49 protein-coding genes (1 of these 49 running past the window's edge) are annotated in these 57,671 nt (G+C 68.8%); 23 read left to right on the top strand and 26 right to left on the bottom strand.

Annotation, left to right across the window (positions count from 1 at the left end):
* Window positions 1-1,098, bottom strand: the 5' portion of a protein-coding gene (locus tag ABI214_RS13320; protein WP_348603017.1) for a sensor histidine kinase. 51 nt of this gene lie to the left of the window's left edge; the window shows 1,098 of its 1,149 coding nt (coding positions 1-1,098); its start codon is at window positions 1,096-1,098; its stop codon lies beyond the left edge, outside the window.
* Window positions 1,099-1,238: 140 nt separating this feature from the next.
* On the opposite strand from ABI214_RS13320, the gene ABI214_RS13315 reads away from it, so the two are divergent.
* Window positions 1,239-1,829 (top strand): GlcG/HbpS family heme-binding protein, encoded by a 591-nt coding sequence (locus ABI214_RS13315; RefSeq protein WP_348603016.1) that lies wholly within the window; start codon window positions 1,239-1,241, stop codon window positions 1,827-1,829.
* Complete coding sequence (locus ABI214_RS13310) at window positions 1,826-2,557, top strand: ankyrin repeat domain-containing protein (protein ID WP_348603015.1); 732 nt, start codon at window positions 1,826-1,828, stop codon at window positions 2,555-2,557. The genes ABI214_RS13315 and ABI214_RS13310 overlap by 4 nt, the downstream gene beginning before the upstream one ends.
* 17 nt (window positions 2,558-2,574) lie before the next feature.
* Here the strand turns inward: ABI214_RS13310 and ABI214_RS13305 are convergent, their stop codons facing one another.
* Window positions 2,575-2,664 carry an FAD-binding protein gene (locus ABI214_RS13305; protein ID WP_348603014.1) on the bottom strand — a complete coding sequence of 30 codons (90 nt, stop codon included), beginning with the start codon at window positions 2,662-2,664 and terminating at the stop codon, window positions 2,575-2,577.
* 371 nt (window positions 2,665-3,035) lie between these two features.
* Here ABI214_RS13305 and ABI214_RS13300 point away from each other — a divergent pair, with 371 nt between their 5' ends.
* Window positions 3,036-3,962 carry a LysR family transcriptional regulator gene (locus ABI214_RS13300; RefSeq protein ID WP_348603013.1) on the top strand — a complete coding sequence of 309 codons (927 nt, stop codon included), beginning with the start codon at window positions 3,036-3,038 and terminating at the stop codon, window positions 3,960-3,962.
* Between the two features lie 18 nt (window positions 3,963-3,980).
* On the opposite strand, the gene ABI214_RS13295 is transcribed toward ABI214_RS13300, so the two are convergent.
* The 4 genes from ABI214_RS13295 to ABI214_RS13280 form a co-directional block, all read right to left on the bottom strand.
* Complete coding sequence (locus ABI214_RS13295) at window positions 3,981-4,823, bottom strand: hypothetical protein (RefSeq protein WP_348603012.1); 843 nt, start codon at window positions 4,821-4,823, stop codon at window positions 3,981-3,983.
* A 34-nt stretch (window positions 4,824-4,857) separates the two neighbouring features.
* Window positions 4,858-6,276 carry an amidase gene (locus ABI214_RS13290; protein ID WP_348603011.1) on the bottom strand — a complete coding sequence of 473 codons (1,419 nt, stop codon included), beginning with the start codon at window positions 6,274-6,276 and terminating at the stop codon, window positions 4,858-4,860.
* Between the two features lie 54 nt (window positions 6,277-6,330).
* Window positions 6,331-7,119, bottom strand: a complete 789-nt coding sequence (locus ABI214_RS13285; RefSeq protein WP_348603010.1) for a TetR/AcrR family transcriptional regulator — start codon at window positions 7,117-7,119, stop codon at window positions 6,331-6,333.
* Between the two features lie 126 nt (window positions 7,120-7,245).
* Window positions 7,246-8,088, bottom strand: coding sequence for an alpha/beta fold hydrolase (locus ABI214_RS13280; protein WP_348603009.1), 843 nt, complete (start codon window positions 8,086-8,088; stop codon window positions 7,246-7,248).
* 248 nt (window positions 8,089-8,336) lie between these two features.
* Between ABI214_RS13280 and ABI214_RS13275 the strand changes: the two genes are divergently transcribed.
* Both ABI214_RS13275 and nrdF read left to right on the top strand, forming a co-directional pair.
* Window positions 8,337-8,975 carry a superoxide dismutase gene (locus ABI214_RS13275; protein ID WP_348603008.1) on the top strand — a complete coding sequence of 213 codons (639 nt, stop codon included), beginning with the start codon at window positions 8,337-8,339 and terminating at the stop codon, window positions 8,973-8,975.
* Window positions 8,972-9,940, top strand: coding sequence for a class 1b ribonucleoside-diphosphate reductase subunit beta (nrdF, locus tag ABI214_RS13270; RefSeq protein ID WP_348603007.1), 969 nt, complete (start codon window positions 8,972-8,974; stop codon window positions 9,938-9,940). The genes ABI214_RS13275 and nrdF overlap by 4 nt, the downstream gene beginning before the upstream one ends.
* Window positions 9,941-9,947: 7 nt before the next feature.
* On the opposite strand, the gene ABI214_RS13265 is transcribed toward nrdF, so the two are convergent.
* The 5 genes from ABI214_RS13265 to ABI214_RS13245 all read right to left on the bottom strand — a co-directional run bounded on the left by ABI214_RS13265 (window position 9,948) and on the right by ABI214_RS13245 (window position 13,748).
* Window positions 9,948-10,433 (bottom strand): FABP family protein, encoded by a 486-nt coding sequence (locus ABI214_RS13265; RefSeq protein WP_348603006.1) that lies wholly within the window; start codon window positions 10,431-10,433, stop codon window positions 9,948-9,950.
* A 9-nt stretch (window positions 10,434-10,442) separates the two neighbouring features.
* On the bottom strand, window positions 10,443-11,150 hold the full coding sequence (locus ABI214_RS13260) for a TMEM165/GDT1 family protein (RefSeq protein ID WP_348603005.1): 708 nt from the start codon (window positions 11,148-11,150) through the stop codon (window positions 10,443-10,445).
* 276 nt (window positions 11,151-11,426) lie between these two features.
* Window positions 11,427-11,954, bottom strand: coding sequence for a peptidase (locus ABI214_RS13255; protein WP_348611602.1), 528 nt, complete (start codon window positions 11,952-11,954; stop codon window positions 11,427-11,429).
* A gap of 175 nt (window positions 11,955-12,129) precedes the next feature.
* Entirely contained in the window at window positions 12,130-12,993 is an 864-nt protein-coding gene (locus ABI214_RS13250; RefSeq protein ID WP_348603004.1) for an SMP-30/gluconolactonase/LRE family protein, read from the bottom strand.
* A 125-nt stretch (window positions 12,994-13,118) separates the two neighbouring features.
* Window positions 13,119-13,748, bottom strand: a complete 630-nt coding sequence (locus ABI214_RS13245) for a superoxide dismutase (protein WP_280761560.1) — start codon at window positions 13,746-13,748, stop codon at window positions 13,119-13,121.
* A 282-nt stretch (window positions 13,749-14,030) separates the two neighbouring features.
* On the opposite strand from ABI214_RS13245, the gene ABI214_RS13240 reads away from it, so the two are divergent.
* Window positions 14,031-15,173, top strand: coding sequence for an acyltransferase family protein (locus ABI214_RS13240; protein WP_348603003.1), 1,143 nt, complete (start codon window positions 14,031-14,033; stop codon window positions 15,171-15,173).
* Between the two features lie 9 nt (window positions 15,174-15,182).
* Entirely contained in the window at window positions 15,183-15,857 is a 675-nt protein-coding gene (msrA, locus tag ABI214_RS13235; RefSeq protein ID WP_348603002.1) for a peptide-methionine (S)-S-oxide reductase MsrA, read from the top strand.
* A 9-nt stretch (window positions 15,858-15,866) separates the two neighbouring features.
* On the opposite strand, the gene ABI214_RS13230 is transcribed toward msrA, so the two are convergent.
* Complete coding sequence (locus tag ABI214_RS13230) at window positions 15,867-16,523, bottom strand: hemerythrin domain-containing protein (protein WP_348603001.1); 657 nt, start codon at window positions 16,521-16,523, stop codon at window positions 15,867-15,869.
* A gap of 177 nt (window positions 16,524-16,700) precedes the next feature.
* Window positions 16,701-18,203, bottom strand: coding sequence for an MFS transporter (locus ABI214_RS13225; protein WP_348603000.1), 1,503 nt, complete (start codon window positions 18,201-18,203; stop codon window positions 16,701-16,703).
* 695 nt (window positions 18,204-18,898) lie between these two features.
* Here ABI214_RS13225 and ABI214_RS13220 point away from each other — a divergent pair.
* Window positions 18,899-19,648, top strand: a complete 750-nt coding sequence (locus ABI214_RS13220; protein WP_348602999.1) for a hypothetical protein — start codon at window positions 18,899-18,901, stop codon at window positions 19,646-19,648.
* Window positions 19,649-19,982: 334 nt separating this feature from the next.
* On the opposite strand, the gene ABI214_RS13215 is transcribed toward ABI214_RS13220, so the two are convergent.
* Entirely contained in the window at window positions 19,983-20,912 is a 930-nt protein-coding gene (locus ABI214_RS13215) for an LLM class F420-dependent oxidoreductase (protein WP_348602998.1), read from the bottom strand.
* Between the two features lie 501 nt (window positions 20,913-21,413).
* Here ABI214_RS13215 and ABI214_RS13210 point away from each other — a divergent pair.
* Genes ABI214_RS13210 through ABI214_RS13195 form a run of 4 tightly spaced genes read left to right on the top strand, consistent with a single transcriptional unit; the run spans window position 21,414 to window position 24,421 of the window.
* Window positions 21,414-21,761 (top strand): rhodanese-like domain-containing protein, encoded by a 348-nt coding sequence (locus tag ABI214_RS13210; RefSeq protein WP_348602997.1) that lies wholly within the window; start codon window positions 21,414-21,416, stop codon window positions 21,759-21,761.
* Window positions 21,762-22,712, top strand: a complete 951-nt coding sequence (locus ABI214_RS13205; protein WP_348602996.1) for a DUF4328 domain-containing protein — start codon at window positions 21,762-21,764, stop codon at window positions 22,710-22,712.
* Entirely contained in the window at window positions 22,709-23,473 is a 765-nt protein-coding gene (locus ABI214_RS13200; RefSeq protein WP_348602995.1) for a glycerophosphodiester phosphodiesterase, read from the top strand. The genes ABI214_RS13205 and ABI214_RS13200 overlap by 4 nt, the downstream gene beginning before the upstream one ends.
* A 33-nt stretch (window positions 23,474-23,506) precedes the next feature.
* Complete coding sequence (locus ABI214_RS13195) at window positions 23,507-24,421, top strand: DUF5926 family protein (protein ID WP_348602994.1); 915 nt, start codon at window positions 23,507-23,509, stop codon at window positions 24,419-24,421.
* A gap of 68 nt (window positions 24,422-24,489) precedes the next feature.
* Here the strand turns inward: ABI214_RS13195 and ABI214_RS13190 are convergent, their stop codons facing one another.
* The 6 genes from ABI214_RS13190 to ABI214_RS13165 form a co-directional block, all read right to left on the bottom strand.
* Window positions 24,490-25,038: a ferritin gene (locus ABI214_RS13190; RefSeq protein ID WP_348602993.1), complete on the bottom strand. Its 549-nt coding sequence runs from the start codon at window positions 25,036-25,038 to the stop codon at window positions 24,490-24,492.
* A 159-nt stretch (window positions 25,039-25,197) separates the two neighbouring features.
* On the bottom strand, window positions 25,198-25,743 hold the full coding sequence (locus ABI214_RS13185; RefSeq protein ID WP_348602992.1) for a ferritin: 546 nt from the start codon (window positions 25,741-25,743) through the stop codon (window positions 25,198-25,200).
* A gap of 63 nt (window positions 25,744-25,806) precedes the next feature.
* Complete coding sequence (locus tag ABI214_RS13180) at window positions 25,807-27,021, bottom strand: LCP family protein (protein WP_348611599.1); 1,215 nt, start codon at window positions 27,019-27,021, stop codon at window positions 25,807-25,809.
* Window positions 27,022-27,196: 175 nt separating this feature from the next.
* A complete protein-coding gene (locus ABI214_RS13175) occupies window positions 27,197-28,015 on the bottom strand; it encodes a CPBP family intramembrane glutamic endopeptidase (RefSeq protein WP_348602991.1) in 819 nt (272 codons plus the stop codon).
* Between the two features lie 26 nt (window positions 28,016-28,041).
* Window positions 28,042-29,268, bottom strand: a complete 1,227-nt coding sequence (locus tag ABI214_RS13170) for a serine hydrolase domain-containing protein (protein ID WP_348602990.1) — start codon at window positions 29,266-29,268, stop codon at window positions 28,042-28,044.
* 131 nt (window positions 29,269-29,399) lie between these two features.
* Window positions 29,400-30,164 carry a DUF2470 domain-containing protein gene (locus ABI214_RS13165; RefSeq protein WP_348602989.1) on the bottom strand — a complete coding sequence of 255 codons (765 nt, stop codon included), beginning with the start codon at window positions 30,162-30,164 and terminating at the stop codon, window positions 29,400-29,402.
* Window positions 30,165-30,302: 138 nt separating this feature from the next.
* Here ABI214_RS13165 and ABI214_RS13160 point away from each other — a divergent pair, with 138 nt between their 5' ends.
* The 3 genes from ABI214_RS13160 to ABI214_RS13150 all read left to right on the top strand — a co-directional run bounded on the left by ABI214_RS13160 (window position 30,303) and on the right by ABI214_RS13150 (window position 32,691).
* Entirely contained in the window at window positions 30,303-31,022 is a 720-nt protein-coding gene (locus ABI214_RS13160; protein WP_348602988.1) for a hypothetical protein, read from the top strand.
* A 68-nt stretch (window positions 31,023-31,090) separates the two neighbouring features.
* On the top strand, window positions 31,091-32,005 hold the full coding sequence (pheA, locus tag ABI214_RS13155; RefSeq protein WP_348602987.1) for a prephenate dehydratase: 915 nt from the start codon (window positions 31,091-31,093) through the stop codon (window positions 32,003-32,005).
* Window positions 32,002-32,691, top strand: coding sequence for a histidine phosphatase family protein (locus ABI214_RS13150; RefSeq protein ID WP_348602986.1), 690 nt, complete (start codon window positions 32,002-32,004; stop codon window positions 32,689-32,691). The genes pheA and ABI214_RS13150 overlap by 4 nt, the downstream gene beginning before the upstream one ends.
* Window positions 32,692-32,695: 4 nt before the next feature.
* Here ABI214_RS13150 and ABI214_RS13145 read toward each other — a convergent pair whose 3' ends face one another.
* From ABI214_RS13145 to ABI214_RS13125, 5 genes are all read right to left on the bottom strand, one after another.
* Window positions 32,696-33,508, bottom strand: coding sequence for an ESX secretion-associated protein EspG (locus tag ABI214_RS13145; RefSeq protein ID WP_348602985.1), 813 nt, complete (start codon window positions 33,506-33,508; stop codon window positions 32,696-32,698).
* Window positions 33,505-34,740, bottom strand: coding sequence for a PPE domain-containing protein (locus tag ABI214_RS13140; RefSeq protein WP_348602984.1), 1,236 nt, complete (start codon window positions 34,738-34,740; stop codon window positions 33,505-33,507). The genes ABI214_RS13145 and ABI214_RS13140 overlap by 4 nt, the downstream gene beginning before the upstream one ends.
* A gap of 58 nt (window positions 34,741-34,798) precedes the next feature.
* On the bottom strand, window positions 34,799-35,107 hold the full coding sequence (locus ABI214_RS13135; RefSeq protein WP_348602983.1) for a PE family protein: 309 nt from the start codon (window positions 35,105-35,107) through the stop codon (window positions 34,799-34,801).
* A 128-nt stretch (window positions 35,108-35,235) separates the two neighbouring features.
* Window positions 35,236-35,586 (bottom strand): metallopeptidase family protein, encoded by a 351-nt coding sequence (locus tag ABI214_RS13130; protein WP_348602982.1) that lies wholly within the window; start codon window positions 35,584-35,586, stop codon window positions 35,236-35,238.
* A 1-nt stretch (window position 35,587) separates the two neighbouring features.
* Window positions 35,588-36,679 (bottom strand): septum formation family protein, encoded by a 1,092-nt coding sequence (locus ABI214_RS13125; RefSeq protein WP_348602981.1) that lies wholly within the window; start codon window positions 36,677-36,679, stop codon window positions 35,588-35,590.
* 60 nt (window positions 36,680-36,739) lie between these two features.
* On the opposite strand from ABI214_RS13125, the gene ABI214_RS13120 reads away from it, so the two are divergent.
* Together ABI214_RS13120 and serS are read left to right on the top strand one after the other, a co-directional pair.
* A complete protein-coding gene (locus ABI214_RS13120) occupies window positions 36,740-37,150 on the top strand; it encodes an ankyrin repeat domain-containing protein (protein WP_348602980.1) in 411 nt (136 codons plus the stop codon).
* A gap of 30 nt (window positions 37,151-37,180) precedes the next feature.
* Complete coding sequence (gene serS / locus ABI214_RS13115) at window positions 37,181-38,440, top strand: serine--tRNA ligase (protein WP_348602979.1); 1,260 nt, start codon at window positions 37,181-37,183, stop codon at window positions 38,438-38,440.
* Between the two features lie 79 nt (window positions 38,441-38,519).
* Here the strand turns inward: serS and ABI214_RS13110 are convergent, their stop codons facing one another.
* Complete coding sequence (locus tag ABI214_RS13110) at window positions 38,520-39,008, bottom strand: PaaI family thioesterase (RefSeq protein ID WP_280761533.1); 489 nt, start codon at window positions 39,006-39,008, stop codon at window positions 38,520-38,522.
* A gap of 519 nt (window positions 39,009-39,527) precedes the next feature.
* Here ABI214_RS13110 and ABI214_RS13105 point away from each other — a divergent pair.
* The 6 genes from ABI214_RS13105 to ABI214_RS13080 all read left to right on the top strand — a co-directional run bounded on the left by ABI214_RS13105 (window position 39,528) and on the right by ABI214_RS13080 (window position 57,391).
* Window positions 39,528-42,773, top strand: a complete 3,246-nt coding sequence (locus tag ABI214_RS13105) for a beta strand repeat-containing protein (RefSeq protein WP_348611596.1) — start codon at window positions 39,528-39,530, stop codon at window positions 42,771-42,773.
* 285 nt (window positions 42,774-43,058) lie between these two features.
* Window positions 43,059-46,271: a beta strand repeat-containing protein gene (locus ABI214_RS13100; protein WP_348602978.1), complete on the top strand. Its 3,213-nt coding sequence runs from the start codon at window positions 43,059-43,061 to the stop codon at window positions 46,269-46,271.
* Between the two features lie 439 nt (window positions 46,272-46,710).
* Window positions 46,711-51,396: a beta strand repeat-containing protein gene (locus tag ABI214_RS13095; protein ID WP_348602977.1), complete on the top strand. Its 4,686-nt coding sequence runs from the start codon at window positions 46,711-46,713 to the stop codon at window positions 51,394-51,396.
* Between the two features lie 249 nt (window positions 51,397-51,645).
* Window positions 51,646-53,931 (top strand): Ig-like domain-containing protein, encoded by a 2,286-nt coding sequence (locus ABI214_RS13090; RefSeq protein WP_348602976.1) that lies wholly within the window; start codon window positions 51,646-51,648, stop codon window positions 53,929-53,931.
* Between the two features lie 37 nt (window positions 53,932-53,968).
* Window positions 53,969-55,999 carry an Ig-like domain-containing protein gene (locus tag ABI214_RS13085; RefSeq protein ID WP_348602975.1) on the top strand — a complete coding sequence of 677 codons (2,031 nt, stop codon included), beginning with the start codon at window positions 53,969-53,971 and terminating at the stop codon, window positions 55,997-55,999.
* A 144-nt stretch (window positions 56,000-56,143) separates the two neighbouring features.
* Window positions 56,144-57,391, top strand: a complete 1,248-nt coding sequence (locus ABI214_RS13080; protein ID WP_348602974.1) for an Ig-like domain-containing protein — start codon at window positions 56,144-56,146, stop codon at window positions 57,389-57,391.
* The last annotated feature ends 280 nt before the right edge of the window (window positions 57,392-57,671 follow it).

The following is a 57,671-nucleotide window of genomic DNA, read 5'->3' as shown; positions in this document are numbered from 1 at the left end:
GGGCGCGCTCTCCACCGAGAACGTGCCGCCGAGGGCCTCGACGCGCTGGCGCATCGCCGGGAGCCCGAACCCGCCCGTCTCGCCGACGACGAAGCCGACACCGTCGTCGAACACGTCCAGGGCGACGGCGTCGGGCAGATACGTCAGGGTCACCCCCACAGTCTGCGCCTGCGCGTGCCGGCGGATGTTCGACGCCGCGCTCTGCACGATCCGCAGCAGCGCGTGCTCGACGTCCGACGGCAGCCCGACCGGCTCGCCGATCACCCGCAGCTGCGCCGACGGCACGTACCCGCGGACGGCGGCGAGCAGGGCCGCGTCCAGCGACTGGGTCTCGAGGTCGGGCGAGCTGAGGTAGTGGACCAGGTTGCGGGTCTCGACCAGGTTCTCGCGCAGCGACGCCGTCGCGGTGCGCACCTCGTCGCGGGACCGCTGCCCGGACCGCTCCCACACCTCGTCGGCTGCCTCGAGGTGCAGCAGCGCGCTGGTGAGGCCCTGTGTAACGGTGTCGTGGATCTCCCGCGCGAGACGCTCGCGCTCGGACAGTACCCCGGCCTCCCGTTCGGTCTCGGCGAGCCGCGACTTGGCCTCGACCAGCTCGCCGAGCAGGCGTTCGCGCTCGGCGCTGTCGCGCTCCACCTGCCCGTACGCGAGCACGATGAGCGCACCGGTGCACAGCGGCGCCAGCAGCACCGCCCACTCGGTGCGGCCGCTGAACGAGGCGAACTCGATGCCGGCGAACACCGCGAGCGCGGCGACGATCTGGTACGCCGCCCAACGCGGGAAGGCACGCGTGCACAGGAAGAAGATCGGGAACGCCGTCCACGCGAAGCTCGGCGCCAGCCACACCAGCGCCACCCACGACGTCAGCACCGGCCACACCCACGGCTGCCACGCGGCGCCGCGCCGGGACTGCACCACGACCACCGCGTACAGCGCGGCCAGCACGACGATCAGGGCCGCGACCACCAGCCAGCGTCCGCTCACCCCGTGATAGGTCAGGTAGCGGGCCGTCGACGCCGCGAGCAGCACGCAGAACGAGAGGTGGATCGCGAGCCCGAGCGGCCCGCGAAAGGCGGTATTGCCCTCGTCATCCTGCATCGGGCCGATCCTACGGACGGCGGCGCCGCTCGGTATCGGCCATTCGGATGATCCGGCGGTGGCCGCGCGGCCGATGCCGTCGACCCCGCTCCCGAGCGAGGCTCGAATCGTTCGATTCCCCTCGCCCGAAAGGCCCCCCGATGAACACCTCCCGTCGCCTGCCCCGCGCCCTCGCGATCACCATCCCCGCCGCGGCACTCCTGGTCGCGACGGCCTGCGGATCCACCGAGGACGCCGCGGCCGCCTCGACCACCACCGAGGTGGCCCCCGCCGCGGTGTCCGCGCAGAAGCCCGGCGACGCCGAGAAGGGCACCGTCACGGCCAACCGCCTGTCGGTGGCGACCGCCGGCCGCGCCGCGCAGGCCGCGCTCGCCAAGTGCCAGGCCGACGGCCTCGGCTTCGTCACCGTGTCCGTCGTGGACCGGTTCGGCAACGTCCAGGCCATGCTCCGCGGCGACAACGCGGCCCAGCACACCGTCGAGGCCTCGCGGGCCAAGGGTTACACCGCGGCCGCGTTCGGCGCGAACACGTCCGACCTCGCCGGCCGCGTCAAGGGCGACGGCCCGACGATCGCCGACTTGCCCGGCACCCTGTTCCTGGCCGGTGGTGTGAGCGTCAAGGTGGGCAACGCGTCCATCGCCGGCATCGGCGTCGGCGGCGCACCCGACGGCAACGCCGACCAGGCTTGCGCCGCAGCGGGTCTCGCCGAGATCGCGGGTAGCCTGCAGTGAGAGTCGCCGTCGTGCTGGCCGCCGTCGCCCTGACGGCGGCCGCCTGCGGCACCGGTGACGTCGTCGAGACAGCGCCCACCACAACACCTTCCGCGATCGCATCCGATGCGGCGCGGACGCCGACGTCGACTCCGGAACTCGAGCGGCAACTCTTCGCCGCGGCCCGGGCGAACGACGCGGCCGGGGTGAGGGACGCGTTGGACCGCGGCGCCGCCCTCGAGGCCCGCGACGACGACGGCCGGACGCCGCTCGTCGCGGCGACCAAGGCGAACGCCGTCGCCGCGGCGACCGCCCTGATCGACGCCGGCGCCGACGTGAACGCCAAGGACGACATGCAGGATTCGGCGTTCCTGTACGCGGGGGCGGAGGGCCTGGACGAGATCCTGGTCGCCACGCTGTCGCACGGCGCGGACGTGAAGAGCACCAACAGGTTCGGCGGCACGGCGCTGATCCCGGCGTCCGAGCACGGGCACGTCGAGACGGTGCGGATCCTGATCCGGGCCGGGGTGCCGGTGAACCACGTCAACGACCCCGGCTGGACGGCGCTGGTCGAGGCGGTCGTCTACGGCGACGGCTCGGCGCGGTACGTCGACACCGTCACGCAGTTGCTCGACGCCGGCGCCGACCCGACGATCCGCGACGCGCGGGGCCTCACGGCGCTGCAGAACGCGCAGAACCGCGGTCAACGCGACATCGTCGTGCTCCTGGCCGCGGCCGACGGGAACTGACCGCGATCATTGGCCTGTCACGCCAGGCTCTTCCCTGCCTCGGCGCACGCGATCGCGGCGGTGAGGCCGGCGATTCCGCCGCCGACTGCGGTGATGTGATGTGACATGTCAGTCCTCCTCGATCAGCTGGACTTGTCGGTCACGAGGCGATAGATCACGTAGCCGCCGAACCAGGTCGTCAGTAGAACAGCGAGTGCGAGAAGCGCTTCGATCGCGATCGGGAGCATGCGTGCCTCCAAGAGTTCGAGTCGGATTGTCAACTGCGGAAACTGGCGTGTTGTGGACGACGAGGAGGAGATTGATGGGACCGGTCGGGTGAGTCGTGACCACGCGTAGCACCCACAGCCACATGCACATTCACTGCCTCGGCCCCTTTCGGAAACAAAGCCTCCGACACCCTGGCGACCGACGTTAGATCCCCGTCACCGATATCTCCAATGCATTCAAACCATCGACATAATGCGTTTACGCTATGGCGGTGACCTTGGATCAGTTGGCCTGCTTTGTTGCCGTCACGAGAGTCGGGCATTTCACCCGGGCAGCCGACGAGGTCGGTATCGCTCAGCCATCCCTGAGTCGCCAGATAGCCGCACTCGAAAAGGATCTCGGCACACGGCTATTCGACCGAGGGGCCGGAGCCGTCACGCTCACCGATGCAGGCGAGGCCCTGCTGCCGGTCGCTATTCGCATGCTCGAGGACCGCGCGGCGGCCTATCGGCAGATCGGCGAACTGAACGGATTGGTCAAGGGCCGACTCAGGTTGGGTGCCACGCCAAGTCTGTGCATCAGCCTTGTCGCCGACGTCCTCAGCCGGTTTCATGCCATCTACCCGGGAATCGAACTACACCTCACGGAGGCTGGATCGCGTACCCTCGTAACCAAACTCGATCAAGGCGAGCTCGACCTGGCGCTCGTCGTCGCCGAACGGACCGACATCGATTCGGGATTGGTTCTGACACCCCTCTTGAGCGAGGAGCTGGTAGTTGTCTCCTCTGCCGGTAAACCGCCGTTGACGCGGCACCATTCGATGACACTCGCGGAGCTTGCCAACGAAGAACTCGTGGCATGTCACGCCAACTACGACCTACGCCTCACCGTCGACCGCGCGTTCGCCGCCGCTGGGCTGCAAGCGCGAACCGTCGTCGAAGGCGCTGAACTGGACGCAGTCCTACGATTCGTCGCCCATGGAATCGGGGTGAGCGTCGCACCCATGATGGCGGCCCTCCACTATCCGGGTCTGAGAACTACACGCCTGACCGCACCACAACTGACTCGTACCATCAGCCTCGCGCACCGCGCGCACCTGGCGCCGACTCGCGCATCCGCCGCGTTCCACACCCTGCTCGACGACGCCATCGCAGAGAATACCGCTCGAGCGTTGGCCAGCCTGAGTGGCGAAGCGTGACCAGCGGACCCAGTTGTCCTATGCCGAGCACGTACCGGCGGGGCGGTGACGCTGCGCGAGAAGCTCGGCGATCCGCGCGAACGGGGCGGGCCCATCGACGGTGACCACCTCCAGTGCCGCGGACACCTCGAGGAGGTCAAGGGGCACGGTCGCCGGGGCGAGCAGGACGAGCATCCGCAGTGTCGGAAAGCCGAGAACGTGGGCGGTGAGCTGCGTCTGCCCGTCGACGACCAGCACCTGCGCGGGCCCCGACGCCTGTGCACCGGGGCGGGCCGTGTTCGCCAGGGTAGTGCTCAGGTCGCCGGACAGCGCTGCATACGACACCGCACTGCGGTAGGCGAGCAGGGTGAGCCCTTCTGCGGCCAGTGCCTGGTGCAACCGCGTCATCGGCATCGCGATGACGACGGTGGGGCCACCGGCCGGTGTCACGGTGACCGGTTCGGGGGCATCACCCGCGCCGAGCATTCCGTTGCCGAGTTCCTCGGCAGCGATCGCCCAGAAGGAGCCCTCGGCGGCCAGGCCCGCGGACCCGGCGCGGACCTGGCCCAGCAGGGACTGTTCGATCCGACGCAGTTCCCGGTCATCGGCCCCGCGCGTGTTCCGCAGCGCCGCCGCATACGCCACCGCGAGCACACCGAACTCGCGCAGCGACGGCGCGAGCATCTGCGCCCCACCGGTTCGCAGATCGACCTCGTCGACGCGACCGGTCCGCCGGTCGACGCGCAGTTCCGACAGCCCCGTGTCGCGGGCGATCACGGCCGCCCCGTCGCCGTCGAACGGTGGACTCAGCCACCGTCCCGGGTAGGGGAGGGCGCGCATCTCGTCGGTCAGGTCGGCGGTGATGTCGGCATCGCTGATCACCTGTGAAAGGCTATCCGCCACCGACGATTCGGCCTCAGGCCGGATCCTGGATCCGCGCCCACGGCTTGGCCGCCTCGAGTTCGAAGGCCAACTCCAGGAGCGTGCGCTCGTCGCCGTGGGCGGCGGAGAAGTGCGATGCCAGGGGCAGGCCCGTCGACGTCTGGTGCAGGGGCAGCGAGATCGCCGGGCCGCCGGAGGCGTTGTTGAGCGGGGTGAAGGCCGCGTAGGTCACCAGTCGCTCGAACAGGGTGTCGAAATCCTGTGCGGGGGAGAGGTATCCGAGCTTCGGCGTCGTGTGACTCAGAACGGGGGAGAGGACGACGTCGTACTTCTGGAACATCCGTGCGTAGGTGCGCGCGGTCCGCTGCATCCGGTAGAGCATGCGCGGGGTCTCGATCATGTGCTTGCGGTACATCGCGTCGAGCCCGCGGCTGAGGTTGTCGGTCCGCGCCGGGTCGAAGGTGGGCCCGAACATCCGCTTGCCGCCGGTGAGAAGCGCGAACGACAGGAAGCCCCAGTACAGCTTGAAGTCGTGCATGAACTCCTCGCCGACCGGCAGCGCCGCCTCCTCGACGTGGTGGCCGAGCTTGTCGAGCAGATCGGCGGTGGACCGCACCGAGTCGCGCGTCTCGCCGTCGGTGGGCACCCCGGTCACCGAGTCGACGATCACGCCGATCCGCAGGCGCGCCGACCCCGGCCCCTCGACCAGCCGGATCGGCGGGAACTTCGGGTTGCGGTAGTAGCGTTCGGCGGCGGCGTAGAACCGGGCGCTGTCGCGCACCGACCGGGTGACCGCACCTTGGCTGATGATGCGGATCGGCATGGTCTTGTCGGTGGCGTCCGGGACCGTGCGGCCGCGGGTCGGTTTGAGGCCGACGAGTCCGCATGCGGCGGCAGGGATGCGGATGGATCCGCCGCCGTCGTTGGCGTGCGCGAACGGCAGCACCCCCGCGGCGACCAGTGCGGCCGAGCCGCCCGACGAGGCGCCCGACGAGTGCTCCGGGTTCCACGGGTTCCGGACGGGGTCGGCGTCGGCGTATTCGGTGGTGGCGCTGAACCCGAACTCCGGCAGCCGGCTCTTGCCGATCGACACCGCACCCGTGGACAGGAACTGCTCGACGACGGCGCTGTGCCGGCGGGCCGGGGCGGGTTCGAACGCCGCGCTGCCCTGGCCGGTGGGCAGGCCCGCGACGTCGACGTTGTCCTTGACGATCGTCGGCACCCCGGAGAAGACGCCGCCGCGCGGATTCTCGGCCTGCCGCAGGGCCCGCTCGAAGTCGCTCGTCTGGATCCCGTTCAGGGCGCCCTGCACGGACTCGGCGCGATCGATCGCGGCCTCGACCGCCTCCCGCGCCGACACCTCGCCGGCCGCGATGCGCGCGGCCACACCGGTGGCGTCGAGGTCGCCGAGGGCGTCGTCACGGAAGACATGGATGCGGGTGTTGTCGGCCATTCCCGGAGTGTAGGAGCCGCGAGCGCGCTTGGGGAGGGGTTCCGGCCCCGCGGATCAGCCGGCGTCGGGCCGTTCGGCGATGGCCTCGCGGATCGCGCGCAGTTCGGTGCGCAGCGAATCGAGTTCCGCGCGGATGTCGTCCGAGGACGCCGCGGCCTCCGTGGACTTCGCGGACCCCCGCGGCGCCGGCGGCTCGGTCGCGGTCTTCTTCGCGGCTCGGCGGCGACCGGTCGGGGGCGGGGGCGGGGTGCTTCCGGGCTGCGGGGCCGGCACGAATCCGTTGAGGAACACGGTCGTGAGGGTCTCGGTGAGGGAGTCGACGTCCTGCGCGAGGGTCTTGCGGTGCCAGCGCACGGACATGAACACGCACTCGCGCATCATGCGCTGGAACTCGAAAATATCTACACCCGAATTGAATTCGCCATCGCGGACGCCGTCCTCCACGACGTTGAACCAGGCGTCGTGGGAGGACTCGACCGCGGCGGCGATCTCGGTGTAGCGGGGGAGTGTGCTCAGATTCGCGAACTCGTTCTGGTAGATCTCCGTCGCGTACGGGTGCATGTCGGCAACCTCGAGCGAGACGCGGACGATGCGCCCCAGACGCGTCCGGGCCGTCTCGGGTTCGGCGACCACCGCGTCGTAGCGCTCCACCAGGTCCGTCAGGAAGCACACCAGGATCTCGGAGACGATCGCGTCCTTGGAACTGAAGTAGTGGTAGAGCGTCCCCGAGTTGAGACCGACCGCGTCGCCGATCTCACGGATGGTCGTCGCCGCGATGCCACGTTCGGAGAACAGCCGGGCCGATTCGGCCAGGATCACCTCGCGCCGACCCGCTGACGCCACGGCTCACTCCTCTTGTCCAGGTATTTGATTCGATCGTGTACAACCCGAGGCTAGCAGCGGCCAACCCGCCCTCTTGCCGATAAAGCGCTTGCTCGGTGGTGCCCGATCCGGACACCGGCTCCCGAGCTAGCGGGTGAGGAAGTCGGTGACGAGCGACTCGAAGTCGTGCTTGCGTTCGACCTGGGCCCAGTGCCCGCACTCGCCGAGGATGTGCAGATCCGCCTTGGGCATACGGCGCAGCGCGAACAGTGCGCCGTCCGGCGGCAGCATCCGGTCGTCACGGCCCCACGTGACCAGCGTCCGGTGCGGGATCTCGTCGGTGCGCGCCCACAACGGGGCCTTGCCGGGCAGCGCGAGCGACGCCATGACGGCCCGCATGCGCTCGATCGCCCGGGGAGCGGTGGCGTTGGCCCAGCGCTCGTCGAGCAACTGCGGTGTGATGATGGCCGGGTCGTAGACCATCGCGTCGACCCACGCCTCGAGAGCCTCACGGGTGGGGCCGACGAGGAAGGCGCTCAGGCGTCGGGCGCCCTCGCTCATCATCGGTCCGAGCAGCGGCGCGTACAGGCCGCCGGGTCCCATCAGTGCCAGGCGTTCGACGCGCTCGGGCACGAGCGCCGCCGTCTCGAGCGCCACCCACCCGCCCATCGAATTGCCGAGCAGGTGCGCCTTCTCGATGCCGAGGTCGTCGAGGAGCGTGACGATCGACTGGGCGGCGACCTCGGGGTACGGCCGGTCGTACTCCATGTCCGGGCTCGCGCCGAATCCCGGCATGTCGACGACGATGGTGCGGAAGTTGCGCGCGAAGACCGGCAGGTTCTTCGAGAAGTTCGACCAGCCGGACACGCCCGGCCCGGATCCGTGCAGCAGCACGAGAGGATGACCTTGGCCGGCCTCGTGGTAGTGCAGCTTGTCCGTGGCGGACGGCCCGCGAGTGGTGTCGGCGTAGTCGAGGGTCTCCATGATCATCCAATCTCCCGTGCGGTGGGCGCACCGCAGAATCAGAAAACATTGAGCCCGAACGGAAATCGAAGGGCTCCCGACGGGTGTTGGGGTGAGAGCCTACGGCCGTTCCGCGCACCAATCAACCGATTGAGTGAGAACGGTGTCGCCCCTTCCGTCCGGCGGGATGTTCGGCAGAACGAATCAGAATCTTCGGAGAACCGAAACTCGAGCTACCCTGACCTGCGGCACGTTCACGGAAAGGCGGAAAACACATGAGCAGCTACGTTCTTCCCGAACTCGGATACGACTACGGGGCCCTCGAACCCGCGATCAGCGGCGAGATAATGGAGTTGCATCACGGCGCGCACCACGCCGCGTACGTGAGGGGAGCGAACCTGGCCATGGAACAACTCCACGACGCGCGGGAGCGGCGCGATCTCGCGGCGGTGCCCGGCCTCGAGCGGGCCCTCGCATTCAACCTGTCCGGGCATGCGCTGCACTCGATCTTCTGGCGCAATCTGTCACCGGAGGGCGGCGACCGTCCGGAGGGCGAGCTGGCCGCCGCGATCGACGAGTTCTTCGGCAGCTTCGACGCTTTCCGTGCCGAGATGACCACGGTGACCGGCACCGTGCAGGGCTCGGGCTGGGGCATGCTGGCGTGGGATCCTGTCGGCGCGCGGCTCGTGGTCCATCAGCTGCACGACCATCACGCGAACTTCGCCGTCACCAGCACCCCGCTGCTGGTGTTCGACGCGTGGGAGCATGCGTTCTACCTGCAGTACCGCAACGCCAAGGCCGACTACATCGAGCGACTGTGGGCGATCGTCGACTGGGCGGACGTGGGTCGACGCTTCGAGGACGCCCGCGCCGGACGGGTGCTCGGACTCGGCGTCGGAGCGACCCGATCATGAGCGACCGCCTCGTCGACCGCGTCCACGCGATCAACTGGAACCGGCTTCCCGACCCCGAGGACGCCAAGGTGTGGGACCGGCTCACCACCAACTTCTGGCTGCCGGAGAAGATCCCGCTGTCGAACGACCTGCCGTCGTGGGAGACGCTGACCGACGCCGAACGGCAACTCACCATCCGGGTGTTCACCGGTCTCACCCTCCTCGACACCGCGCAGGCGACCGTGGGTGCCGTCGCGATGATCGCCGACGCCGTCACCCCGCACGAGGAGGCGGTGCTGACGAACATGGCGTTCATGGAGTCGGTGCATGCCAAGAGCTACAGCTCGATCTTCTCGACACTGTGCTCGACGCGGGAGATCGACGGCGCGTTCGACTGGTCGGAGCGCAACCCGCACCTGCAGCGCAAGGCGCAGATCGTCGTCGACTACTACCGCGGCGACGACCCCCTCAAGCGCAAGGCCGCGTCGGTGATGCTCGAGTCGTTCCTGTTCTACAGCGGCTTCTTCCTGCCGATGCGCTGGGCCAGCCGCGCCAAGCTCACCAACACCGCGGACCTCATCCGGCTGATCATCCGCGACGAGGCGGTCCACGGGTACTACATCGGCTACAAGTGCCGGCAGGCGCTCGACCACCTCGACATCGGCGCGCGGGCCGAACACCGCGACTACACCTACGAGCTGCTGCAGACGCTGTACGAGAACGAGGTCCGGTACGCCGCCGACCTGTACGACGGCGTCGGCTGGACCCCGGAGGTGTTGTCCTACATGAGGTTCAATGCCAACCGGGCCCTCGCCAACCTCGGCTACGAGCCGCTGTTCCCGGCCGACGACTGCGAGGTCGACCCCGCGATCCTGTCGTCGCTCGACCCCGGGGCGGGGGAGAACCACGACTTCTTCTCCGGATCCGGCAGCGCCTACGTCATCGGCAAGCAGAAACCGACCGAGGACGAGGACTGGGACTTCTGAGCCGTGATCAGTCCGCGCGCCGCAGGTCGGCGCGCAGGTGGTGCGTCATCGGGACGTCGTCGAACGACATCCACATGTCGTAGCCGAGCGCGCTGCCGCCGTCGGACAGTTCGAAGCGGCGGCGGATCGCGTGGACCGGCTTGGCCGCGGGCGACGACTCGAGCGTGTGCTGGGTGAAATCGAGGACGCCGTCGGCCAGCTCGGCCCGGTGGATCTCGACGAACCCGGTCGGCTGCGTCACCAGCAGTTCGACGACGCCGTCCGCCAGCCGCAGGTATCCGGTCTCGGTGTGCATCGGCTGCCCGCCGCCGGGCCTCCGGGTGCGGGACCGGTAGAACAGGAACGGCTTTCCGCTCGGCGCGAGCTCGATCTCCTCGTCGTACGCGAAGTCGTCGATGGTGGGGTAGTGGCCGGCGCCGCCGCCGACCCACCGCCCCGCGAAGGCCGCGAGATCGCCGAGGGGTGCAAGCAGTTCGGTCTGCGTCTGATCCATGCGCCCAGTCTAGGAAGCGGGGGGCGCGTCGACCGGTTCCGGCGCCGCGGGGGTGCGGCGCGCGCCCCTCGTCAGCCGGCGCACACCGGCGCCGGCCGCGGCGGCCGCGACGATCGCACCGGCGGAGATCGGACCGGCCGGGCTGCCCGGGAACACGCCCTCGAGCACCAGCCAGGCGCCGAACGCGAAGAACAACACCGCCGCACCGATCCGCACGAACGCCTCGGGGAGGTGCTTGCCGAGCAGCGCGCCGACGACGATCGCGAGCGCGTCCGCCGCCACCATGCCGATCGTCGAACCGATCCACACGCCCACCCAGTCGTTGTCGGCGGCGAGGGTGACGGTGGCGAGCATCGTCTTGTCGCCGAGCTCGGCGAGGAAGAACGCCGACGCGACGGCCAGGAACGCCGACCCGGTGACCTTGCGGGCCTTCTGCTCCTCCTCGTCGGTGAGGCTGTCGCCGCGCAGTGTCCACAGGCCGAAGATCACGAACGCGATGCCGCCGACGATCGAGATCGCGGTGGTGGGCAGCGCCGCACCCAGGAAGTGGCCGACGCCGACCGACACCAGATGGACGACCGTCGTGGCGACGGTGATGCCGGCGATGACGACCCACCAGCGGTACCGCAACGCGAACGTCATCGCCATGAGCTGGGACTTGTCGCCCAGTTCGGCGACGAAGATGACGCCGAAACTCAACAGGATCGCGGCCAGCATGTACGTCGAACCTCCTCCGGATTTCTCGTTCTCGGAGGATGTCGGGAAACCTTCCTCCGGCCCCGAACACGACGGATGTGTTCGCGGCCGAAGGTCTCGCCCACCGGTGCAGAACCGGTTCGCTGAGCCGGGCGGGCACTACGAGGTGCCGGCCAGTATGTCGACCCAGCGATTGGGGGCTACTCCCCTTCGCTGAGGCAACGATAACCCCGGATGATCGAAAGCGCAAAGGCCGCAAGAAGTTTGGAATCCCGAACTTTCGTCTTCCGGGGCCTGTCACGCGGCTAGCAGCATGGCCAGAACCGCGGTGTCGGGATCACTGATCGGATCGATTCCCACACGCGAAATCATCGATGTCACAGTGCCGTCCGCCTCCGCCTCGACCCAAGCCGCCCGGTGCTCGAGTCCGAGATGCGGAATGCCGGGCAGCAGGATGCAGCCCGAGGCCGCACCGGCACACTCGGGCAGCGACGGGACCGTCTCGGTCGGCGGGTGCAGCATCAGCAACGCCGGCGGCTGGTGGGCCGCGAACCGGCCCGGGGTGATCGCCCGCTCACCGAGCACCGGACCTTCCGCGACGATGAGGCCGACCGTTTCGGGCTCGGGATCGTCGGGCAGCTCCTCCCGCGCGCCGAACACCGTTGACGTGGCCAGCAGGCCCGGCAGGGACGCGACGCGGACCGCGAGCGCGAGCAGCTGCGCCCATTCCCGGGTGGACTCGGGCCAGCGTCCGGAGATCACGAAGCCGCGCAGGTCGCCCTTCGCGTGGAAGGGCGCGATGCCGACGTACTCGCGCTCGCTCATCTCGGCCTCGATTCTCCGGCCTCCCACCCACGGGGCGGGAGCAACCGGGCGGGCTCCGATGGTCGGAGCCCGCCCGGCTGACACGTCGTTCACACCTCGTTGGGTACCTCGAGCATGCTCCTCGACGCTGCTGGCACACAAGGGGTCCCGAGTGCCAGCAGGGCGATCGGTCGGATCAGAACCCGGGGCCGGGAACGGCCACCCGCAGGCGTCGGATCGCGCCGCCACCGATGCGGAGCGCGTCCTCGGGGACCCACGTGTCGGCGGTGCACACGAACAGGTCCCGGCCGTCCGCGCCGCCGAGCGCGACCGCGTACGGATGCGGCACCGCGATCCGCTCGGTGATCTCGCCGCCCGCGCTCACCCGGATCACTTCCTGACTGAACGGGGAGGCCGCCCACACCCCGCCCTCGGCGTCGAGCGCGATGCCGTCCGGCATCACGTGCGGGTCGTCGAACTCGATGAGCACCCGGCGGTTCACCAGGCTGCCGTCGGCCTCGATCGCGAACGCGGACAGCCGTCCCGGCGTCGCCCGCGTCTCGGCGACGATCAGTGTCGAACCGTCCGGGGTGATGGCCATGCCGTTGGCGAACAGCATCTGCTCCGCCACGACGTGGGCGGTGCCGTCGGGTTCGACCATCGCCAGATCGGCCGGGAACGGGGGCGCCGGGGGCGCGCTGTCGTCGCCGTAGTTGCCGACGTACGCGCGTCCGGTCCGGTCGTCGACCGCCATGTCGTTGAGGTGCCACGACGCGATGGCCTGGAGGTCGGCGTGCGGGGTCGGCGTGCCGGCGTCGTCGACAACGTAGATCTTGCGTTCCCGCACGGACGCGACCAGCAGGCGGCCGTCGGGCAGGAAGCCCAGGCCGGCGGGCTCCCCCGGCACCTCGACGACCCGTTCGAGGTCGCCGGTCGCCGGATCGAGGCGCAGGACGACGCCGCGGTAGATGTCGGAGAACCACAGGCGGCCCTCCCGCCAGCGCGGGCACTCGGGAAACGCCAGGCCCGACGCGATGGTCTCGATTGTGATGTCCGTCATGGCTCAACCGTACCTAGCGAGCGCTTGGTCGATGAGGGTTGTGGGACGGGTCGGAATGCAGCGACGCCGCGCTCGGGGGACCGAGCGCGGCGTCGAGGGGATGCTCCGGGGAGCGATCTCGTGGATCAGGCGGGGACGATGAGTCCGGCCGTCTGGGTGCGGGCCTTGGCGAAGCGGTCGGCGACGTCGGCCCAGTTGACGATGTTCCAGAAGGCGTTGACGTAGTCGCCCTTGACGTTCTGGTAGTCGAGGTAGAAGGCGTGTTCCCACATGTCGAGCATGAGCAGGGGGGTCAGGCCGATGGAGATGTTGCCCTGCTGGTCGTAGAGCTGGACGATGATCAGGCGCTGGCCGATGGAGTCCCAGGCGAGGATGGACCAGCCGGAGCCCTGGATGGCGTTGGCGTTGGCGGAGAAGTGGGCGCGGAAGGCGTCGAAGCTGCCGAAGAAGTCGTCGATCGCGGCGGCGAGCTCACCCTCGGGCTTGTCGCCGCCCTCGGGGGAGAGGTTGTTCCAGAACACCGAGTGGTTGGTGTGGCCGCCGAGGTGGAAGGCGAGGTTCTTCTCGTGGAGGTTGACCACGGGTGCGACGGCGTCGGCCTCGCGGAGCTCGGCGAGCTTGTCGAGGGCGGCGTTGGCGCCGGCGACGTACGCGGCGTGGTGCTTGTCGTGGTGGAGCTCCATGATCTTGCCGGAGATGTGGGGCTCGAGGGCGGCGTAGTCGTAGGGCAGATCGGGCAGCGTGTAAACAGACACGAGATTCCCTTCCTCAGGGGCGTGGCGCCCTGTGACGTGTGGGTTTGATGAGTCGTACTGGGGACAACCCAATCTCATTGGTACACCTTGCGCAACCGCCTCGCTGCGGGTGGTACTGACCTCACAAATTGTTTCGGTCGACCGAAATTGGGTGCGGGAACGGGCCTCCGGGGCAATGCGGACAGCGCGCAGAATTGGTCCTGGAGGTGAACGGAACACTAATATCGCGTGGTGCCTTCCGAGTCGCGTGCTGCAAATCCGCGGGCAGAGGTGGCACCTCGAGTGGAACTGACCGGCGCCGATCTGCTCCGCACCATCGCCGTTCTCACCGTCATCTACTCCCACATCTCGTTCTATCTGATCGACGACCTCGGCTCCGGGTGGTGGCTGATCGACGGCGTCTACGCGGTGTTCGTCGAGGGCCTCAACCTCAACCAGCACCTGTCGTTCGTCGGTGTCGCGATCTTCATGACGCTCACGGGCGCGGTGATCACCAGGTCGGCGATACGGCATCACCCCGGACGCTTCCTACTCGACCGGGTCGGGCGCCTGCTGCCGGCGTTCTGGGTCGCGATCGCGGCCGCCATCCTGTTGGTGCGTCTCGGCATCAACGGCATGTTCAGCGGGCAGCCGGGCATCTCCAACACCGAGGCCGCGCTCAGTTTCGTACTGGGCGGATTCTTCCTTCGGCCCGAGGTCGCGGTCCTCGGCGTCACGTGGACCCTCGTCGTCCAGGTGTTCTTCTACCTGTACTGCGTCGCCCTGCGCCCGGTGCTGCGTGCGCGCCCCGTCGTCGTGCCGCTCGTCGGTGCGGCCCTGTGTGCGCTGATGCTGCTCTACAACCTCTACATCCCGCAGCCCTACACCGTGCCGATGCTCTCGAAGGTCGCGGCGACGCTGCCGACGGTCTTCCTGGGCCAGCTCATGTACCTCGGGTGGGCGCGCCTGGTGGACTGGCGCTGGCTGGTCGTCGGTGTGCTCGCCCAGATCGAGGTGGTGCGCCTGGCCACCGAGATCCGCGTCTACTGGGCCGGGGACCGCTACCTGTGGACCATCGCCGTCGTGACCGCGCTGGTGCTGGTCCTCGGGCGCTACCGCGGTCGGCCCACCAGGTGGTCGGTGATCCGGTGGACCGCCACCCGCAGCTACGCGATCTACCTGGTCCACACGCTGATCCTCTACCGCGTCTACGAGCATGCGGTGGGCCCGCTGGGCCGAACCGGAGCGGTCATCGCCTTCCTCGTCGTCACCGCGGCCGTCTCGGAGGTGCTCTACCGCTGGGTGGAGGTGCCCGCCGCGCGGTGGCTGTCCGCGCGCACCCGGCGAATCGGCCGCGAGCCTCGCGAATCGACGCCGACAGGGAGCTCCGAGCAGCTCGATCCGGCGGCGAACCTGCGCCCGGTGGACACCTCCGACCGCGCGTAGCATCGAGCCATGTCTTGGTTCGATGAGATTTTCGACGGTGGAATCGCGCGCACAAAATCGGTGATGGTCACGTCGGATCAGGCCCTCCCGGGCCGCGAGACGCCCATGCCGGTACCCGACACCCACTACGTCAACGGGCACCCGCTGAAGCCGCCGTTCCCGGAGGGCATGCAGACGGCCGTGGTCGGAATGGGCTGCTTCTGGGGTGCGGAGAAGGAGTTCTGGCAGCTGGACGGCGTGTACTCGACCGCCGTCGGGTACGCGGGCGGCTACACCCCCAACCCGACCTACGAGGAGGTCTGTTCGGGACGCACCGGGCACTCCGAGGTGGTGCTGGTGGTGTTCGATCCGAAGGTGATCTCCTACGAGGGAATCCTCAAACAGTTCTGGGAGAACCACGACCCCACCCAGGGGATGCGCCAGGGCAACGATCGTGGCACCCAGTACCGGTCGGTGATCTACACCGAATCCGACGAGCAGGACGCCGTCGCGCACGAGACCGCCGAGATGTTCGGCAAGCGCCTCGCCGCCGCCGGCTACGGGGTGATCACCACCGAGATCGCACCGCTCACCACGTTCTACTACGCCGAGGCCTACCACCAGCAGTACCTCGCGAAGAACCCCGGCGGCTACTGCCCGGTCCACGCGACCGGCGTGAGTTGCCCTGTGGGACTTGGTGCCTGACCGAACCGATCAGCGGGGGGCGTCCAACGGCCCGACGGGAACGTCGGGGCCCCACCGCACCGCGCAGGCGCGACGGTAGGGGCCGTCGAACAGGTGCAGCAGGACGAACCGGGTGACCGGACCGACCAGATGGACGAGGATGTCGCGGCGCTGCGGGTCGAGACTGTCGCCCAGCCACTGACCCTCGATCCCCAACTCCCACTTGGACTTGGGATCGATGTTCTCGGTCCGGTCCCACTGGACCCACTGGGCTGCGCTGAGGGTCCTGGACACGAGCGGCATCGCCTCGTCCTCCTCCCGGCGCAGATGCGGCAGCAGCACGTCCTCGAGCGCGGCGAGCGATCTCGTGAATTCGGTTCTCGCGCCGAGTGATCCGTCGTCGTGGAACATCGCAGCGGCGGCGTCGAGTCGATCCACTTCCGGCGTGATCCGAGCGTGGTCCGCATCCATCAGGTCGAGCAGCGGGGCGGCCTCGGGATCGGTGCGACGCACCAGCGGCCACAGGCCGTGGTCCTCGGCCCGGTGGTGGGCGTGCACGAAGGCCATCATCCACTGCGTGTGATCGGCGACGGCGCCGCGCTGCCGGTCGTCGATCCGGGCCGCCTGCAGGACGTCGTCCGTGCGTCCGAGATCTCGGCGCAGGGCGTCGTGGGTGACCCCCATCATCGTGGTATCCGCTGGCGCAGTGTACTTTTGGGTGGATCTTCCGTTCATGACGGTCTCCTGTGGTCGAGACCTCCACGTCGCGACCTCGTTCTCAGGCTAGGGCCGGCACCCGCCCGGGCACAAGACAGCGGACCGGCCCCGGCACCGCGAGGGCACCGGACCCGGTCCGTCGAACGATCAAGCCGCCTGCACGGGCTCCGGATCACGTTCGATCGGTGCGGTCTCTGCCGCCTGCGCCGCGATCGCCTGCCGCCGACGGTGCAGCGTCATCACGACCAGAATCGCCGCCAGCGAGGACGCTCCGCCGATCAGGTACGCGATGCCCATGCCGTGGTCGCTGTAGAAGCCGTACCCGTCGATCACGGTCGCGACGTTCGAATTCAGGACCGCGAACGCGATGACCGGAAGGATCGAGGCGACGAGGGTCTGCGACGCCTGCACCATGCTCGACATCGATGCCTGCACCGACTGCGGGACGGACGCGATGACGAGGTTCGGGATGGAGGCCGTCGTCATGCCCATGCCGAGACCGAACAGCAGGATTCCGAAGAGCACCTCGGGCTTGCCGGTGTGCCAGAACGAGGTGACCACGGAGGCCGCCAGCATCAGGACCGCACCGCCGGCCAGCGTGACGGTCGGGAACTTGGTGCGCAGCATGCGTCCGACGAGGACACCGCCGATGACGCTACCGACACCCATCGGGATCTGGATGAGGCCGACGCCCTTCGCGTCGACGCCGAAACCGTAGCCGAGACCCAGGGTCGCGGGCGTCATCGACATGATCGGAATCAGCGTGGCGTACAGGGAGATCGTGCCGTACGCGAGACCGGCGGACAGGCAGATGCGGAGCATCGGTCCGCGCCGGAAGAATCGCAGATCGACGATGGGGTCGGTCATGCGCAGCGCCATCGGCACCCAGATCGCGGCCAGCACGACACCGCCGGCGACGAGGCCCAGTGTGCCGCCGTCGGACCAGCCCCACGTGGGGCCGAAGCTGATGCCGGCGAGGATCGCGGCGAGGCCGCCGCCGAGCAGGACGGCGCCGACGAGGTCGAGGCGAGCAGGGTTGCGGACCGGTGTCTCGTCCGTCGAGAGCGCCACCAGCGGGATCATCACCAGGAGGGCGATGAAGAGGAACCAGAAGATCGAGCGGAAGCCCCACGCATCGACCAGCAGGCCGGTGATGAACGGCGACGGGATCGTCATCAGGCCCATGCCACCCGCGGCGAGGCTGACCGCGAGGGCAAGAGTCCTGGGCGGGAACACGTCTCGCATGAGCGAGAATCCGAGGAACATGCACGCGATGAGGACGCCGAACAGCGCCCGGCCGATCACGAGCACGAGGAAGCTGGTGGCCACCGCCGAGACCAGCGCACCGAACGCGGCGACCGCCATGCAGACGAGGAACACCTTGCGCTTGCCGTGGATGTCGGCGAGCTTGCCGGCCAGCGGGCACGCCACCGCGGCAGCTAGAAGGTAAGCCGTTGTCACCCAAGCAATCTGATCGGTCTTGAAGTGCTCGCCGATCGGCATCATGGCGACGGAGGCCATAGTCGAACTGATCGAGACGATTTCCAGGACGACTGCGATGGAGATCAGGGACAGGATGAGCCGCGGGGTCCAACCGCCTTCTCGGACGGTGCGCGGCGGGATGGCCGCGGTGTCGAGTGTTCCTGACATGTAACACCTTTCTGGGGAACTGTGGTGCGGGTCACGCTGTTGCGCCCATTACAGATCCCGGGGGTGCTTCCGCAGGAGGGGTGTCCCGTTGAACGGAAACATATTTCGGAGGTGCTGCCGAAGCGCCTTCGGCGACGGATTCCGCTACGAACGCTGCTCGGGGAGGGGGACTGACCGATGTCATGCACCCCCATAGCGGGCAACGATCGCGATCGTCACATACGGGAGGCCGACGGTGGGGAAGCGCGTCGGGGAAGGCGAGGAGCGCGCTGCCTCGCGCCGTCGACGTTCCCGCAATGGAACTTCCAGATTCTGTGTCAGACAACCCATCTCGTCGTAAGGCACAGAAGCAGGTCAACACGCTACGCTCGATCGGCGGCGTCCGTGTCGACTTCGAAATTGTCACCGTTCAGGACCGGCAGCGCCGAGTCGCGGGCACCGTGCTGATCGGCCGCGCGGCGTGTGGGTGTCACGTTCTTCTGGGCGGGCGTCCGCGCTCGTAATACTGATTCCACCTTTCCTGGGCTGATCGAGATGTTAGGTTTCTTTCGCCTATATGCATGGGGGCGCCGCCGGTTTAGTTGGTCTCTGGCTGGGGTGAGGAAATGGTGGCGCCGCAGTTTTTTCTGTCTTCATGCGGTTGGGCGGAATCTCTACGAATTGTTGCGCAGGCCAATTGAGGAGGTCGTATAGCGATGCCAAAGCACAGAGCTACGGACGTACGCACTCTGAAGATCAAGACCCGCATCATGGTTGCCGCGACGGCAGTCGCCGCGCTGGCGATCGGTTCGCCGGCCCTGGCGAACGCTGGCGGTGAGGGCGGTTCGGGTAGCCACGGTAGTGAGAGTTCGGGTAGTGCGGAGGCTGGTAGCGCCAGCCTCGGGGAGCATGGAAGTGCGGAGGCCGGTAGCGCCAGCCTCGGGGAGCATGGAAGTGCGGAGGCCGGCAGCGCCAGCCTCGCGGAGCACGGTAGTGCGGAGGCCGGCAGCGCCAGCCTCGCGGAGCACGGAAGTTCGGACCTGGGCAGCTTGATTCTGCCGTTGCTCGGGAGCTCCGGCACCAACACCGGCAGTCTCCTACTCGGCAGTGCCGCAGCTGGTAGTGGCGTACTCGGAAGCGTCGGGCTCGGCAGTCTCGGGTCCGGCGGATCGGGTGGCCCGGGTGTCCCCGGCCCGGGCGCACCGGGACCGGCCCCGAGCGTTCCCGGCCCCAGTGCGCCGGGACCGGCCCCGAGTGTTCCCGGCCCCAGCGAGCAAGCGCCACCCGCCCCGCAAGGCGGAGGGCAGGTCGCTGTCGTCCCCATGGGCGGCGTCGAAGCCGGCGGCGGACCCTCGAACGACACCGGTGGACACGGATCCGGTTGGCTGGTCGGCAGCGCCCTGCTCGTCGCGGCCGCGGCGGGTACGGCAACAGCCGGGGTCGGCAGGCATCGTCGCCGGGCGTAAGCGCCGGCAGTTATACAAAACACACCGACAGGCCATTGCCCGGACCATCGAGGCAATGGCCTGTCGGCGCTGTATCCACCGTTTTTTGTCTAACGTCGGGTTCCGGGTAAATTACATCGCTTGGAATTGCATTCCCATTAATGTTCAATTCGCCCGTTTGATTTCGATCGGGAAATCGACGCCGTGGATGTGGGGCGCATTTTCGGGGGGTCCACCCCGCGCCGGCAAACCACCCGAAATACCGTCCGGCCGGTTCGTCTCGTGTCTGAACCGTTGCGGCAGAAGCTATCTCAGGATTCCTGAGTGTGCTCGACCACCCGAGTGCGCGTTCACGTCAGTCCAGCTGGGGCATGACCTCCGCCGCGACGAGCTCGAGATGATCGAGGTCGGCCAGGTCGAGGGTCTGCAGATAGATGCGCTGCGTTCCCGCCTCGCGGTAGCGCCCGATCTTGTCCACCAACTCGGCCGGCGTGCCCGCGAGGCCGTTCTCGCGCAGCTCGTCCACCTCGCGTCCGATCCGCGCGGCCCGGCGTGCGATCTCCTCGTCGGTGCGTCCGCAGCACAGGACCAGGGCGTTGGAGTACACGAGATCGTAGGGATCGCGGTCCACCGCCTTGCACGCCTCGCGGACCCGCTCGAACTGACGGACGGTGTCCTCGATCGAGACGAACGGCAGGTTGAACTCGTCGGCGTAGCGGGCGGCCATCGACGGGGTGCGTCGCTTGCCCATGCCGCCCATCACGATCGGCGGCCGCGGCGACTGCACCGGCTTCGGCAGGGCGGGCGAGTCGCTGATCGGGAAGTGAGTGCCCTCGTAGCTGAAGGTCTGCCCGACCGGGGTGGCCCACAGGCCGGTAATGACCGCGAGCGACTCCTCGAGCCGGTCGAACCGCTCACCGACCGACGGGAACGGGATGCCGTACGCGCGGTGCTCCTCCTCGAACCAGCCCGCACCGATGCCGAGCTCGATCCGTCCGCCGCTCATCGCGTCGACCTGCGCCACCGAGACCGCGAGCGGGCCGGGGTAGCGGAAGGTGGCCGACGTGACCAGGGTCCCGAGTCGGATCGTGGAGGTCTCGCGGGCGAGACCGGCGAGGGTGATCCAGGCGTCGGTGGGGCCGGGCAGACCCTCGACGTTCATCGCCAGGTAGTGGTCGGACCGGAAGAACGCGTCGTATCCGAACTGTTCCGCGGCCTTCGCCACCGTGAGGAGATCGTCGTAGGTGGCGCCCTGCTGGGGTTCGGTGAAGATTCTCAGGTCCATGCGGACCACTGTGCCGCACCGTCGAATGTGACGTGCGTCGGAGGACGAAGTCGAGGGAACCGATCCGGCGCCTGCCGCGTCGGATCAAGTGTCGGGACGGATCGTCCCGACCGAAAAGGGGGGAGAGCGGGCCGGAGTGAGGGGCTGGGATGGGGGCACACATCCCGGCGGTGGGGACTCCGGCCCGTGCCACCACATCGGACCGCTAGCGCGCAAATCCACACAGGTTGTGGATTGCTGTGGAACTTGCGGTGCACAGTTGTCAACAAACCATCCACCTCGAGCCCCTGACCTGTGGATGATCCCCACCGAAGTTGTTCAGAACTGTGGATGACCCTGTGGAAACTGTGGATAACTCGGCGAATCAAGTGCCTCAGGTCACATTTGGGGGTGCAATCGCTCGACGTCGAGCGCTGGACGTATCGGTCCGGTCACGAAGGGGGCGAACGCGTAACGCGAGATCGTCTGCCCCGGAAAAGGGGTCGTGCCAGAATCGAACCCGTGACGATCCCGCACGTTCCCACCGTCTCCGTGACCGACCTCCCGGCGGAGCTCACCGAGGCGACCGTTCTGCTGGACGTGCGCGAGGACGACGAGTGGGGGCTGGGCCACGCCCCGGGCGCGCACCACATCCCCATCGTCGACGTCCCGGCCCGCCTCGACGAGATCGACATCGACGCCGAGGTGTACGTCGTGTGCCGCCAGGGTGGACGCTCGATCATCGTCGTCGAGTACCTCAACAGCATCGGCTACGACGCCTACCAGGTCGACGGCGGAATGGTTGCGTGGCAGGGCGCCGGACTCCCGCTCGCGTCCGACGGCGACTCCGGTCCCGCGAAGATCTACTAGATGAGCGTCGTCCAGGTCTGCGCCCGCTGCGCGTCGAGGTGGCCGGTGGTCGGCGCGCCGGCGCAGTGGTGCCCGCGCTGCCAGGGGCTGCTGCTCTCACCGGTCGACACCGACCGCCCCGCCCCGCCGACCGGACGCAACTTCCGCTGGGTCGCCCGCAGTCCCTACCCGCCGATCGCCCGCCGACGCCGGGAACCGCGCCGACTCGGTCCGACGCCCCGATACACCCAGGTACCGCGCTGGGGACTGCTCGACCCGCCGCCGGAGGAACCCGACGACCGGCTCACCCCCGCCGAGGCCGCCGCCGACCTCGCGCCGACGCTGCTCGCGTGCACCGCGATCGTGTTCGGGCTCGCCGCGCTGGCGGAGGCCTTCCGATACGCGCTGCTCGTGTTCAACCGGGTGCGCCTGGTCGATCCGCTGACCCTCGCAGTGTCGGACTCGATGGTGTGGGCGACGCAGCTGTCGGCGCCGCTGGTGGCGCTGGCCGCCGCGGCCGCGTCCGTGTGCCGGCTCGTCGTCATCCGCCGCCAGGTGCTCGCCGCCCGCGGCCTCGTGGACCCGCGCACGCCCCGGTCCCTCGCCGTCGGGGTGCTCGTCCCGGTCGTCAACCTCGTGATGCCCGGCGTCTTCCTCACCGAGGTCGCCGACGGCGACCGCCGGACCCTGACCGCGATCCGCATCTGGTGGGTCGCGTGGGCGGCCAACGGGTTGCTCGTCGTCGTCGGGCTGCTGTGGCGCGGCCGCGACACGCTGCAGGCGCAGGCCGACGGGGTGCTGCTCGCCGCGGTCACCGCGGCCGTCGCCGCCGCGACCGCGCTGCTCACGCTGCACGTCATGCGCCGGTTCGACGGCCGGGACCTGCTCGGCCGCCCGCAGCGGACCACCCGATGGATCAACGTGCCTGGGGCCGAACAGCCGGCCCCGGCCGAGGAGGCGACCGTCGGATGAGCCCGGATCGGCGTGGCCCCCTCGTGGTCGCGCATCGCGGCGCGTCGGCCGCGATGCCCGAGCACACCCTCGCCGCGTACGAGCTGGCACTCGTGGAGGGGGCCGACGGCCTCGAGTGCGACGTCCGGCTCACCCGCGACGGTCACCTCGTGTGCGTGCACGACCGTCGGGTGGACCGCACGTCGTCCGGCACCGGTGTCGTCAGCGAGATGACGCTCGAGTCGCTCGGTGAACTCGACTACGGCGCCGTCGGCGAACCGGCGGAGTTGCTGACGCTGTCCCAGCTCATCGAGCTCACCCTGGGGTGGACATCGCGCCCCACGAAACTGTTCATCGAGACCAAGCACCCGGTCCGCTACGGCGGGCTCGTCGAGAGCAAGGTGCTCGCCGAACTGTCCCGCTACGGGCTGGCCACCCCGGCGTCGGCCGACCATTCGCGGGCCGTCGTGATGTCGTTCGCCGCGAGCGCGGTGTGGCGGATCCGCAGGTCGGCGCCGCTCCTGCCGACGGTGCTGCTCGGCGACGCGTCCCGCTACCTCGGCGGCGGGGCGGCCACCACCGTCGGCGCCACCGCCGTCGGGCCGTCGATCAGGACGCTGCGCGAGCATCCCGAGATCGTCGACAAGGCCGCCGCCGCCGGTCGCGCCACGTACTGCTGGACCGTCGACGATCCCGCCGACGTCGCGCTGTGCAAGGAACTCGGTGTCGGCTGGGTGGCCACCAACCATCCGGGCCGCACCAAGAAACTGCTGGGCGGCTGAGATAACGCGCCCGTCCGTGTAGGTTTTGGCCTCGTGGGTAAGAAGAGCAAGAGAAACAGTGGCCCCAAGCCGGGCAGTAACCGCGCCGCGAAGCTCGAGCAGCGTCGTCTCGAGCGCGAGGCCGAGGTCACCTCGCCGACCCGCCCGTTCCAGGGCCTGGCCGCCGAGTGCGACCTGGTCGCGCTGCGCGAATTCGTGCCGTCGGCTCTCGTCGAGCTGCCGGTCCGCGACGCCGACAAGCCGGTGACCGCGGCCACCGTCCTGCCCGGTGCCGTCGCGGCCCTGGTGCGCGACGAGGCCGGCACCGCCGGACGGTACGTCGGCCTGCAGGTCCAGGCCCACACGGCCGACCCCGGCGCCGACCTCGGTGCGGCGGTCACGTGGGTGCAGTCCGCCGAGCCCGGCAACTCGCTGACCTTCGCCGACCCGCAGGACGGCGGCCCGCGTCCGACCGACGTCCTCGTCGCCGACGCGCTGCCGAAGATCACCGTCCACCAGAACTTCGACTGGTGGATCCCCGAGGGCGTGGAGCCGGCCCCCGACGTCGCCGCGACCGTCCAGCAGGCCAACATGGCGATCATGCCGTCGGCGCGTCTCGAGGCCGACGGCGTCGTCGCCGCGTGGTGGGTCGACGCCGGCGAGCGCGCGCACCTGCGCTGGGTGCGCCCCGAGGACGAGGACTCTCTGATGCAGGCGTTGGCCCGCGTCCACGCGGCCGGCGGACTGCACCTCGGCGAGGGATCGCGGTTCGCGGGCTCGTTCCGGACCCACGGCCTGCTCGTGCCGGTCTTCGACCTCGACCGTGAGAAGCACCCCGACGAGTGGGCCGCGCCGACCGCCGAGCTGGGCGAGCGTCTCGCCGAGGCCCTGGCCGTGGATGCGCCGCTCACGGCGGCCGAGGTGCGCGCCCGCGACGGGCTGCGCGGCCGCCAGGTCACGCTGCGCTGAGTTCAGACAGCTGAAGGGTCCCTTCGTGCGCTGCGAGCGCGTGAAGGGACCCTTCAGCTGTTTCGGTGCTAGATCGTGCCCCCGGCGGCGGGCGGTGCCCCGGACGCGTCGTCCACGCTGCTCATCTCACGGGCCACGAAGTCCTCGAGATCGAACAGGTTGGACCCCGCGCGGTCGGCGATCGTCAGGAGGGTCGTCATGCGGGAGACCTCCTCGACCTGCTCCTTGAGGAACCACTGCATGAACTGCTCGCCCAGGTAGTCGCCGTCGTCGCGGGCCGTGCGGGCGAGCTGGACGACCTCCTCGGTGACGGCCTTCTCCTGCGCCAGCGCGAGCGCGATGGGCTCCCGCGTGTTCTCGAAGTGGCTCTTGGCCGGATCGACGCCCGTGAGTTCGACGGTGATGTCCCGATCCAGGAAGTACCGGATGATCATCATCGCGTGATTGCGTTCCTCGTTGGCCTGCTTGTAGAAGTGGCGGGCCAGCTGGGGGAGATCCGCGTTGTCGAAGTAGACCGCGGTCGCGAGGTACTGGTGCGACGCGTTGAATTCGTTGCGGATCTGATCATGGAGAAGTGCGTGGAATTTCGTCCGATGCGAATCGTCTGAGGCACTCATGGAGCCAAGGTATCCCTGATCAGGGCGAACTGTCACGGAAGTGGAACCTAATTGAGGCTAGTGTGTCCTCAATTAGCCTTGCCTCAAACCGAATTGAGATTTCCGGAAATTCCGATCTGCCGCAATTGCCGATTGTTCGGCAATTGCGGCGCGCCGGAATCAGGCGTCGGCGCCGGCGATCCGCGGGGCCGTGGAATCGGCGGTCACGGCCGAACTCATCTCGCGCGCCACGAAGTCCTCGATATTGAAGAAGTTGTCGCCTGCGCGGTCGACGATGGTGAGCAGCGTCGTCATGCTCGCGACCTCCTCGACCTGCTCCTTGAGGAACCACTGCATGAACTGTTCACCCAGGTAGTCGCCGGTATCGCGGGCGGTGCGGGCCAGGCGGGTGATCTGCTCGGTGACGGTGCGCTCCTGCGCGACCGCCAGCGCGACGGGCTCACGGACCGACGCGAAATCGGTGACCACGGAGTCGATGCCGGGGACGGCAATCGGCAGGTCGTTGTCGAGCAGGTACTGGATCATCATCATCGCGTGGTCGCGTTCCTCGGCGGCCTGCCGGTAGAAGCGGCCCGCCAACTGCGGCAGATCCTGTGAATCGAAGTAGACGGCGACCGCGATGTACTGCTGAGAGGCCGTGAATTCGTTTCGGATCTGGGTCTGCAGCAGTCGGTGGAACTCGTTGGTGTGCGCCGCTTCAGTCATGCACGAAACAATACCGCCCGTATTGGCGTGGCTGTGTCGGCAATGTCCGGACGGCGACGAGCGTCACGGTGTGCCGGTCAAGAGGTCCTGCGGAATCTGGCGGTCATTTGCAAGCGCATCGAAGAATTCGCTTGCCTTTTGTCGGTCCCACAACAGAACGTCGCCCCACCCGTCGACCACCTCGAACCCACCGACCGGAACGGTGGTGGTGACCATCTTGCCGCGCAGTGCCCACGCCAGCCCCGCGAGATTCCACAGATGGTCACCGTCGGCGACCTGCAGCGAGTTCGCGGTCTTCGTCATCATCGGCCACAACCGCAGCGGATTGATCAGCGTCGTGGGCGAGGTGGCCTTCTTCAACAGCGCACTCATGAACGCACGCTGATTCTGCATCCGGTCCAGGTCGGCCATCGCCGTCGCCCGGCTGCGGACGAAGCCGAGCGCCTCGGGGCCCGACAGGTCCTGGCAGCCGGCCGGCAGGTTGATGCCCGCGAGGGGGTCGTCGATGGGGTAGGGCACGCACATGTTCACGCCGCCGATGGCGTCGACGATGCCGGCGAACCCGCCGAAGCCGATCTCGGCGTAGTGGTCGATGTGCAGGCCCGTGGCCTCCTCGACCGTCTGCACCAGTACCTGCTCGCCGTCGGGCTGGGAGAACGCCGCGTTGATCTTGCCCCGGCCGATGCCCGGGATGTTCACGTACGAGTCGCGCGGGATCGACACCATCGTCGTCGAGCCGCTCTTCGGGATGTGCACCAGCATGATCGTGTCGGTGCGTTTGCCGTCGATGTCGCCGCCGGCGGCGAGCTCGCGGTCCTGCTCGGGCGTCAGACCGGCGCGGCTGTCCGAGCCGACCAGCAGCCAGTTGGTGCCCGGGGTGTCGGCGACACGACCCGGGTAGTCGGCGAGCGCGTCGACGCGGTTCAGCTTGGTGTCGAGGTAGGCCACGCCGCCGATCGACGCGACCAGGAGCACGGCCAGCGTCAGCGCGACCCGGCGCAGCCACCTTCCGCGCTTGCGGGGCCGCCGCTGCTTCGGGGGCTCGGCAGGGGCGGCCGGCGGGCGCGGCGGCTGGGGGTTGCGCGGCGGGGCGGCCGGCGGGACGCGACGCGGCTCCGCGTACGGGCGCGGAGTCTGGGTGGGCGCGTGGCCGCCGCCGTAGGGCGCGCGCCCGTCGGATACCTGCGACCACGTCTGGGGTTCCGGTGCCTGCGACCACGCGCGTGCGGGCTCGGGACGCGGTGCCGGGCCGCCGGGACGCCCGTCGCGGCGGATGATCTGGGTGCCCTCGGCGCCCTGCGGCGGGCGCTGCGGGGGCGGCCCACCGCGGCGCGGCGGCGGGGGGACATTGCGCGGTGGCTGGGGCCGGCCGCGGTGCGGCGGGCCCGGCTGACGTCTGTCGGGGGTCTCGCCGTTCACGATCCGAGAATACGTGCGATCCCGACAGTTGCGGTCACGGCAGCCACGACAGGTGCCCGCGGAGCAGGGCGTATCCGACGAACGCGACGGTGTCGATGAGGGCGTGCGCGATCACGAGCGGCCACAGTTTCCCGGTCCGCTGCCAGTAGCGGCCGAAGATCAGCCCCATCAGCACGTTGCCGAGACCGCCGCCGAGGCCCTGGTACAGGTGGTAACTGCCGCGCAGCAGCGCCGACGCGAGCAGCGACGAGTTCTCGCTCCATCCCAGCCGTCGCAGCCGCGAGATCAGATAGGCCACCACCAGGACTTCCTCGGCGACCGAGTTCGCGATCGCCCACAGCACCAGCACCGGCAGCCGCCACCAGTGGTCGTCGATGGTGCTCGCCATGACGGTGAGATTCAGGTCGAGCGCGACCGCGGCCAGGTAGAAGGCGAGCCCAGGCAGCCCGATCAGGGCAGCAAGCCCGACGCCGGGAAGCACCCCGCCCCGCAGTTGCGTCCGACCGAGACCGATCCGGCGCGGACTCAGGCCGCTGCGCCACAGCAGATACAGTCCGAGCGCTGCCCAGGCGGCGAGCTTGACCACTCCGAGCAGCTGTCGGGCCAGGTCGATGTACGACTGCGTGGACCGGGACGGGTTGATCGCGACCGCCTGCTCGGACAGACCGCCGGGCTGGAGGGCCGACTCGAGCAGCGACAGCATGCTGTAGACGCCGTTGAGCCCGAACGTCACCAGCAGGACGATCGTGATCTCGAACCACAGGGTGCGCCGTTCGCGGGCGTCGAGCGGTGGTTCGGACGGTAGTGGCGCTGCGGGCCGGAGCCACGAGTCGACGGTGGTGCGGGTGATCACCTCGACGACGCTAGACGTAATCGGCGTCAGATGTGATGGGCGAGGGATTCGGCCTTCGCGCCGAGGTTCGGCAGCCGCAGGTCGGCGAACGGAGTGAGCGCGCCGCCCAGCCGGTTCGTCACGAACGCCACCGACAGGCCGGTCTCCGGGTCGGCGAACGCACCGGAGCCGCCCATGCCGTAGTGGCCGAAGGCACCCGAGTGCTGCGTGCGGGCCGCGACGAGCGCCGCGTGGTAGCCGAGTCGCCAGTTCATGCGGATGCCGAGCACGTAGTCGCGGGCCCGGGTCTGCACCTCGCTCAGCTGGGCGATGGTGTCGGGTTCGAGGAAACGGATGCCGTCGACGACACCGTCGTTCGCGAACGCCGCGTACATGCGGGCCAGGGCGCGGGCGCTGAACACGCCGTTCCAGCCGGGCATCACGAAGTCGTGGATCGTCGGGTCGCGCACCAGCATGTCGAAGCCCTCGGGCATGCCGGCGTCGGCGATGTCGCGCAGGTGCGGCACCAGCGACAGCGCCAGCGACGTCACGCCCCACGGCACCCCGAACGGGTTGATGTGGGGGAACACCTTCGCGATGCGGTCCTTCTCGGATTCGGGGACCTGGAACCAGAACTCCGGGATACCGAGAGGCTCGGCGACCTCGGTGCGGACCAGTTCGGTGAACGGCTTGCCCGACACCCGTGCGGTGAGCTCCGCGATCAGCGATCCGTACGTGACGGCGTGGTAGCCGGGCATGGTCGTGCGGCGAGGGTCCGGGATGGACGCCGCCAACGCGGCCGTGACGCGGTCGTGGTCGAGCAGCGCGAGGCGGCCGGGCACCAGCCCGCGGATGCGGTGCAGGCCGGCGCGGTGGCTGAGCAGTTCGCGGACGGTGATCGATTCCTTGCCGGCCTCGCCGAACTCCGGCCAGTAGGACGCGACGGTGGCGTCGTAGTCGATCAGGCCGCGCTGCGCGAGGCGGTGCAGCACCGTGCTCGCGACGCCCTTGCCGGTCGAGAACGACAGCGTGACGGTGTCGCAGGCCCACTTGCGGATCGGGGACGCCCACCCGGCCCACACGTCGAGGACCGGCTGGCCGTACAGGTACACGGCCAGCGCGCCACCGCCGTCGTGGGTGCGATGGAACAGGTGGAAGAACTGGGTGGCCAGTGACTCGAACCGCGGGTCGACGAGCATCGTCCTGGGCGGCCGGTAGACCGCCTTGCGACGTGGGGCCCCGCCCGAGCCATGACTCGGCATTGCGGCAGTCATGTCGAGTGAACTTCCGATATCCGTTCGAGGTCGCCGAGTGCGATCTCGGTCTCATCGGTAGAACACTGCGGGTGGGTCGCTGATTCCGGATGGGCGGGAAATCCCTGGTCGGACACGGAGTCGGGCCGCGGTCAGTGCCGCATGTGCAGACCGTTGACGAAGGGGCAGCCGACGAGGATCCGCAGGGCACGGCTGAGCGCGGGCGCGTCGTCGGCCGGTTCGGCGAAGTCCATCCGCACGTCGCGGTCCCCGGCCGCGGCCTCGATCCGCAACCGCACCCCGTACCGGTCGATGCCGAGCGGTCGCACCCGGCCGGTGCGCAGCGCCGACGGCAGCCGTCGGGCGAGCATCTCGACCAAATCGGAGTGGTCCTCCTCGAGGTGCCGCAACCAGGCGGTCTCGACGTCGTGGAACGGGTCGGGATCGGCGGCGAGCAGGTCCTCGACCGTCACGGATTCGGCGCCGTTGCTGTCGGCCACGACGGCGGACGCGAGCCGCAGCCGCAGCAGCGTGGCGTCGTGGCCGACGTCGAGCAGCGCGGGATGCGGGTTCTCGGCGGCGACGGCGTCGGCGAGGTCGCGTTCGCCCTGCCTGGAGACCGCGGTGAGCGTGCCGCGCAGCCACACCAGCGACCGGACGGGTTCGCGCAGCGCGAGGGGCGCGTAGTCGGTGAGTTCGAGGACGGCGGGCAACCCGCCCGGTCCGGCCTGCCACGCGAGGGCCGCCGCGGCGCAGTCCATCGGGGTCGCGAGGACGGCGGTGCCGTCGGATCGCAGGTGGTGCAGCGAGGTGACGACGGGATCGGTGCCGGCGATGGCCAGCACGGCATCCGACGCGCGGGCGCTCGCGCTTCGCATCCGTTCGGCGGTGGACGGTCCGAGGGCGGTGCGGGTCATGGCGGCTTCCTTCGGGTCGGGACGCGATACCGAACCTGCGTCGAACTGAGGTAAACCTAAGCTAATTCTTGCGGACGTGGGCGGCAAGGCCTCGGCTCGGAAGACAGGTTTCGGCGCGGGCCGGGCTAACGTGGTGCTGTGTCGATTCCTGTTTCGCTGTCGATGCCGACTCTTCCCGCGTCTCGCGACCTCGCGGCCCGGCCGCTCGTCGACGGGCTGCTCCACCAGCGGCGAGATGCCGTCGACCCCGTAGTCGTCCGGGCCGCCGTCACCGGCGGGCCCCAGATCGTCGCCGCCTCGATCCTCACCGGCGCCGCCGGTACCGACGCCGACGCCGGCGCGGTCGTCGTCGAGCTCGACATCGATCCGGACGCCCTCGAGGACGCGGTGGAACACCGGGCGCTCCGGTACCACGTGCACTGCACCTCGGAGCAGATCGACGACGCGGTCGGCCTCCGGTTACCCGCCCCCGTCGCGGTGTTCGTCACGCCCGACGGCCCCGACTCCGGCACGCTCGCCGAGGCCGCGCAGGTCCTCGCCGACGCCGGCCACAGCCCCGGGCTGATCGCCGGTCAGCCCGTCGAAGCGGTCGCGGACTTCCTCGCGGTCCTCGCGCACACCTCCGTCGGCTTCGTCGCCCGCGCGCGCGACGGCGCCGAGGTGCTGGCCCTGCTCGCCGGCACGGTCGCGGCGCTGCGCGGCGACGACGTCCGTGCGGCCCTGACCTCCCCGGACGCGGCCGCGCTCGCGGCGCTGATCCCCGAGGCCGCCGAGGCGGTGCGGGGCGTGCTGCTCGGCATCGAGGTCGACGACCCCGAGCAGGCCGACCGCGTGCTCGCGGACGTCGGACTGCTGTAGCGCGCTCCGTAACGGAACCGGGACCGATCGGCGCAGTGCGTCGGTGGCGATTGCGTAACCTCGTAGTCGTGCCTCGTATCGCGTACTTCGGACCCAGCGGGACCTTCACCGAGATGGCCCTCGCCCAGCTCGAGGCGGCCGGCACGTTCGACGGCGACGTCGAGCGGGTGGCGGCCGCGAGCCAGCGGGCCGCGTTGGAGATGGTGCGTCGCGGCGACGCCGACGGCGCGGTGGTCCCGATCGAGAGCTCGGTCGAAGGATCGATTCGTCCCACCATGGACGCGCTCGCGCTCGGGGACCGGCTGCAGATCATGGCCGAGACCGAACTCGAGGTGTCCTTCACGATCGTCGGCCGCCCCGGCACGACGCTCGCCGACGTCCGCACCGTCCGCGCCTATCCGGTCGCGACCGCGCAGGTGCAGGGCTGGCTCGACACTCACCTGCCGAACGCCCGCGTCGAGCCGGCGTCCTCGAATGCCGGTGCGGCAGAGGACGTCGCGGACGGCGTCGCCGACGCCGGCGTGGCCACCGCGTTGGCGGGGGAGCGGCTCGGACTCGTCGCGCTGGCGTCCGGGGTCGCCGACTACGAGGGTGCCCGGACCCGCTTCGTGTTGGTGACGAAACCGCAGTCCGCACCCGCCCGGACCGGTAACGACCGCACCAGCGTCGTGCTGCACCTCGACAACGTGCCCGGCTCGCTGGTCCGCGCGATGACGGAGTTCGCGACCCGCGGCATCGACCTCACCCGCATCGAATCCCGGCCCACGCGCAAGGAATTCGGCACCTATCTGTTTCACCTGGACTGTGTCGGGCACATCGACGACGGGCTGGTAGCGGAGGCGCTCAAGGCGCTGCACCGCTTCAGCGACGTCCGCTTCCTCGGGTCGTGGCCGTCGACCGTGCCGGGTGGTGGGGCCCCGATGCCCGACGCCGACGACACCGCGTGGCTGGAGCGGCTGCGCCGCGGAGAGGAGAACGCGTGAGCGGCCGACTGATCCTGGTCCGACACGGGCAGACCGAGGCGAACGTCGAACGGCGGCTCGACACCCGGCTGCCCGGTGCGCGGCTGACGGAACTCGGTAGGACGCAGGCGCAGACGCTCGGCGACCTGCTGGCGGCGCGCCCGCCGAGCGCGCTGGTGTCGTCGCAGGCGCTGCGGGCGCGCGAGACGGCGGGTTTCGTGGAGACGGCGTCGGGCATCGCGCTTCAGGTGCGGGAGGGTCTGCACGAGGCGCAGGCCGGTGAGCTCGAGGACCGCTCGGATCTCGAGTCGCACAAGATGTTCGCGAAGGTGTTCCACACGTGGCACACGGGTGACCTGTCGGCGCGGATCCCGGGCGGCGAGTCGGGCGTCGACATCATCGAACGCTATGTGCCGGTGGTGGATTCGCTGCGGGCTCAGTACCTCGACGGCGGCGCCGGCGGTGACGTCGTGGTGGTGAGCCACGGCGCCGCGATCCGGCTGGTGGCCGCGTACCTGGCGGGGGTGCCCGGTGCGTTCGCCGCGGACCGGCACCTGGAGAACACCTCGACGGTCGAGTTGGTGCCGACCGCCGCGGGCTGGCAGTGCGTGCGGTGGGGTCTCTTCGACCCGCCGTTCGACGCGACCCCGCAGCGGCCGTGGTTCGAGGCGGAGGCGACCGAGGCCACCGACGACCCGATGGGCTGAGTCCTCAGTCGAGCTGCGCGAGAAGGCCTTCGAGCGCCTGACGCAACCGGCCCTGGGTGCCGGGGCTGAGCGACGTCCACCGGACGCCGTCGGTGGCGACGCTGGTGGTGCCGACGACGCGTCCGGCGGCGGTGTCGAACACGGTGACCGGTCCGCGGGCCAGTTCGGGGTCGCCGCCCTCTCCGACGATGCCGACAAGTCCGACGATCTCGGTGAACGTCGGGCAGGCGGCGAACGCGGGCCCGACGACCGCGGCGTCCGCGGCCGGAACCCCCACCGCGATCAGCTGGTCGGCCGCCTTCTGCGGGTCGGTGATCCGGTCGAGCGCGGCGCCCAGGTCCGCGGTCGGGCAGTTCACGACGCCGAACGGCAGCGCCGGGACGGTGCCGAGCGCGTGCACGACGGGGCCGGCGAGGTCGCGTCCCGGCCGTTGGACGGTGAAGGCGTCGCCGCTGCGCAGGGCCAGCACGGCGCCGTCGGCCGGGTCCTGGTCGAGGGCCAAGCACGCGCGATGGACGGTGCCGCCGACGAACTTGCGCACCGCGATCTCGGCGCGCGGGCGGGCGAGCGTCCGCACCTGTCGGGCCAGGTCGGGATGCACCGTGATGCCGTCGACCAGGCCGGCGGCCGTGAGCCTGTCGTGGGCGCGGCGGAAGACCGCGTCGCGCGCGGGGAGCGAATCGAAGCGCGGACCGGCGTCGAGCACGACCGGCAGCACGTCGACGTCGAGCAGGTGCACCAGCAGGTCGATCTCGTCGACGTGCAGGGTCGTGGGCGGCAGCGTCGTGCCGATCGGTTCGATTCCCAAGTCGATCACCGCCCGTCCTCGGGCAGGTCGGCGCCGATGACCGACGGGATGACGGTGCGCCCGTCGGCGAAGTGCTCGAACTTCCTCAGGTAGCCGGGGGTGGCGCGGTCGCCCTCGTCGGTGTCCGCGACGCCGCGCTGCGCGCCCCTCGGGGTGCCGGACATCGGTGTGTTGCGGGCCGCGGCCGCCGCCGCCGTCTCCGCGCGCATCGCATCGGCGGCGCCGACGCCTGGGCCGGTGCCCGTGCCGCCGCCGACTGCGCCGCCGCGATGTCCGGCGCCGTCGAGCTGACCGGCCTGCGCCCACCCGTCGGGCAGCGCCGCCCCGGCCCCACCGCCCCCGCCCCCGCCGACGCCCGCGGCGCGCGAGGCGACGGCGCCGGACGCCCCGCCGCCGGACACGCCGGACGCGGCGCCTCGCCCGGCCACCGGCGCGGGCGCACCCGCGGTCCCCATCAGTGCGGGCGACCCCGCGCCCACCCCGCCGAGGACGGCGCCGCCGAAGTTGGCGGCGGCCGAGGTGGCGCTGGACACGGTGCCCGCGACGGTGCCGACCTGCGATGCCGCCGTCGCGACGGCCGGGTTCTGCGCGAACGCGGTGGCCGCTGCCGCGATGGTGCCGACCGGGTCGTTGCGGAAGTCGTTCTCGAGTCGGCGCCGGGCCACGTCGCCGCTGTCGCGGGACTCGAGGCCCACGGTCGAGCCGTTGGTGAGCGGCGGCGGAGGCGCGAAGGTCTCGGGTGTCGCGAGGATGCTCGACGCCGCCTCGTAGCCCTCCATCACGATGCCCGCGCGGATGTCCATCGCGCGGTCGGCGGCCTCGGCCACGGCCGCGGAGCCGTTGAGGGCGCCACCGGTGGTGTAGGCCGCGGTCTTGGCGGTCTTGACCGCGGCGATCTCGGGCAGGCTCGGCATGGCCAGGGCCGCGGTGGTGTAGGCACCGGCCTCGGCGGACGCCTTCGCCGCGGTCTCCGCCGCGAGGGTGGCGGTCTGATCGGTCCAGGCCGCGAAGGGGGCGATCTTCGCGAGGGCGGCCTCGGCAGCCGTCCCCTCCCACCCGGCGCGCAACTCGTCCATGACCCGGACCAGGGTCGCGCCGGCGTCGACGAAGCCCTCCGCGATCGTGGTCCAGGCCGGGGCGGCGGCGCTGAGCGGCACCGGGCCGGCACCGGCGCTGAGCGTGCTCGAGTTGACGGTTGCGCCGCGAGGCATCCAGACGACGCCTGTGACACCCATGGTCATGATGCGTTACTCCTCGGTTCGGCTGAGAGTTCGGCTGAGCGGTTCGGGATGCGCGCGGTCACATGCCGGTGGCGAGCGACGTGCCGAAGGAGCGGTCCTCGTCCTGGTACGCGGCGGCCTGCGCGCGGAGCATCGCCGCGGCGGCGGTCAGTTCCTCGATGCCCCGAGTGGCGGCCGGCCCGAAACTGCCCGCGAGCCGGTTGAAGTAGCCGGCCGCCAGCACCGACACCTCCTCGGACCCGGACGGCGCGACGTTCAGAGTCGGGGTCGTGGCGGCCAGCGTCGCCTGCAGGCGGGCGGCCAGTGCATCGAGTTCCGCGGCCGCGGCGACGAGGACGTCGGGTTCGACGAACACGTGATGCGACATGGCTGAACTCCTCGTCTCGGGGTCGGTGGCAGCGGGAACGGGCTTCGCGAAACTTGTTCCTGATTGCTTCGACGCAGGAGGAGGCCGGTCGGTTCCACATGAAACCGACGAAAATCCGATGCGGGTGTTCAGCCCCAGCCGAGCTCGTGGAGGCGGTCCTCTTCGATGCCGAAGTAGTGGGCCACCTCGTGGATCACCGTGACCATCACCTCGTGCACCACCTCGTCCTCGGAGTGGCACACGTCGAGGATCGCGTCGCGGTAGATCGTGATGGTGTCGGGCAGGGCGCCGCCGTAGTGGCTGTCCCGCTCGGTCAGCGCGATGCCGTGGTAGAGCCCCAGCAGCGTCGGCTCCTCGTCGTTGCGCGGTTCGACCAGCACGACGACGTTGTCGATCGCCGCCGCGAGCTTCTCCGGGATGAGGTCGAGGGCCTCGGAGACCAGCTCCTCGAAGCGATCCTCGGTCATCGTCACCGACACGTCAGGCTCCCGGTAGCGGCGCCGCACCCGGCAGCGGGGTCGGCACGGAACGTCCGTCGGGGGCCGCCGGCGGCGGGACCGGTGCCTGACCGTTGATCAGGATGTCGCCCTTGGCGCCGCCGACGATGGTCGCGAAGCCGTTGCCGTCGGTCTCCTTGCCGATCGAGCAGTTGATCTTGCGGCTGCCCACGAGCCAGCTGTCGAGGTCGAGGTTGTCCCAGAACAGGGTCAGGGTCTTGTCGCGGAGCGCGTCGGGGGAGCCCAGGTAGCCGTTGCTGGCGTCGGTGCACGCCTTCTCGAGGACCTTGTCCTGGTCCTCGACCGACGGCATGCCGCCGGGGAACTGGCTGGCCAGGTCGATCACGCCGACCACCTCGAACGCGTGCGGGTCGGCGCAGCTCACCGGATCGGACGGCACGTTCTGGTTGATGCCGATGCAGGTGCCGACGTCCCACACCTTCGACTGGTCCTGCTCGGCGACCTTGCCGTGAATGGGCAGCAGGGCGCCGGTGACGCCGGAGAACTGCAGACCGCAGCGGATGGTCCGTTCGCCGGCGGCCCAACCGGCCTCGCCCGGGTTGATCAGGCCGACGCTGAACTTGCCCTTCGGGTCGAAGCGGCCGCCCAGGTAGGCGTTGACGGCGGGAGCGCACTGCTCGTCGCGCAGCTCGGAGAACCGCAGCACTCCGGGGAACTTGGATCCGGGTCCGAATTCGACGCCCGGGTACAGGCTCAGGTCCACGTCGGTGGCCACCTCGAACTGGTGCGCCTGGCCGCAGTCGACCTTCTCGAGGTCGCTGGCATCGCGTTCGGACCACGTGAGGCAGTCGCCCGTCGTCGCCGACCCGAATGCCTGACCGGCGACGGCGCCCGTCGGCCGTGGCCCGACGCCGGCGGTGTGCGTGGGCAGTTTCTCGCCGCCATCGAAGCCGCCGGACACGAAGACCGTGGCGATCGCGGCCAGCACCGCGCCGATCGCGACGAGCGCGAGTGCACGCCGCGTGACCGGCGCAGACAGGTGTCGGCGCCGTTCCGGCTGCGGTGCCGACTCGGCTGTCGGCTGCGACTTCGGCTCGGTCTCATCCACGGACATCCCGTCCATAATGCCTTCAACGGACGCAGATACCGAAGTTTCCGCGTAGGTTCGTGCGGCATGAGTGAGGAACATCCCGCGACGCCCGACAGTGACGTGCAGGAGTTGGCCGGTCGATTGTTCGACATGGCCCGGGCCGGGGATGCGGCGACGCTCGCGCAGTACGTCGACGCCGGTGTCCCGGTCAACCTGACCAACGCCGCCGGGGACACGCTGGTGATGCTCGCGGCGTACCACGGCCACCCCGACGCGGTGCGTGCGCTGATCGAACGCGGCGCCGACGTGAACCGCGCGAACGACCGTGGGCAGACGCCCCTGGCCGGTGCGGTGTTCAAGGGTGAGGACGCCGTGGTGGCCGCGCTCGTGGCCGCCGGCGCCGATGCTCAGGCCGGTCAGCCGTCGGCGCTCGAGGCCGCACGCATGTTCGGACGTGACGATTATCTGCAGATATTGGGGAAGCACCCGGAGTGAGCGCGGCGTCACCAAGTAGGGTTTGTGGTCGTGATTGACCTCAAGTTCCTTCGCGAGAACCCCGACGCCGTCCGCACCTCGCAGCGCACCCGCGGCGAAGACCCCGGTCTGGTCGACGCGCTGCTCGAGGCCGACGCATCCCGCCGCGCCGCCATCCTGGCGGGTGACACGCTGCGCGCCGAGCAGAAGGCGTTCGGCAAGAAGGTGGGGCAGGCGTCCCCCGAGGAGCGTCCGGCGCTGCTCGAGGGTTCCAAGGAACTGGCGCAGAAGGTGAAGGACGCCGAGGCCTCGCAGCACGAAGCGCAGGCCCGGCTGGACGAGGCCCACCGCGCGATCTCGAACATCGTGCAGGACGGCGCCCCCGCCGGCGGCGAGGACGACTTCATCACCCTCGAGACCGTCGGCGAGATCCCGACGTTCGACTTCGAGCCCAAGGACCACCTCGAGCTCGGCGAGTCGCTGGGGCTGATCGACATGGAGCGCGGCGCCAAGGTGTCGGGCTCGCGGTTCTACTTCCTCACCGGCTTCGGCGCGATGCTCCAGCTGGGCATGCTGCAGCTGGCGGCGCAGAAGGCGATGGCCAACGGGTTCACGATGATGATCCCGCCGGTGCTCGTGCGCCCCGAGGTCATGCAGGGCACCGGCTTCCTGGGCCAGCACTCGGACGAGGTGTACCACCTGGCCGACGACGACCTGTACCTCGTCGGCACCTCCGAGGTCCCGCTGGCGGGCTACCACTCGGGCGAGATCCTCGACCTGTCGGCGGGGCCGAAGCGGTACGCGGGCTGGTCGTCGTGCTTCCGCCGCGAGGCCGGCAGCTACGGCAAGGACACCCGCGGCATCATCCGCGTCCACCAGTTCGACAAGGTGGAGATGTTCACGTACTGCAAGCCCGAGGACGCCGACGCCGAGCACCAGCGTCTGCTCGCGTGGGAGCGGGACATGCTCGACGCGATGGAGCTCTCGTACCGGGTCATCGACGTCGCCGGCGGCGACCTGGGATCGTCCGCGGCCCGCAAGTTCGACTGCGAGGCATGGGTTCCCACGCAGCAGCAGTACCGCGAGCTGACGTCGACGTCGAACTGCACCACCTACCAGGCGCGTCGTCTGCACGTGCGCTACCGCGACGAGAACGGCAAGCCGCAGATCGCCGCGACCCTCAACGGCACGCTCGCCACCACGCGCTGGCTCGTCGCGATCCTCGAGAACCACCAGCAGGCCGACGGTTCCGTGCGCGTTCCGGCGGCACTGGTGCCGTTCGTCGGGCGTGAGGTGCTGACCGCGCCGTAGTTCGCGTCTCCAGAAGCTGAAGGGTCCCTTCGTGCGCTGACAGCGCGTGAAGGGACCCTTCAGCTTTCGGCGGGAGTGATCAGCGCAGGATCAGGCAGGTGGTCGACGCCGTCGCCAGCAGCCGGTCCTGATCGTCACGGACCTCGGCACGCGCGGTCGCGGTGGTGCGGCCGGTGTGCTCCGAAAAGCCGTGCACGCGAATGGATCCGCCGTTCGCCTTGATCCCACGGATGTAGCGGACGGTGATGTCGAGCGTGGTGTAGTGGACGCCGGCGGGCAGGGTGCTCGACACGGAGAAGCCCATGGCGGTGTCGATCATCGTGGCGATGACGCCGCCGTGCACGCTGCCGACCGCGTTGTAGTGCCACTCCGCCGGCTCGGCGGTGATCTCGACGAACCCCTCGCGGGCGTCGGTGACGCGGAACCCGAGCGTGCTCGCGGTCGGGTGGTGCGGGACGGTGCCGTCGACGAGTCCGCGGACGAACTCGAGTCCGCTGAGGTTGCGGTTGGCCTCCGCGATGGGGGCGGGGTCGTTCCAGGTGTAGGTGCGCTGGCGTTCGGTTGACACGCATCGGACGGTACCCGGCGCGGGGCCGTCGGCACGGTTCAGTCGGGCCCGGCATGCCCCGCCACCAGATTGGAATCAATTTCAGAATTCTTCGCAGACGGGTCCGCCGGCCTCGGTCGTTCGTTCGGTGAGGTTCGGTCGAATTCGGCGTGTCCCGGGTCGCAGCCCTTGTTGCCGCAGGATCGTCGAGGCCCTCTTCTCGCGAGATTCTGCCGCGATGGGGCTATTTCGAGGGTGAAAACCTCGGGCGAGGGGCGATCCGGGCATCGAGGCGGCTTCGAGACTCACATCGATGCGATTTGTAGAGGTAAGAACGCTGGACAGGTGTCCGACCAGGGCAAACGCTCGGCGAGTGCATGCTACCAGTCGGTAGCCTTCCGATGTCGCCAGCAAATATTCAGCTACATGTGGATGTGAGATCGGCAAAAGCGATACACGGACGTAACACCGTCGTTATGGTTTCCGAACCTCTGCGGATTAGCCCTCCCCCCATCCGCAACTTCTTACAAGGAAGTGTGTATGCAGAATCCATTACTGAGGCGCTGTGCCGCGCCCATCACAGGCGCAGCGCTCGTGGCCGGAACGATGTTGATCGGTGCCCCGGCCAACGCGGTGACCACCACCACCAACTTCACCAGCTCTTGCCAGGCAAAATCGGTTCTCACGGTCGACAAGAGCGTGGCGGCCTCGATGACGGTCGACGCTCCTGTGTCGGTGGCACCGGGTGAGACCTTCACCTACCGCATCAAGCCCAACGCCTCCTCGTACCCGAACTCGGACTCGGGCGCGACGACGACCAACCTCTCACGGCTCAAGTACGACTACGCGATTCCCGACAACGCGACCTTCGTCAGCGCCGCGATCGTTCCCGGTACCGCGATAGGCCTCGACAACGTCGCCCCGAACGTGCTGCGCGTCAGTGAGGCCGGCGCGGTGGACAACGCCGCCGGCCCCATCGTTCGGCTCTCGGGCAACAACGAGGTCGTCGGCAACGGCGGCAACAACAGCACGAACAACGAGGGTGGCATCCGGGTCCCGAAGTCGAAGAAGAACCTCGACGGTTCGACCAACTCGAACGGCGACACCTGGTACCAACTGCCCGCCGTGGACATCACCGTGACCGCCGGTGCGCCCGGCGTCATCCAGCCGAAGGTGCGTCTCGCCGGTTCCGCCTCGTCCTACGGCAACGACCAGAACTTCAGCACCTCCCTGGCGAAGGCTTCATTCCTCGGCGGCACTCAGTGGGCGCCGACCCGGTGCATACCGAGCGACAACAAGAGCGCGCCCAACGCCGGCGCCGGCCCGCTGGCGACGATCAATGTCGTTGCCTCGCAGGTGTCGACCACGACGACCCTGAATGCCCCGGCCACCGCGGAGACCGGTGCTCAGGTCACACTGACGGCCAACGTCGCGCCCACGAACGCGACGGGCTCGGTCCAGTTCCAGGACAACGGCGCGAACATCGGCTCCGCGGTTGCGGTTTCGGGTGGCGCGGCCAGCCTGAACCACACCTTCACCTCGGCCGGATCGCACTCGATCACTGCGGTGTTCACCGCAACGGGCAACTTCACCGGTTCCACGTCGGCAGCTCAGACCGTCACCGTGTCGGATCCGACGCCGGTCGATGTGACGACGACGCTGGGTCTGACGGTTCCGCAGAACGCGGAGACCGGCGCGGCTGTCGATCTGACCGCTAACGTGACTCCGTCGGACGCTGCGGGCACGGTGCAGTTCAAGGACAACGGCAACAACATCGGTTCTCCGGTGACGGTGGCGTCCGGTGCGGCGACGCTGTCGCACACGTTCGCTGCTGCTGGTGCTCACGCGATCACCGCTGACTTCGTCGGTGGCCCCGGCTTCACGGGTTCGACCGCGGGTGCGCAGACTGTCACGGTGACGGATCCGGTTGTGCCGGACACGCAGACCACCACGACGGTCACCGCGCCGGCTACTGCCGAGACGGGCGGACAGGTGACCCTGTCGGCGACGGTTGCTCCGGTTCCGACCGGCGGCACGGTCCAGTTCAAGGTCGCCGGCAATGCTGTCGGTGCGGCGGTGAACGTCGATAACGCCGGTCACGCGAGCATGCCGTACACGTTCAATGCGGCCGGTTCGTACGCGGTGACCGCGGAGTACTCGGGTGCGACCGGGTTCACGAGCTCGGTGGCGTCGGCTCAGACGGTGACGGTGTCGGATCCGACGCCGGTCGATGTGACGACGACGCTGGGTCTGACGGTTCCGCAGAACGCGGAGACCGGCGCGGCTGTCGATCTGACCGCTAACGTGACTCCGTCGGACGCTGCGGGCACGGTGCAGTTCAAGGACAACGGCAACAACATCGGTTCTCCGGTGACGGTGGCGTCCGGTGCGGCGACGCTGTCGCACACGTTCGCTGCTGCTGGTGCTCACGCGATCACCGCTGACTTCGTCGGTGGCCCCGGCTTCACGGGTTCGACCGCGGGTGCGCAGACTGTCACGGTGACGGATCCGGTTGTGCCGGACACGCAGACCACCACGACGGTCACCGCGCCGGCTACTGCCGAGACGGGCGGACAGGTGACCCTGTCGGCGACGGTTGCTCCGGTTCCGACCGGCGGCACGGTCCAGTTCAAGGTCGCCGGCAATGCTGTCGGTGCGGCGGTGAACGTCGATAACGCCGGTCACGCGAGCATGCCGTACACGTTCAATGCGGCCGGTTCGTACGCGGTGACCGCGGAGTACTCGGGTGCGACCGGGTTCACGAGCTCGGTGGCGTCGGCTCAGACGGTGACGGTGTCGGATCCGACGCCGGTCGATGTGACCACGATGCTGGGTCTGACGGTTCCGGCGACGGCTGAGACGGGTGCTGCGGTGAATCTGACTGCGGCGGTTACTCCGTCGAACGCGCAGGGCACGGTGCAGTTCAAGAGCAACGGTGTCAACATCGGTTCGCCGGTGACGGTGTCGGGTGGTACCGCGGTTCTGTCGCACACGTTCGCTGCGGCGGGTGCGCAGGCGGTCACGGCTGAGTTCACGGGTGCGACCGGGTTCACGAGCTCGGTGGCGTCGGCTCAGACGGTCACGGTCAGCGATCCCACTCCGGTGGATGCGGCCACGACGACGATCCTGAGCGTCCCGGGCAACGCGAAGACCGGTGAGGCACAGGATCTGGTGGCGACCGTCTACGACAACGGCACCGAGGAAGTCATTCCGAGTGCCGGTACGGTCCAGTTCTTCGACGGTGGTGCCGCGATCGGTTCCGCGCAGGTGACCAACGGTGTGGCAACGCTGAACCACACGTTCACCACCACGGGTACGCACACCATCACCGCAACGTTCAGCGGCGCAAACGGATTCACCGGCTCCACCGCTGACGCGAAGCAGGTCGTCGTGACGACGCCGACCCCGGTCGACGTCGAGACGGCCACCGTCGTGACGGTGCCGGCCAACGCCACGGTCGGCACGCAGGTGCAGCTGTCGGCGCAGGTGACGGGTGCGGGCAACGCGGCAGTGACCGGCACGGTCCAGTTCTTCGACGGGGCCACCCCGATCGGGGACGCAGTGCAGGTGGTCAACGGTGTGGCAACGCTGAACCACACGTTCACCACGTCGGGTGCGCATAGCATCCACGCGGTGTTCAGCGGCGGCCAGGGCGTGGCGAACTCGACGTCGAGTGCGCAGACGGTCCAGGTCTCCGGCGGTAGCCCGGGCGGCAGCCTGGGCAACCTGGGCAGCCTGAGCGCGATCCTCGGGGATCTGCTGGGCGGCCTGAACTTCGGCTCGTAAGCAGTAACTGATCGTCCAGGCGAGGTCTCGTCTCCCCACGGAGGCGGGGCCTCGCCTGAGGCCGTTGTAGACGACCGAACGCACTACATTCCGCTGTCGGCGCCGGATTCAGCGGCGAGATCCTCTTCTGTGTCACCAATCACGTTGCCGGCGAATGGCAATACGATCTGGCGATTGACCATCAAGATGAATCTGCAACGTTCGCCGACGATTACGCTGTTCGCAGCTAGCGTCGGCATTGTCCACACTGCTGGGTCGGGGAAGCGTGTACCTGAGGAGGATTCAGTGGGATTGTCAGCCTTACGGCGGCTCGCCACACCCGTCATAGCGGGTGCGGCAGCGGTCGGGCTCCTTGTCGCGGGCAGCGGCCCGGCCTTTGCGGCCGATCCGCCGCCGTCCAGCAACCAAGGCTCGTCCGACAACGTCAAGTTCAAGAAGGAAGTGATCGGCAGTAACGTCCTCCATCGAGGCGACACAGTCACCTACAAGAGCACGATCTGGGTCGACAGTGGTGTCGAGCGCTACATTCCGAAGTTCCGGGACGTACCACCCGCCGGGTTCGCGCTCGTAGCGGGCAGCCCGAAAGTGACCTATCTGGGTGCCACGAACAAGGCCACCTTCACCAACGAATCGGATGGCGGGGTCAGCGCCAAGTGCAGCGGAAGCGGCTGCAACGCTTTCGGCAACGGGTTCATCGTCAAGAGCGGTCAGAACGTCACGCTCGAGGCCAGCTACCGGATACCCGACAGCTTCGCGTTCGGCACCTACGACAGTGGTGTGCTGCTGGACGTGTGGGCCTTCGGCGGGAATCCCCAGGGCGCCAATCCGTTCAGTGTCCGAGTCAGGGTGGAGGAGTTCGCCACGACCACCGCGCTGCAGGCGCCGCCGTCTGCGACGACGGGCCAGCCGGTGACCCTGACCGCGACGGTGAACCCGGGCAACGCGAGCGGCCAGGTGCAGTTCAAGGACGCCGGTGTGAACATCGGTTCGCCCGTCACTCCTGTGAACGGTGTGGCCACGCTTCCCCATGCTTTCAGCTCGGCCGGTGCGCACAGCATCACCGCGGAGTTCCTCCCCGGTGCCGGCTACTTCGGCTCGACTTCCGCGGCGCAGACCGTGGCGGTCACCGATCCGGTTGTGTCGACGTCGCTTACGGTGTCGGCGCCCGGTACAGCGACGACGGGTTCGTTGGTGGATCTGACTGCCACGGTCAGCCCGTCGAATGCCCAGGGTTCGGTGCAGTTCAAGGACAACGGTGCGAACATCGGCGGTCCGGTTGCGGTGACAAACGGTGCAGCGGTGCTGCCGCATTCGTTCGGTAGTGCGGGTGCGCACAGCATCACGGCCGAGTTCACCGGTGCTGCCGGGTTCACGAATGCAACGGCTGCCGCGCATGAGGTGACGGTGTCCGATCCGGACGTGCAGACCTCCCTGACGGTGTCGGCTCCGGGTTCGGCGACGACTGGTTCGTCGGTGGATCTGACGGCTACGGTCAGCCCGTCTAATGCGCAGGGTTCGGTGCAGTTCAAGGACAACGGTTCGAACATCGGTGCTCCGGTCGCGGTGGCGAACGGCGCGGCGGTGCTGCCGCATTCGTTTGCCGCTGCGGGTGCGCACAGCATCACGGCCGAGTTCACCGGTGCTGCCGGGTTCACGAATGCAACGGCTGCTGCTCAGGCGGTCACGTTGACCGATCCGGATGTGCAGACGTCGCTTTCGGTGTCGGCTCCGGGTTCGGCGACGACGGGTTCGTCGGTGGATCTGACGGCTACGGTCAGCCCGTCGAATGCTCAGGGTTCGGTGCAGTTCAAGGTGAACGGCAACCCGGTGGGTGCTGCGGTTCCGGTGGCGAATGGTGCGGCGATCATGCCGTACACGTTCAATGCGGCTGGTTCGTTCTCGGTGACTGCTGAGTTCACCGGTGCGGCCGGGTTCACGAACTCGACGGCGGCTGCGCATGAGGTGACGGTGATCGATCCGGATGTGCAGACGTCGCTTTCGGTGTCGGCTCCGGGTTCGGCGACGACCGGTTCGTCGGTGGATCTGACGGCTACGGTCAGCCCGTCGAATGCTCAGGGTTCGGTGCAGTTCAAGGTGAACGGCAACCCGGTGGGTGCTGCGGTTCCGGTGGCGAATGGTGCGGCGATCATGCCGTACACGTTCAATGCGGCTGGCTCGTTCTCGGTGACTGCTGAGTTCACCGGTGCGGCCGGGTTCACGAACTCGACGGCGGCTGCGCATGAAGTGACGGTGATCGATCCGGATGTGCAGACGTCGTTGACGGTGTCGGTCCCGGGTTCGGCGACGACCGGTTCGTCGGTGGATCTGACGGCTACGGTCAGCCCGTCGACTGCTCAGGGCACGGTGCAGTTCACCGACAACGGTGCACCGATCGGCGCGCCGGTTGCGGTGGTGAACGGTGTTGCGACGCTGCCGCACACGTTCGGCGCGGCGGGTGAGCACAGCATCGGGGCGTCGTTCACGGGTGGATCCGGCTTCACGGATTCGTCCGCGGGTACTCCCGGTTCGATCTCGGTGAGCGATCCGGTTCAGCAGACAACGCTGTCGGTGACGGCGCCGGCAACCGCAGAGACCGGCCAGCAGGTGAACCTGTCGGCGACGGTGACCCCGTCGAATGCGCAGGGTGCGGTGCAGTTCTCCGTCAACGGATCGCCGGTGGGCGCCCCGATTGCAGTGTCGGCGGGCTCGGCGACGTTGCCGTACGCGTTCAACGCAGCAGGCTCGTTCTCGGTGACTGGCGAGTTCACCGGCGCTGCCGGGTTCACGAACTCGACGGCATCGGGACAGAACGTCACCGTGACCGATCCGGTGGTCCCGGACGTCGAAACCTCGACGTTGATCGGTGTTCCGTCGACCGCGACGACCGGGGTCGAGACCACGCTGTCTGTGACGGTGCAGGCACAGTCCGGTACGGCGGTGCCGACCGGCAGCGTGCAGTTCCGGGACAACGGATCCCCGATCGGGTCGTCGATCGCCTTGGTGAACGGTTCCGGGTCGTTGGCGCACACCTTCCCCACGGTGGGTACGCACTCGATCACGGCGGTGTTCACTGCTGATGCCGGCTTCGTCGGATCCACGTCCACCCAGCGTCCGATCGTGGTGTCCGCGCCAAATCCGGTGGACGTGCCGTCGTCGGTCGTCATGACGTCGGCGACGTCGGCGACGGCGGGCGCGCCGTTCAAGCTGACGGCCAAGGTGATCGGTGCCCCGACGCTGCCGGGCACGGTGCAGTTCTTCGACGGCGGCATCGCGATCGGGCAGCCGATTGCAGTGGTGAACGGGATCGCTGAGCTCGAGCACACGTTCGACCAGTCCGGGCCGCACCAGATCCGCGCGGTGTACTCCGGTGGTTCGGGTGTGCAGGGTTCGACGTCGCAGGTCCAGGTCCTCGATGTTGCCGCGTCCGGTGGTGACACGGGCAGCACGGGCTCGCTGGGTTCGTTGGGCAGCCTGAGCGGATTCCGATTCGGATCCTGACGGCTGACGAGTGAAACAGGCTGTGGCCCCCTGCCCGACGGCAGGGGGCCACAGCGCTTTCGCGCGGTCGGACCTGGCCAATCGGGTCTCATCTGGACGTTTGTCCGGTAGAGTTCGAGCCGCATTTCAGACGCGGAGTCGGGCTGCCGTTTGGTTGCAGGGGAGTGGCGTGGGCCCTGCAGCGCGCCCCGGACTCGATTCCTTCAGCCTCGATCCCTCAGCGCAGTGTCCCAGGTCGAACCCGATCCGTTGAGTTGGCGACCGACGGTCGTCGTCGAGAGGGAAGTGCATGGTTGGCAGGGATCTACGCCGAATAGTCGGCGGAATAAGTGCTTTCGCAATGGCCGCGGGTTTCGCGGCAACAGTGGGAGTCGGAGCGGCTGGTGCCGCACCGGGTTCGGTGACCTGGGACGACGGCAACAGCAGGTTCACGCGGACGGTGAGCAACTCGACCCCTTCGGTGGGTGAAACCGTCACGGTGTCGACCAAATTCGAGCGCACCGGTGGCGTGGTCGAGTACATCCAGGCAGTCAAGGACCTCCACCCGACCTGCCTGACGTATGTCAGCGGAAACACGGGCGGCCCGGAGATCGCCGCGGACTACACCCGCGTCACGGGGTCGTGGCCGGTGTACCCGAACATCAGTCCGAAGTCGCAGACCTTTAGTTTCAACTACCTGGTGACCGCGGCGTGTGCCCGGGCAACGCCGTTGATGACGACGATGCATTATTCGGGGAGCCTGGGTAGCGGCACGTACGCGGACAAGGGTCCGACGATCACGGTGGCGAAGGATGCCACCACCACCACGCTGGCTTCGGTTCCGACTCCGATGCTCACGGGGCAGTCGGTCACTCTCACCGCGACGGTCACCGGTGCCGCGCAGGGCAACACGGTGGAGTTCTACGACGGCGGCACGAAGCTCGGTGAGAGCCAGATCAACGCTGCCGGCGTCGGCACGTTCGCGTGGACGCCGGCGACGGCGGGAGCACGGAGCCTGTCCGCGAAGTTCGCGGGCACTGCCGTTGCCAACTCTTCGCAGTCGGCGGCGCAGAACGTACAGGTGAACGCCCCTGCCGGCACGAGTGTCGCGCTGTCGGTTCCGGGTACCGCGCTGACCGGTGCGCCGGTCACGCTGACGGCCAACGTCGCTCCGCAGAACGCGACGGGCACGGTGCAGTTCAAGGACAACGGGACGAGCATCGGTTCCCCGGTGCCCGTGTCGAACGGTCAGGCGTCGGTGCAGCACACGTTCACGACGTCCGGTGCGCACAGCATCACCGCGGACTTTACGGCGGGCTCCGGTTTCGTGAACTCGTCGGCACCGGCCCAGACGGTGAACGTGAACGCCCCGACGTCGACGACGTTGCAGGCCCCCGCATCGGCGACGACCGGCCAGCAGGTGGCGCTCTCCGCGAGCGTTCAGCCCGTCGGCGCGGTCGGCACCGTGCAGTTCAAGGACAACGGCACCGCGATCGGTTCGCCGGTGACCGTGTCGAACGGTCAGGCATCGCTGCAGCACACGTTCGGTGCTGCGGGATCGCACAGCATCACGGCGGAGTTCGTCGGTGGAGCCGGGTTCGCGGCGTCCACGTCGGCCGCCCAGTCGATCTCGGTGTCAGATCCGGATGTGCAGACCTCGCTTTCGGTGTCGGCTACGGGTTCGGCGACGACGGGTTCGTCGGTGGATCTGACGGCGAATGTGTCGCCGTCGAACGCTCAGGGTTCGGTGCAGTTCAAGGACAACGGTTCGAACATCGGTGCTCCGGTCGCGGTGGCGAACGGTGCAGCGGTGCTGCCGCATTCGTTCGCCGCTGCGGGCGCGCACAGCATCACGGCCGAGTTCACCGGTGCTGCCGGGTTCACGAACTCGACTGCGGCTGCGCACAGTGTCGTGGTTACCGACCCCGACGCGCAGACCTCGCTGACGGTATCGGCTCCGGGTGCTGCGACGACGGGTTCGTCGGTGGATCTGACGGCTACGGTCAGCCCATCGAACGCTGCCGGCACGGTGCAGTTCACCGACAACGGTGCGCCGATTGGTGGTCCGATCACTGTGGTGAACGGTGTTGCGACTCTGGCGCACACGTTCACGGGTTCGGGTGCGCACAGCATCGGTGCTTCGTTCACGGGTGCTGCCGGGTTCACGAACTCGACGGCTGCCGCGCATGAGGTGACGGTGTCGGATCCGGATGTGCAGACGTCACTTACGGTGTCGGCGCCCGGTACGGCGACGACGGGTTCGTCGGTGGATCTGACGGCTACGGTCAGCCCGTCGAACGCTGCCGGCACGGTGCAGTTCACCGACAACGGTTCGAACATCGGTGCTCCGGTTGCGGTGACAAACGGTGCAGCGGTGCTGCCGCATTCGTTCGGTAGTGGGGGTGCGCACAGCATCACGGCCGAGTTCACCGGTGCTGCCGGGTTCACGAATGCAACGGCTGCCGCGCATGAGGTGACGGTGTCCGATCCGGACGTGCAGACCTCCCTGACGGTGTCGGCTCCGGGTGCTGCGACGACGGGTTCGTCGGTGGATCTGACTGCGACGGTGTCGCCGTCGACCGCGCAGGGTTCGGTGCAGTTCAAGGACAACGGTGCGCCGATCGGTGCTCCGGTTGCAGTAGCGAACGGCGCAGCGGTGCTGCCTCATTCATTCACTAGCGCGGGTGCACACAGCATCACTGCCGAGTTCACCGGTGCTGCCGGGTTCACGAATGCAACGGCTGCCGCGCATGAGGTGACGGTGTCCGATCCGGATGTACAGACCTCGTTGACGGTGTCGGCTCCGGGTTCGGCGACGACGGGTTCGTCGGTGGATCTGACGGCTACGGTCAGCCCGTCGAACGCTTCCGGCACGGTGCAGTTCACCGACAACGGTGCGCCGATCGGTGGTCCGATCACTGTGGTGAACGGTGTTGCGACTCTGGCGCACACGTTCACGGGTTCGGGTGCGCACAGCATCGGTGCTTCATTCACGGGTGCTGCCGGGTTCACGAGTTCGACCGCGGCCGTTCATGATGTGACGGTGTCCGACCCGGATGTACAGACCTCGTTGACGGTGTCGGCGCCGGGTTCGGCGACGACCGGTTCGTCGGTGGATCTGACGGCTACGGTCAGCCCGTCGAACGCTTCCGGCACGGTGCAGTTCACCGACAACGGTGCGCCGATCGGTGGTCCGATCACTGTGGTGAACGGTGTTGCGACTCTGGCGCACACGTTCACGGGTTCGGGTGCGCACAGCATCGGTGCTTCATTCACGGGTGCTGCCGGGTTCACGAGTTCGACCGCGGCCGTTCATGATGTGACGGTGTCCGACCCGGATGTACAGACCTCGTTGACGGTGTCGGCGCCGGGTTCGGCGACGACCGGTTCGTCGGTGGATCTGACGGCTACGGTCAGCCCGTCGACCGCGCAGGGTTCGGTGCAGTTCAAGGTGAACGGCAACCCCGTGGGCGCTGCGGTTGCGGTGGCGAATGGTGCGGCGATCATGCCGTACACGTTCAATGCGGCTGGTTCTTTCCAGGTGACTGCTGAGTTCACCGGTGCTGCCGGGTTCACGAATTCGACGGCTGCCGCGCAGAACATCACGGTGTCCGATCCGGATGCGCAGACGTCGCTTTCGGTGTCGGCTCCGGGTTCGGCGACGACGGGTTCGTCGGTGGATCTGACTGCGACGGTGTCGCCGTCGAACGCGCAGGGTTCGGTGCAGTTCAAGGTGAACGGTGCCCCGGTGGGTGCTGCGGTTGCGGTGGCGAATGGTGCGGCGATCATGCCGTACACGTTCAATGCGGCTGGTTCGTTCTCGGTGACTGCTGAGTTCACTGGTGCTGCCGGGTTCACGAACTCGACGGCTACCGCGCAGACGGTGTCGGTGTCGGTTCCGGTTCAGCAGACGGAGCTGTCGGTGACAGCGCCGACCGGTGCGGAGACCGGCCAGCAGGTGAACCTGTCGGCCACGGTGACCCCGTCGAATGCGCAAGGTGCGGTGCAGTTCTCCGTCGACGGAACGCCGGTCGGCACTCCGGTCACGGTGGTGAACGGCGCGGCGACCCTGCCGCACGCGTTCGACGTCGCGGGTGCGCACAGCATCGGGGCTACCTTCACTGGTGGTGCCGGGTTCGCGAACTCGACGGCCAATGCGCAGAGCGTCACGGTCACCGATCCGGTTGTGCCGGACACGGATACCACGACGACGGTCACTGCTCCGTCGACCGCGGTGACGGGCCAGCAGGTGACGCTGTCGGCGGCCGTGTCGCCGGTTCCGTCGGGCGGCACCGTCCAGTTCAAGGTGGCCGGCACCGATGTGGGTGCTCCGGTGTCACTGGACGCGAGCGGCCACGCGAGCCTCCCGTACACGTTCAACGCGGCTGGTGCGTTCGCGGTGTCGGCGGTGTTCTCCGGCGCACCCGGCTTCACGGGTTCCAGCGCTGCTGCGCAGAGCGTCACCGTGACCGATCCGGCGCCGGTCGATGTCCAGACGACGACGTCGCTGGGCGTTCCCGCCACCGCCACGACCGGGGTCGAGGCGACCCTCTCGGCAACGGTGGCGGCGCAGTCCGGCACCACGGTGCCGACGGGCACTGTGCAGTTCAAGGACAACGGGGTGGCGATCGGCAACCCGGTTGCGCTGCTGAACGGGACTGCGACGCTGGCTCACACGTTCTCCGCGGTGGGCACGCACTCGATCACGGCGGTGTTCACGGCCGATGCGGGCTTCGTCGGATCCACCTCGACGCAGCATCCGGTCGTGGTGTCCGCGCCGAACCCGACGGACGCGCAGTCGTCGGTGTCCATCACTTCGGCGACGTCGGCGACGGTTGGTACGTCGTTCAAGCTGACGGCCAAGGTGATCGGTGCGCCGACGCTGCCGGGCACGGTGCAGTTCTTCGACGGTGGTGTCGCGATCGGTCAGCCGGTTGCGGTGGTGAACGGCATCGCCGAGCTCGCGCACACGTTCGATCAGAAGGGTCCGCATCAGATCCACGCGGTGTACTCCGGTGGTTCGGGTGTGCAGGGTTCGACGTCGCAGGTGCAGGTCCTCGATGTCGCCGCGTCCGGTGGTGACACGGGCAGCACGGGCTCGCTGGGTTCGTTGGGCAGCCTGAGCGGATTCCGGTTCGGTTCCTGATGCGGTGATCGACTGATCCGAAGCGTGTGGCCCCCTGCCGTTCCGCGGCAGGGGGCCACACGTGTTTCCGGCAGAGGCCAAATCAACTGAACATTTGTCCAGCGAAACTGGTACACGTTCCAGTTCCGGCGTCTATCGTCTCTGGCTTGGGAGTTCGACGTCCGCGGGCGCCCGTCATTCGTTTGATTCAGGAGTCCGATGAGTTCCTCCTTATCGAGGCGCTGCGCGGCAGCCCTCACAGGCGCCACCGTGGTGTCCGCTTCCCTGCTCCTCGCCACGCCGGCGAGTGCGGCGACGTCCACAGTCAACTTCACCACCACGTGCCGCGCGTCGGCGGCGATCAACGTCACCAAGACGCCGGCCGCGTCGGTCACCGTCGACGCCCCTGCGACTGTGGCTCCGGGTGAGCAGTTCACCTTCAGGATGCAGTCGAATGCGCAGTCGTTCCCGAACTCTGATTCGGGGGCGACCACGACCAACCTGTCGCGGCTCAAGAACGACTTCGAGATTCCCTCGAACGCCACGTTCGTCGGTGCGACGATCGTTGCGGGGTCCGGGATCAACCTGAGCGGTGTCGCGCCGAGCGTGATCCGCGTCAACGACAACGGAGCCGCCGACTCCAACGGCACGATTCTCCGCATTTCCGGGAACAACGAGGTCATCGGGAACGGCGCGAACAACAGCGGCAACAGCGAGGGCGGCATCGTGGCGCCCAAGTCGCAGAAGAACCTCGACGGCACTAACAACGGCAACGGGGATTCGTGGTTCCGTCTGCCGGCGATCGACGTGACGATGGTGGCCGGTCAGTCCGGCGCTATCCAGCCCAAGATTCGCACCAGCGGCGATGCCGGCAGCTTCAACAACGACAAGAACTTCAGCACCCAGCTCGCCAAGGCATCGATGTTCGGCACCCAGTGGGCCCCGACGCGCTGCAGCCCGCGCAACTCCGAAGGCGCTGCGCTCAACGCCGGCGCCGGACCGCTCGCGACCATCCGCATCTCCGCCCCGGACGTGGCGACCACCACGACGCTGACCGTTCCGCCCACCGCGGCGACGGGTGCGCCTGTGCAGCTCACCGCGACGGTGGCGCCCGCCGAGGCGTCGGGCACGGTGCAGTTCAAGGACGGCGACACGAACATCGGCGCCCCGGCGCCCGTGAGCAACGGGTCGGCGAGCCTGTCGTACTCGTTCGGATCGGTTGGTGCACACAGCATCACCGCGGTCTACTCGGGAGCGACCGGCTTCGCCTCGTCGACGTCCGCGGCGCAGACCGTGGCTGTCACCCCGCCGTCCGCCGCGACCACCACGTCGATCACGGTCCCGTCGACCGCGACCACCGGTCTTGCGGTGGATCTGGTCGCGGCCGTGAGTCCCGCGAATGCCACCGGCACGGTGCAGTTCAAGGATGGCGGCGCGAACCTCGGGGCGCCGGTCCGGGTCACCGGCGGCGTCGCGACCCTGTCGCAGGCCTTCACGACGACCGGTGCCCACAGCATCACCGCCGTCTTCACTGGTGACGCCGGCTTCGCCGCATCGGCGTCGGGCGCCCGCGTGGTGACGGTGTCGGAGCCGGCGCCGGACGCCGTCGCGACCACCACCACGGTCACCGCACCCGCCTCTGCGGAGGTCGGCAAGGCGGTCACGATCTCGGCCTCCGTGTCGCCGAAGCCCGTCGACGGCACCGTCCAGTTCCGCGACGGCGCGACGGATCTCGGTTCGCCCGTTCTGGTTTCGGACGGCACCGCGAGCATCACGCACACGTTCACCAGGGGTGGATCGCATTCGATCACCGCGGTCTACAGCGGTGGTGTCGGATCGCTCGGCTCGACCGCAGCTCCGGTAACCGTGGCGGTGACGGCGTCGAACATCGGCACCGTCACGATGCTCAACGCGCCCGGTGAGGCGAAGGCCGGTGCGTCCGTGGACCTGTGGGCGAGCGTCTTCGACCTGGTGGACGGCGCTCAGGTGCCGAACGGCGGCACGGTGCAGTTCCGCGACGGCGGGACGCCGATCGGGAACCCGGTGCCTGTCGCTGGCGGCGTCGCCAAGCTGACCCACACCTTCGCTACCACGGGGTCGCACTCGATCACGGCCGTCTACAGCGGCGCCGGGGCCTACGCGGGCTCGACCACGGACGCTCAGAACATCAATGTGACCGTCGCATCGGTCGTCGATCTGTCCACCGCGACCGAGCTGGGACTTCCGGCCGGCGGGACCGTCGGGCAGCCCGTGACGATCTCGGCCCGCGTCGTCGCGTCGCAGACGCCGCGCGGCACCGTGCAGTTCTTCGACGGTGACAAGCCGCTCGGCGAAGCCGTGCAGTTGATCGACGGCCAGGCGAGCCTCACGCACACGTTCACCGGCACCGGGTCCCACTCCATCACCGCGAAGTACAGCGGCGCAGCGGGATTCACGGCGTCGACCTCGGTTTCGGGGGCGCTCGTGATCTCCGAGACCGGCGGTGGTCTGCCCGGCATCGACACCGGTAGCCTCTCGCTCGGTTCGCTGAGCGGAGTTGGCAATGCGACAGCGTAATTCGAAGGCAACGACGGTGAGAGAACGAGAGAACGGTATGACGGGTAAGACGACTCGGCGATTGACCGCCGCAGCAGGCGTGGCCGCGCTGTCGGTGACCCTCGTCGGAGCATTCGGGACCGGTTCGGCGGGCGCGGACCCGGCTTCTTTGACGTGGACCGACGGCGCCAGCAAGTTCACTCGGACGGTGAGCAATTCAACACCGAACGAGGGCGACACCGTCACAGTGTCGACGAAGTTCGAACGGACCAACGGTGTCGGCGAGTACATCTACGCGGTCAAGGACGTGCACCCGGCGTGTCTGACGTATGTCGACGGCTCCGCGAAGGTGAACGGCACTGCACGTCAGTTGGAAAGTCAGGGATCCGATTTCGCGCGGGTCCAGGGAACGGTCGTCGAGTGGCCGGTCGGCGCGTTGGCGGGCGGAAAGCCCCACACGTTCGAGTTCTCATATCGAGTCGGCGCGGATTGTGCCCGTGGCGTCGCACTACCGACGACGATGCACTACAGCGGCTCGCTCGGTGACGGCACGTACTCGGACAAGGGTCCGGCGGTCACGGTGAGCAAGAACGTGTCGTCGACATCGTTGGCGGCGGTCTCCGGTGCGCAGGTCGGAAAGTCGCTGACGTTGAGCGCGACGGTAACCGGTGGCGCGCAGGGCGATCCGGTCGATTTCTACGACGGGACCGCGAAGATCGGGTCCGGCGCGCTGAACGGTTCGGGCGTGGCGACGTTCGCGTGGACGCCGTCGACGGCGGGTGCGCGGTCGGTGAAGGCCAAGTTCGCGGGCACGGCGTTCGCGAACGGATCCGAGTCGGCGGTGCAGTCGGTGCAGGTGGCCGAGGCGGACGTGGTCACCACCACGACGCTGCAGGTGCCGCCGACTGCGTTCACCGGGACCCCGGTGAAGCTGTCCGCGACGGTCGCACCGAACAGCGTGTCGGGCACCGTGCAGTTCCGCGACGGCAATACGAACATCGGCGCCCCGGTTGCGGTGTCGAACGGTGTCGCCGACCTGTCGTACACGTTCACGACGGCGGGCTCGCACCCGATCACGGCCGTGTTCACCGGCGCGGGCTTCGTCTCCTCGACGTCCGCACCGGCGACGGTGTCGGTGACGGTCCCCGATCGGGCGACCACCACGACCCTCACCGCGCCCTCGTCGGCGAAGACGGGTGCGTCGGTGACCCTCTCGGCATCGGTCAGCCCGACGCCGGCCGGTGGCACGGTGCAGTTCAAGGACGGTGTGACCGCCCTCGGTGCGCCCGTCGCGATCGTGAACGGAACCGCCACGCTGGAGCACACGTTCACGTCAGTCGGTAGCCACTCCGTCACCGCGACCTACTCGGGTGCTGCGGGATTCGAGCCGTCGACCTCGTCGGCCGGGTCCATGTCCGTCACCGACCCCGTGGTGACGCCGCGCGGCACGGTGACGATGCTCAGCGTGCCGGGGGAGGCGAAGACCGGTGCGGCCACCGACCTCTGGGTGACCGTTCGGACCTCCGCGGGTGATCCCGTCTCCGGCGGGACCGTCCAGTTCCGGGACGGCGGTGCCGATCTCGGCGCTCCCGTGGCGGTGAACAACGGTGTGACACGTGTGTCGCACACGTTCACGGCGGTGGGCGCGCACTCGATCTCGGCGGCGTACTCCGGTGTTCCCGCGCTCGACGGTTCGACCGCGGTCGCCCGGATCGTGAACGTCACGGCGCCGGCGTCCACCGACGCGGACACCGCGACGGCGCTGACGGTCCCAGCCTCGGCCACGGCCGGCAGCAACGTGAAGCTGTGGGCGTCGGTGGTGGCGTCCGGTGCGGTCAGCGGGACGGTGCAGTTCTTCGACGGTGACACGCCGATCGGGGAGGCCGTCGCACTGGTCGACGGTGCCGCCACCCTGGACCACGCTTTTGCGTCGTCCGGCATCCATCGGATCACCGCGGTGTACTCGGGCGCGGCTGGACTGAAGGGCTCGTCCTCGGACGTCCGGACCATCGACATCACCACGACCGGCACCACCCCCGGCGGCACGCCGGGGACCGGTAGCCTCGCCGGGCTTCCGTTCGGCTCCTAGGTGACTGGGGGTGGCCGGGGAAGCGGCCACCCCCAGCAGGGCTGTAACGAAAACTGTCCGATATTGGACGTTTGATCTATAAAGTCGGAAGCGCTGCCTCGGTGGGATTCCGCCGGGGGTGCGAACGCTCTGGAAGGAGTCGGAATGGCCCGATCGGTCATGAGGCGAACTGTCTCGAAGGTGCTCGTGGGCGCGATGGCGGTAGCCGCGCTCGGCGTCGGACAGGTCGCTCTCGGTGGCGGTGTCGCCGCGGCGGACCCGGTGTCTCAGACGGTCACCACCACGAACATCACGGCGACCAAGACGATCGACAAGCCCAATGCCTTCCCGGGCGACACGGTGGTCTCCACGGTGTCGCTCCAGGCGAATGGTGTCGACCGGTATATGCAGACCTTCACGGACCTGCCGCCGTCCAACTACGTCCTGCAGAGTGTCAATGCCAGTGTCTGGCGTGGTGACGGCGTGACCGGTGGACCGAACAAATCCGGGCAGTTCGACGGCGGCGCGACGCAGGACCCGGTCAGCGGTGCGGTTCGACTGGACTGGAAGGGGTCCGGCGACTGTATCGCCGCATGGTGCCGACTGAGCTTTCTCAACAAGGGTGCGACCCTGACCTTCACGTACAAGGTCGCGGCGAACGCACAGCCCGGCGCGCGGACCACCGGCATGGAGTTCGATGTGTACTCCTTCCAGACGACGCAGCGCTGGAATCCGCTCGACCAGTTGAACCTTTCGGTTCAGCAGCCGTCCACCGCGACCACCACGACGGTGGCGGTCCCGCCGAGCGCGAAGACGGGTAAGTCCGTTCAGCTGTCGGCGGCGGTGTCGCCGTCGAACGCGACTGGCACGGTTCAGTTCCGGGACGGTGCCACGAACATCGGTACCCCGATCCCGGTGGTCAACGGTGTCGTGTCGATGCCGTACACGTTCAACACGTCGGGTGCGCATGCCATCACCGCGGCGTTCTCCGGCAGCAACGGATTCACCAACTCGAATTCTCCCGGCGCGATCGTCGACGTATCGGCTTCCACCCCGGACGACGTCGACTCCACCACGATCATGACTGCGCCGCAGACGGCGACGGTCGGCACCTCGGTTCGTCTGTCCGCGCAGGTGTCGGGAGCCCCAGCGCTTCCGGGCACCGTCCAGTTCTACGACGGCGGCACCCCGATCGGACCGCGTATCGCCGCCGGCAATGGCGTCGTCGCGATCGACTACGTCTTCGACGTCGCGGGCCCGCACCAGATCAGCGTCGCCTACACCGGTGGCCAGGGCGTGAACGGTTCGGCCTCCGCGGATCAGACGATCCAGGTCGCGGACGCTCCTACGCAGCCCGGTGGCACCGGCAGCCTCGGTAGCCTGGGCAGCCTCGGCGGCGGCTTCGGCAGCTGACGCCATTGCCAAGCTCCTGACAACGAAGCCCCTCGCGCACAGCGCGAGGGGCCTCGTTGTCTATTCGCCGTTTCGGTACAGACCTGGACGTACGTCCGATACAGTGATCCCGCGCTTCTATCGGTACATCGGTGCCGAAGGGAACGAGCCGGGTGTGCGGAGTCGGGCCAATACCTGGGCGGAAGTACACGCGGTTCCGACGGCATCTGGTCCGGACCCGCGGCGACCGTGCTCTGAAGGGAGTCGGAATGGCCCGATCGACGCGCGTCTTCGCGCGGGG

This window comes from Prescottella soli, from assembly GCF_040024445.1.
Classification (GTDB): domain Bacteria; phylum Actinomycetota; class Actinomycetes; order Mycobacteriales; family Mycobacteriaceae; genus Prescottella; species Prescottella soli.
Note: the sequence above shows the minus strand (reverse complement) of the source record. Positions and strands in the feature narration are given on the sequence as shown.

Excerpts from the sequence above, each read along its gene's own strand:
- ABI214_RS13315 (WP_348603016.1), top strand. The coding sequence starts at position 1,239 with ATGAACACCTCCCGTCGCCTGCCCCGCGCCCTCGCGATCACCATCCCC.
- ABI214_RS13305 (WP_348603014.1), bottom strand. The coding sequence starts at position 2,664 with ATGTCACATCACATCACCGCAGTCGGCGGCGGAATCGCCGGCCTCACC.
- ABI214_RS13290 (WP_348603011.1), bottom strand. The coding sequence starts at position 6,276 with ATGGCCGACAACACCCGCATCCATGTCTTCCGTGACGACGCCCTCGGC.
- ABI214_RS13280 (WP_348603009.1), bottom strand. The coding sequence starts at position 8,088 with ATGATCATGGAGACCCTCGACTACGCCGACACCACTCGCGGGCCGTCC.
- ABI214_RS13275 (WP_348603008.1), top strand. The coding sequence starts at position 8,337 with ATGAGCAGCTACGTTCTTCCCGAACTCGGATACGACTACGGGGCCCTC.
- nrdF (WP_348603007.1), top strand. The coding sequence starts at position 8,972 with ATGAGCGACCGCCTCGTCGACCGCGTCCACGCGATCAACTGGAACCGG.
- ABI214_RS13265 (WP_348603006.1), bottom strand. The coding sequence starts at position 10,433 with ATGGATCAGACGCAGACCGAACTGCTTGCACCCCTCGGCGATCTCGCG.
- ABI214_RS13260 (WP_348603005.1), bottom strand. The coding sequence starts at position 11,150 with ATGCTGGCCGCGATCCTGTTGAGTTTCGGCGTCATCTTCGTCGCCGAA.
- ABI214_RS13255 (WP_348611602.1), bottom strand. The coding sequence starts at position 11,954 with ATGAGCGAGCGCGAGTACGTCGGCATCGCGCCCTTCCACGCGAAGGGC.
- ABI214_RS13250 (WP_348603004.1), bottom strand. The coding sequence starts at position 12,993 with ATGACGGACATCACAATCGAGACCATCGCGTCGGGCCTGGCGTTTCCC.
- msrA (WP_348603002.1), top strand. The coding sequence starts at position 15,183 with ATGTCTTGGTTCGATGAGATTTTCGACGGTGGAATCGCGCGCACAAAA.
- ABI214_RS13230 (WP_348603001.1), bottom strand. The coding sequence starts at position 16,523 with ATGATGGGGGTCACCCACGACGCCCTGCGCCGAGATCTCGGACGCACG.
- ABI214_RS13225 (WP_348603000.1), bottom strand. The coding sequence starts at position 18,203 with ATGTCAGGAACACTCGACACCGCGGCCATCCCGCCGCGCACCGTCCGA.
- ABI214_RS13220 (WP_348602999.1), top strand. The coding sequence starts at position 18,899 with ATGCCAAAGCACAGAGCTACGGACGTACGCACTCTGAAGATCAAGACC.
- ABI214_RS13215 (WP_348602998.1), bottom strand. The coding sequence starts at position 20,912 with ATGGACCTGAGAATCTTCACCGAACCCCAGCAGGGCGCCACCTACGAC.
- ABI214_RS13205 (WP_348602996.1), top strand. The coding sequence starts at position 21,762 with ATGAGCGTCGTCCAGGTCTGCGCCCGCTGCGCGTCGAGGTGGCCGGTG.
- ABI214_RS13200 (WP_348602995.1), top strand. The coding sequence starts at position 22,709 with ATGAGCCCGGATCGGCGTGGCCCCCTCGTGGTCGCGCATCGCGGCGCG.
- ABI214_RS13190 (WP_348602993.1), bottom strand. The coding sequence starts at position 25,038 with ATGAGTGCCTCAGACGATTCGCATCGGACGAAATTCCACGCACTTCTC.
- ABI214_RS13185 (WP_348602992.1), bottom strand. The coding sequence starts at position 25,743 with ATGACTGAAGCGGCGCACACCAACGAGTTCCACCGACTGCTGCAGACC.
- ABI214_RS13170 (WP_348602990.1), bottom strand. The coding sequence starts at position 29,268 with ATGACTGCCGCAATGCCGAGTCATGGCTCGGGCGGGGCCCCACGTCGC.
- ABI214_RS13165 (WP_348602989.1), bottom strand. The coding sequence starts at position 30,164 with ATGACCCGCACCGCCCTCGGACCGTCCACCGCCGAACGGATGCGAAGC.
- ABI214_RS13140 (WP_348602984.1), bottom strand. The coding sequence starts at position 34,740 with ATGACCATGGGTGTCACAGGCGTCGTCTGGATGCCTCGCGGCGCAACC.
- ABI214_RS13135 (WP_348602983.1), bottom strand. The coding sequence starts at position 35,107 with ATGTCGCATCACGTGTTCGTCGAACCCGACGTCCTCGTCGCCGCGGCC.
- ABI214_RS13125 (WP_348602981.1), bottom strand. The coding sequence starts at position 36,679 with ATGTCCGTGGATGAGACCGAGCCGAAGTCGCAGCCGACAGCCGAGTCG.
- ABI214_RS13120 (WP_348602980.1), top strand. The coding sequence starts at position 36,740 with ATGAGTGAGGAACATCCCGCGACGCCCGACAGTGACGTGCAGGAGTTG.
- ABI214_RS13105 (WP_348611596.1), top strand. The coding sequence starts at position 39,528 with ATGCAGAATCCATTACTGAGGCGCTGTGCCGCGCCCATCACAGGCGCA.
- ABI214_RS13085 (WP_348602975.1), top strand. The coding sequence starts at position 53,969 with ATGACGGGTAAGACGACTCGGCGATTGACCGCCGCAGCAGGCGTGGCC.
- ABI214_RS13080 (WP_348602974.1), top strand. The coding sequence starts at position 56,144 with ATGGCCCGATCGGTCATGAGGCGAACTGTCTCGAAGGTGCTCGTGGGC.